Here is a 55,767-nt window from a genome sequence, read left to right as displayed (position 1 = left end):
CACCAGTTCATGAAAACCGCTACAACTTGAAGGAAATCTCCGATGGATCTACACAGCAATAAACGCGCGAGACTTTGCGGGGGATCAATCAGGAAAGAAGTCGGGAAAGGATGATGTTGCTGTAGGGCGATTCGCTAAAAGCGATCAACTAATTACCAAAGCAACCAGAAACAAAACGTGGCGGTAGGTTTCCCTCACGCCACGTTAATTTGTCAGATACTCAATTATTTAATCTGCAGAACCACGGGACGCCAACTCTTTCAACTTAAGTTCAGCCAGCGGATGCCCGGCCTTCGCCGCCATTTCCCACCAGCGAGCCGCTTCCACCGGGTCCGGCGCCTTGCTCGGCGTTCCCGCAAGGCTGATCACCCCAACCTGATACGCCGCTTTCGCATCCCCCGCCAACGCGGCCAGGCGCAGTAATCGCACACCCTCCTCGCGCGCGCCAAGACCGACGCCGCGAAAGGTCAGAATATGGCCGTAGAAGCTCTGGGCGCCGACATCACCCAGGTTCGCCATACGGGCGAACTGGCCCTCGAGCCAATTCCAGCCTCGCGGCTGACGCACAAACCACGACCAGTGGAACAACCTGCGGGCCAGCCAGTAACTGGCCCGCGCCTTGAGTCGTAAAAACACTCAGGCTTCCGCCGACTCGGGGTACTCGTATTCGAACACCCGCACCACTTCCGAGGCGTGCCAGGACGCGGCAGCCACGCCATCGGACGGGCCGGAAAAGCGCCCGAGGCGCTCGACACATTCAAAGAAGCCGGTGCGCGGCAGGCGGCTGGCCCCCTGGCTGATCACCAACGAGCTGCGCAACGGCTGCTCGGCTCTGGCATCCAGCGCGGCCAGGTGCTCAAGGGCTGCGGTCAAGGTTTGCATGGCCGGCGTGGGTAGCTGCAAACGCTCCAGCAACGCCCGATAAGTCAAAAGATGGCGCTGACGACGCGCCTGATCCAGCTCCCCCAGCAATCCATCCCAATGTTGACGACTGATGCGTACGCTCACGATTCATCCCTCCATCCTGGCACCGTCAATTCCCAGGCGAGGCTGCGGCGAATAGCAGCGTCGGGTTGACGCTCACCGCTTTCGATCAAGGCGAGATATGACGGACTGATGCCTACCGTGCGGGCGAGCGCCTCAATGGCGATGCCCTTCCCTTCGCGCAAATTGCGTAGTTGATCCAGACCCGGAAGAATCTGGTCTGGTGCCGCCGCGGGAGGCGCTGTGGCGTCACGCGGTGGTTGTTGCTTGATGCCTGCTGCTTTCAGTAGAGCCTGATACTGAGCCCATGGCAGAACCGCATATTCGGGCTCGCCTTCGCGTGTAATTATCTGAATATCCATGACTACCCCGTAGGACAACGACACTTAGCGAGTCGGCGCTTTTCCTTAGAAGTGTAATCCTAACAGCGGCCAAGGTCGCGGGGGGGGATGAATATCTGGAGGATTTTGAATTGGCTCAGTTTTTTTTCGGCCCCTGAAGCTGCAGTTGTTCGGGGGTATCAGGCAAGCGTTCGACTACCGCAAGCTTCTCCGGCAGCTGACGCTTGCGCCAGGCGCGGAAGGCGTTGAGCTCGTCATCGAGAACTTTCATCAACCAGGCCAGTACGGCAATGTCGTCGAGCATGCCGAATACCGGGATGAAATCCGGGATGGCATCTACCGGGCTCAGGAAATACATCAGGCCAGCCACCACCGAGACCAGTGCTTTTGGGCTGATGGCCCGGTACTCGCCACGCCAGTAGGCCAGGCAGAGTGCCTGCAACAAACGCAGATCATCTTTGAGTTTGCCCAGACGATTACCCTGGCTGGCACCTTTGCTGGCAACCGCGAACAGCAGGGTCGGCAAACGACCACGGGCGAGCAGGCGTCCGGCCAGAGGCAGGAAACGAGCAAAATTCCAGGGCGTTTTCATTTATTACTCCCACTGAAATGTTATCCACACAAATTGTGGATAACCTTGTGAACAGAGCTGCATTTCACCGCTGAAAGCCCCGTTTCATAAGGGCCTGACTCAGATCGGGCGTTTTTTACTCACATAAAAAAACCCAAGATTTCATTGACTTGGCGTTCTGGCCCGTCTAGCTCGAGCGCCCTCACTGGCTATGACTTCAGCGTACCGCATCCGTTCGCTTTGTTTACCTCCACTGAACGCCAGATGCAACAACGCCCCGCATAAGCGAGGCGTTGTTTTTAAAGCAGACGCGAATTACTTGGGGGCGTCTTGTTTTGCTGGATCCTTGATGGCCAGCAGCTCCAGGTCGAATACCAGTACCGAGTTGGCTGGAATCGCCGGGCTTGGGCTTTGGGCGCCGTAAGCCAGTTCGCTAGGGATGTACAGCTTGTACTTCTCGCCAACGTGCATCAGTTGCAGGCCTTCGACCCAACCCGGAATCACACCGCTGACCGGCAGATCGATCGGGCTGCCGCGCTCGACGGAACTGTCGAAAACGGTGCCATTGGTCAATTTACCGGTGTAGTGAACAGTCACTACGTCGGTCGGCTTAGGCTGAGCGCCGTCGGCTTTCTTGACCACTTCGTATTGCAGGCCGGAAGCCGTGGTGGTGACACCCGCTTTCTTGCCGTTCTCTTCGAGGAATTTCTTGCCAGCGGCTGCCGACTCTTCGCTCATCTTGGCCAAACGCTCTTCAGCACGCTTTTGCAATGCTGCGAAGGCTTCAACCAGCTCTTCATCTTTCAGCTTCTGTTCTTTCTTGCCGACGGCATCTTCGATGCCCTGGGCTACCGCTTTGGAATCCAGGTCATCCATGCCTTCCTGAGCCAGGCTTTTGCCCATGTTCAGGCCGATACCGTAGGAAGCTTTTTGCGCCGGGGTTTTCAGCTCTACGCTGGTCTGCGAATCACAACCCGCAAGTACCAGGCCAACCAGGGCCACCGCCGCCGCCAACCGATGCTGTTTCATGCTATTTCCTTGTTCATGCGCCTAAAGGGCAATCGAGTAAAGCCGCGAGCTTATCAGGCCGCCACGACCAATGGCTACCGGCATGAGAGCAGGAAACGTCTGATAAGTTCAGGTGTTTAAACGCATTTTGGCTATAGAAGGATGAAGCTTCTGTCATTTCGCTCTTACGAACTCAAGCGCCGCTTCCCACAGACTCTGGGGTAATGGCCTCTTGCCGCACTTCTTGAGCTGAGGCATAAGGGAGCTACAAACTGACAAGGATGTTTATCGTGCGCCTCAAATTCCGCTTGCTGATCCTCATCGCAGTATTGCTGGGGCTGGGCCTCGCCGTAGTGCTGTATTACGTCGCCAACCCGAAATTGCCGGCCTGGTCACCGGCGCAACAGGTAAATTACCTGGAGCAATGGAGCGCCGCCGACCGACAGGCTTACTACTTCACACCTCAAGGTACCCAGGTCAAAGGCTTGCGTTATGACTGGTTCAATGCCCTGGAATTGCCCTTCTCGCAAAAACGATTCGCCGCTCCTGAATACCTTGCACGCTTTGGTTTTCTGATCGACCCGAGCCAGAAAGCCATGCAGAACAATCCTGGTAACCTGCCCGTCGGTTTTGCCCGTCATCAAAACCCCGGCAGCCAGGACGAGTTTCTGGACATCACGTGCGCCGCCTGCCACACCGGCGAATTACGCTTCAATGGCCAGGCTGTGCGCATCGACGGTGGCTCGGCCCAGCATGTGTTGCCCTCCAGCGTCCCGACCCTGCGTGGCGGCAGTTTCGGCCAGGCACTGGTGGCCAGCCTCGCCTCGACTTACTACAACCCCTGGAAATTCGAACGTTTCGCCCGCAACGTTCTGGGTCAGGACTACGACGCACGGCATCAACAACTACGCCAGGATTTTAAAGTCTCACTCGATACCTTCTTGAAAGTGGCCTGGAACGACACCCATCGAGGCCTTTACCCCACCGAAGAAGGTCCCGGTCGCACCGATGCTTTCGGGCGCATTGCCAACGCCAGCTTCGGCGACGCGATTTCACCCGCCAACTATCGGGTGGCCAACGCTCCGGTGGACTACCCGCAACTGTGGGACATGTGGACCTTCGACTGGGTGCAGTGGAACGGTTCGGCGCAGCAACCGATGGCCCGTAATATCGGTGAGGCCTTGGGTGTGGGCGCCACGCTGAATTTCTTCGACAGCAGCGGGCAGCCGCTCAAGGGCGACGACCGCTACCCCTCCAGCGTCCGGGTGCGCGATCTGCATCGGATCGAGGAAACCCTGCAACGACTCAAACCGCCTGCCTGGCCGGAAGCCCTGCTGGGCAATATTGACAAGCCCCTGGCCGCAAAAGGCCGCGAACTGTTCGCTGAAAATTGCGCCGGGTGTCATGTCCCCCGCGTCACCCAAAGCGACGGCAGACCAGTGCAACATCTGAAATTGCTGCCTGTGGAGGTCATTGGCACAGACCCCGGCGCCGCCAACAACATTGCCGATCATCGCTTCGATCTGACGGCTTTACAGTGGGATCCGGCAGAGCTTGCGCAACTGGACGTAAAACTGCATCCCAAACCCACAGAACCCTTGGATATGAGCCAATTGTCCGTGGCCAAGGGACTGGCTTACGTCACTGCTTTCGTGGGCAACCAGGCCTACCGCGAAGCCAAAGTGACACCCGCAGAGCGCCCGAACCTGGACGGATTCGGCCTGCCGATCGGCGTTCAGGAGTTGCGTAGCTACAAGGCCCGACCTTTGGCGGGCGTCTGGGCCACGCCGCCGTTTCTGCACAACGGTTCGGTACCGAGCCTTTATCAATTGCTCTCGCCACAAAGTGAACGCGCAACCACGTTCTACAAGGGCACCTTCGAATATGACCCTAAACACTTGGGCTATCGCACCGAAGCCTTCACCAACGGTTTTGTGTTCGACACGCGCATTACCGGTAATCACAACAGCGGCCACGAGTTCCGCGCAGGTGAACGCGGTAACGGCGTCATTGGTCGTCTGCTGCAACCGGAGGAACGCTGGGCGCTGCTGGAATACCTGAAAGTGTTGGGCGGCCCGATGGAGTCGCAATTGCCAGACCGCCGTCTCAGTCAAAAGGATTGACCCATGCTGATCACTCTCTGGTTGCGCCTGGGCGCCTTCCTCGGCAAAACCCTGCTGGTGTTGTTGGGTCTGGGCCTGCTCGGCTGGGCGCTGATCATGGCCTGGTCCGCCTGGCAGCATCGCGGCCCGGTATCGGCTGAAGAACTGATTCCGGACGGCGAAGCGGCAATGACCCAGGACATCATCCAGACGGCCGTGCGTATCGTCGATCAACACCGTGAAAGTACCCGCTACCTGCGCGATGCCCATGCCAAGGCCCATGGCTGCGTGAAGGCCGAGGTACAGGTGCTGCCGGATTTGACGGCGGAGTTACGTCAGGGCGTGTTCAGCGAACCGGGCAAAACCTGGCAAGCGACGATACGGCTGTCCAACGGCAATGCGTATCCGCAGTTCGATAGCATCCGCGATGCTCGGGGCATGGCCATCAAACTATTCGATGTGCCTGGTAAACAGTTGCTGAGTGACCGACAAGGGCACAGCGAACAGGACTTCGTGATGTTCAACCATCCGAACTTCTTTGTCAGCGATGTCGCTGAGTATCGTCAGAATGTGGCTGCTCAGGCTGATGGCAAAAAGGCGATGGCGTTCTTCCCGGGCTGGGACCCGCGCACGTGGCAAGTTCGCCATCTGTTTATTGCGCTGGCGACGCTCTCCCCTGCCCCGGCAAGCCCGACGCAGACCACTTACTTTTCGGTTTCGCCGTACAAGTTCGGTGAAGCTAACGCTAAATTCCGCGTGATGCCGGACCCTGATAGCTGCCCGGTCTACACGCTGCCCACGCAAAATCAAAACCTGCCGAATTTCCTGCGCAGCGCGCTGAACCAGCATCTGTCGACCGATCGGGTGCCGGCCTGTTTCGTTTTACAGATCCAGCGTCAGGATGCGGGCAAGTACATGCCGATCGAAGACACCAGTATCGAGTGGAACGAAAGCGACGCGCCCTTCGAAACTGTGGCCAGGATCAAGCTGCCTGCCCAGGATTTCGACACCCCGGCGCTGAACCTGCAATGCGACAACCTGTCGTTCAACCCATGGTTCGGGCTTGAAGCCCATAGGCCGATTGGCGGGATCAACCGGTTGCGCAAAGCGGTGTACGAGGCCGTCAGCGACTACCGGCACAGCCGTAACGCCGAACAATAGGCAAGACAGAAACGAAAAAAGCGACCCGAGCAGGGCAAGGCTGGTCGGGTGCAGATCAAACCTGTGGGAGCGGGCTTGCTCGCGAAGACGGCGGCACAGTCAATTATTGATGTTGCCTGATACACCGCTTTCGCGAGCAAGCCCGCTCCCACATGGATTGCGCTTAACTGGATCAGCCGAACAGGTCGCTTTTTCAGTGGATTCGCTACAAAGCCAAATCCCAGACAGCAAAAAGCCCGCATTAAGCGGGCTTTCTGTGGTGATCTGGCGTTCAGCGTTCCAGATACCGAATATGGCGCAGCGGACGGGACTCGAACCCGCGACCCCCGGCGTGACAGGCCGGTATTCTAACCGACTGAACTACCGCTGCGCGTAGCGTTGAAAGTAAGTGGTGGGTGATGACGGGATCGAACCGCCGACATTCTGCTTGTAAGGCAGACGCTCTCCCAGCTGAGCTAATCACCCTTTACCTTCGTTGCGGGGCGCATTGTGCCACAGATTTTCATAAAGTGTTGATTTAATTGATAAAAAATCAAAAAAATCTGAAAACCGGTAAGACGACTCACCCTGCAGGAACTTCAGACAGAAAAAAACCCGCGTTAGCGGGCTTTTCCGTGGTGACCTGGCGTTCAGCGTTCCAGGTTACCGAATATGGCGCAGCGGACGGGACTCGAACCCGCGACCCCCGGCGTGACAGGCCGGTATTCTAACCGACTGAACTACCGCTGCGCGTAACACTAAAGCGAATGGTGGGTGATGACGGGATCGAACCGCCGACATTCTGCTTGTAAGGCAGACGCTCTCCCAGCTGAGCTAATCACCCTTCACTTTCGGTGTGGCGCGCATTCTACGGAGCGACCCAACCTCTGGCAAGCACTTTTTTAATTAATTTTCTCAGGCCTTCCAAAGGCTTAGAGAAGGGTTGGCCTATGGCACACGGAGGACAATAATGCCCCCCTTTGTATAAAGGAGAGACTCACCCCATGTGGTTCAAAAACCTGCTTATCTATCGCCTGACCCAAGATCTGCCTTTTGATGCCGAGGCGTTGGAAACTGCACTGGCCACCAAACTGGCGCGTCCATGTGCAAGCCAGGAGTTGACCACCTACGGTTTCGTCGCGCCATTCGGCAAGGGCGAAGACGCGCCGCTGGTGCACATCAGCGGCGACTTCCTGCTGATCGCCGCCCGTAAGGAAGAACGCATTCTGCCGGGCAGCGTCGTACGCGACGCGGTGAAGGAAAAGGTCGAAGAGATCGAAGCCGAACAAATGCGCAAGGTCTACAAAAAGGAACGCGATCAGATCAAGGATGAAATCATCCAGGCCTTTCTGCCCCGCGCCTTTATCCGCCGCTCGTCAACCTTCGCCGCCATCGCGCCGAAACAGGGCCTGATCCTGGTTAACTCGGCCAGCCCGAAACGCGCCGAAGACCTGCTCTCCACCCTGCGCGAAGTGATCGGCTCGCTGCCGGTGCGTCCGTTGACGGTGAAGATGTCGCCGACCGCCACCATGACCGAGTGGGTCACCACCCAGAAAGCCGCGAATGATTTCTTCGTGCTGGACGAGTGCGAACTGCGCGACACACACGAAGACGGCGGCATCGTGCGCTGCAAGCGTCAGGACCTGACCAGCGAAGAAATCCAGCTGCACCTGAGCACCGGCAAAGTGGTTACTCAACTGTCGCTGGCCTGGCAGGACAAACTGTCGTTCGTGCTTGACGACAAAATGGTGGTCAAGCGCCTGAAGTTCGAAGACCTGCTGCAAGATCAGGCAGAACAGGACGGTGGCGACGAAGCCTTGGGGCAACTGGACGCCAGCTTTACCCTGATGATGCTGACCTTCGGCGACTTCCTGCCGGCGATGGTTGAAGCGTTGGGTGGTGAAGAGACCCCGCAAGGTATTTAAAGGCTTGTGATCTCTACTGTGGGAGCGGGCTTGCTCGCGAAAGCGGACTGACAGTCGACATTGATGTTGAATGTTATGACGCCTTCGCGAGCAAGCCCGCTCCCACATTGGTTTTGTGGTGTTACTCAAGAATAAGGATCAGGCCATGCGCGCACTGGCTGCATTGAGTCGTTTTGTCGGCAACACCTTCGCTTACTGGGTACTGATTTTCGCCGTCGTGGCGTTTGTGCAACCGACCTGGTTCATCGGCTTGAAAGGCGCCATCGTACCGCTGCTGGGTCTGGTGATGTTCGGCATGGGCCTGACCCTCAAGCTTGAAGACTTCGCCGAAGTCGCTCGCCATCCGTGGCGCGTGGCGCTGGGCGTGGTCGCTCATTTCGTGATCATGCCCGGTGTGGCGTGGTTACTCTGCCAGGTTTTCCACCTGCCGCCAGAGATCGCCGTCGGGGTGATTCTGGTCGGCTGCTGCCCAAGCGGCACCTCCTCGAACGTGATGACCTGGCTGGCGCGTGGCGATCTAGCGTTGTCGGTGGCCATTGCCGCCGTCACTACCCTCCTCGCTCCGCTGCTGACGCCAGCGCTGATCTGGCTACTGGCTTCGGCCTGGTTGCCGGTGTCGTTCATGGAGCTGTTCTGGTCGATCCTGCAAGTCGTGCTGCTGCCGATCGTGCTCGGCGTGGTTGCCCAGCGCGTATTCGGTGATCGGGTTCGTCACGCCGTAGACGTGTTGCCACTGGTGTCGGTGGTGAGCATCGTGATCATCGTCACTGCCGTGGTAGCCGCCAGCCAGGCGAAGATTGCCGAATCCGGCCTGCTGATCATGGCCGTGGTGATGTTGCACAACAGCTTCGGCTACTTGCTGGGTTACTTCACCGGGCGCCTGTTCAACCTGCCACTGGCCCAGCGCAAATCCCTGGCACTGGAAGTCGGCATGCAGAACTCCGGCCTGGGCGCGGCCCTGGCCAGTGCGCACTTCTCGCCGTTGGCAGCGGTGCCAAGCGCGTTGTTCAGCGTCTGGCACAACATTTCCGGAGCACTGCTCTCGACGTATTTCCGTCGTATGAGCGAGAAGGAAGACCGGCAAATCGCTGCTCAGCAGGCGGCGGATTAAGCCGAAAACTTGATCCTCGGATTAATGATGGGCACTCTATCGCGCAACGCGGGGACGACCTCGCGGCTCGATCGAATCATTAATCCGGGGACGACCCCATCCATCGATGGAGGTCTCTGATGTCCTGGATCATTCTGTTTCTCGCCGGCCTGTTCGAAGTCGGCTGGGCCGTCGGCCTGAAATACACCGACGGTTTCAGCCGCCCTCTTCCTACCGCACTGACCATTGCCGCCATGGCGATCAGCCTTGGCCTGCTGGGCCTTGCCATGAAGGAATTGCCGCTGGGCACGGCCTATGCGATCTGGACTGGCGTGGGTGCGGTGGGCACGGTGATCGCCGGGATCATTTTGTTTGGTGAATCCATGGCGCTGTTTCGGCTGGCCAGTGTGGCGTTGATTATTGCCGGGTTGGTTGGGCTCAAGGTTAGCGCTTAGGCCACTACCGCTTTCGCGAGCAAGCCCGCTCCCACATTTGACCGCATTCCCAATGTGGGAGCGGGCTTGCTCGCGAAGAGGCCCGCAAAGTCACCGACTACCTTACCGCCCCACGCAATTCCCCCACCAACCCTTGCAATGTCGCCGGCTCAGCCACTTCAACGGCCACCGCCGGCCCCGCCACCAGGGTCACCCGCGACCACAATCGACGGAACATCCCTTTATTCGGATCACGGCTGAAGAAACTCCCCCACAACCCCTGCAACGCCAGCGGAATCACCGGCACCGGCGTTTCTTCGAGAATCCGTGTCAGCCCGCCCTTGAACTCGTTGATCTCGCCATCGGCGGTCAACTTGCCTTCAGGGAAAATGCACACCAGTTCGCCGTCCTTCAGATACCGGGCGATGCGGGTGAAGGCTTTTTCGTAGATCTGAATGTCTTCCTGACGCCCGGCAATCGGAATCGTCCCCGCCGTGCGGAAGATGAAGTTCAGTACCGGCAGGTTGTAGATTTTGTAATACATCACAAAGCGAATCGGCCGACGCACCGCGCCGCCAATCAGCAACGCGTCGACGAACGAAACATGGTTGCAAACCAGCAATGCCGCGCCTTCATCGGGAATCAGCTCCAGGTTGCGATGCTCGACGCGGTACATGGAATGGCCGAGCAGCCAGATCATGAAGCGCATGCTGAACTCAGGGACGATTTTGAAGATGTAAGCATTGACGCCAATGTTCAGCAGCGACACCACCAGGAATAGCTGCGGAATCGACAGCTTGGCGATGCTCAGCAAGACGATCGACACAATCGCCGACACCACCATGAACAGGGCGTTAAGAATGTTGTTGGCGGCGATCACCCGCGCCCGTTCGTTCTCGACAGTACGCGACTGGATCAGCGCATACAGTGGCACGATGTAAAAGCCGCCAAAGATCCCAAGCCCAAGAATGTCGATCAACACCAGCCAGGCGTGGCCAAACCCCAGGACTTCGATCCAGCCATGACCGGCAACGCTGTCTGGAATCGCGCCGGAATGCCACCACAGCAACAGGCCAAACACCGTCAGACCGAATGAGCCAAACGGCACCAGACCGATCTCGACTTTGCGTCCGGAGAGTTTCTCGCAGAGCATCGAACCCAGTGCGATACCGACCGAGAACACGGTAAGAATCAGCGTTACCACAGTCTCGTCGCCGTGCATCCATTCCTTGGCATACGCCGGGATCTGCGTCAGATAAATCGCCCCGACAAACCAGAACCATGAGTTGCCGACGATCGAACGCGATACTGCCGGGGTTTGCCCCAGGCCCAACTTCAAGGTAGCCCAGGACTGGCTGAAAATGTTCCAGTTCAAACGCATTTCCGGCGATGCCGCGGCAGCCCGGGGAATGCTGCGGCTGGCCAGGTAACCGAGCACGGCGATACCGATGATTGCCGTGGACACGACCGGCGCGTAGTTGTTGGCCGACATCATGATCCCGGCGCCAATGGTTCCGGCGAGAATCGCCAGGAAGGTGCCCATTTCCACCAGACCGTTGCCGCCCACCAACTCCTCTTCGCGCAACGCCTGCGGCAGGATCGAGTACTTCACCGGCCCGAACAGCGCCGAATGGGTGCCCATGGCAAACAACGCGACCAGCATCAGCGACAGGTGATCGAACATGAAACCGACCGCACCCACCGTCATGATCACGATTTCCCCGAGCTTGATCAGACGGATCAGTGCGTCCTTGGCAAACTTTTCCCCGAACTGCCCCGCCAGAGCCGAGAACAGGAAAAACGGCAAGATAAACAGCAACGCACACAGGTTGACCCAAATCGAACGGTCACCCTCGATGGTCAGCCGGTACAAAATGGCGAGGATCAACGACTGCTTGAAAATGTTGTCGTTGAAGGCCCCCAGCGACTGCGTGACAAAAAACGGCAGGAAGCGCCGAGTGCGAAGCAAGGTGAACTGCGAGGGGTGACTCATCTTCCATGTGTCCCTGATGTTGGGTAGCTGATGTTGGATAAAAAGTGGCGTGGCAATTGTTATTGGAATGTCGAGCGTCGATCCAGGCCACAGATTACCCAATCTTTGCCGGTTATTTGTTTAATCCTGCAATGCACGGCGAAACAAACAACTCACCTCGCCATGCGCCCTGCACCGTGCGTTTGGCAACAATCAGCCACATCACCGCCAGCAACGCCACCAGTACACAGCCAAAGACACTGAAAAACGTCAGGTGCAACGTGCTCGCCAGGTTCAACGTCGCCAAAGAATAGACGCCCAACGGGAAAGTGAAGCCCCACCAGCCGAGGTTGAACGGGATACCGGCGCGCAAGTAACGCACAGTGATCAACAGCGCAATCAGCATCCACCAGAGCCCGAAGCCCCACAGCGTGATACCGGCCACCAAGCCAAGCCCTGCGGCGATCTCGCCGATACCCGGCAAACCGTTGGCGGCAAAGATCGCTGGCGCGTCGGCACCCAACAGCAACATGCCCAGCGCACCGGTGCCAATCGGCCCAAGGGCCAGCCAGCTTGAGGCGGCCATGTTTTCGTGGGGCAATTTATGCAACGCCATGCGCAGCAACAGGATGGTCAGAATGCTGAACGCCACCGGCAGGGAAAAGGCCCAGAGCACGTAGCTGGTCACCAGCACCACCAGTTGTGAATGAGCATCGACCAGATGCGGCGCCAGCAAGCCGCCGCTGGCCGCCGCCACTTCCGCCGCCACCACCGGCAACAGCCAGACCGCGGTCATCTGGTCGATACTGTGCTCTTGACGGGTGAACATCATGTAGGGAATCAATACGCCACAAGCCAGCGACATGGCCACGTCCAGCCACCAGAGCACTTCGGCGAGATGAATCACACCGTCACCCCAGCGCGGCAAACCGAAGAGCAGAAAGCCATTGATGAGGGTCGCCAGGCCCATGGGAATGGTGCCGAAAAACATCGAAACCGTGGAGTGCCCGAAAATCCGCCGCGCCTCGTCGAAGAACATGACCCAACGCGCGGCATACATGGCCGTGAACATGACAAACAGGACAATATTGAACAGCCACAGGCCTTCGGCAAACGCATGCAGACCGGGATTCGCCACCGGCAATTGCGCAAGCGCGAGCGCCAATACACCCGTGCCCATGGTCGCTGCGAACCAGTTGGGGGTGAATTGGCGGATGGCTTCTCGAGGGTGCTGCAAATGACTGAGCGGTTTGATACCGGGTTTAACGCTATGGGTGCAGGTCATGGTGAACTCCTGTCCTCTCGTGAGGTGGGAGTTCATGGTAGATCCGAATAGAATATCGATATAACGGGTAATATCTCTAACTGTTATCTGTTTTGCAGATATGCATCAGACGCTGCCTTCAGTCTCGATCACCAATACCCTCGCCACACCCAGCGGATAAGCCACATGCTCGGTGCCCACCGAGGCATAAAAGATATCGCCGACTTCGAGTAGCGTTTCCTTCTCCTGACCTTCTTCGCGATAACGCATCTGCACCTGCCCATCGAGCACCACGAACACTTCCTGACCGTCGTTGATATGCCACTTATAGGGCTGATCGGTCCAGTGCAAACGAGTGGTGATGCCATTCATGTTGGCAATGTCCAGCGCCGCCCAGGCGCGGTCACCAGTGAAGGATTTGCTGCGGATGATCTTCATGGGTCGGTCCGTCGAAATGAATGGCGGTGCCAAGGCTAACGGTCATCGAACATCGACGCCACAGACTTTGACAGTCTGCACACGCATCAACCCGACCAGCGCACCGAGCGACAGTATGATCAGCACCGCACCATAACCATCGGTGGTTGCCACCAGGCCAAAGGCCCGCGTCAGACTGCCGGCCAGTAACGACGGCAAACAGAAAGCCAAGTAACTGAGTACATAAAACGCCGACATCAAACCCGCCCGCTCATGAGGCAAGGCCAGCGGCACGATGCTTCGCAGGGCACCCAGGAAACCCGCGCCAAAACCGCCGCCCGCCACCAGAGTGCCGAAGAAAAACAACGGCAGGCTGGCGCTGTTTACCGCTAGCAGAATCAGCGCAACGCCCGCAGGCAGTAGGCTCGCGCCCAACAGTAAGACTTTGTCGGCCGGCCGATTGCGCAAGGTGTAGATCATCAATGCGCCGGTCACTGTCAACACGGCCACCGTAGCCCCACCAATCAGATTCGAGGTGGACCCGGTGGCGGTCCGCACCAGAGAAGGCGCCAGAGAAGCGAAAAAACCACCGAGCGCCCACACCGCCAGATCTATCGGCAGCACCCGCCATAGCATACGCCGCGCCTGAATCGGCACATGCAGGGTCGGGCGTAGCGAGGCCCAGGCACCCGATTGCCGTGTGACGCTTTCCGGCAGGCGCCAGACGTACAGCGCTTGCATCACAAACAGCGCGAACAGCACCCAATAGGTCAACTGCAGCGGCAGCGGCGCAAACTCGGCCAACACGCCGCAACCCATGGCACCCAGCGCCATGCCCAGCAACGGCGCGACGCTATTGACCATCGGCCCTTGCTGACGGTCAGTGTCCAGCAGCGCCGCACTTAAAACGGCGGTGGCCATGCCCGTGGCAAAACCCTGCAGGACCCGCGCACTGATCAGCCAGGCAACGCTGTCGGCGTTGATAAACAGCAACATCGCCAGCATGTTCAGCAATACGGCGGTAAAAATCACCGGTTTGCGCCCCAGATAATCCGAGAGCGAACCGACCGTGAGCAGCGCCGCCAGCAAGCTGAGGGCGTAGACGCCGAAAATCAGGGTCAGGGTCGCTGCCGAGAACCGCAGGTGTTCTTGATACAAGTGATACAACGGCGTTGGCGCGGTGGAAGCGGCGAGAAAACTGAGTAAGGTGATCGCCAGAAACCACAGGCTGGAACGGTTTGACGTGAGACGGGACATAGGCACACTCCGCAAAAGCTAACTTTTTGCTTTTGCGGAGTGTGCTACCGACTAACGCTTAAAGCAAATTCTTTGTGTTAAGGTCCGCCGTATGGCTATTAAAGAAGGTTTACGCCCAGGTGGTCGTAGCGCCAGGGTCCAAGAGTCGATTCATTCGGCAGTCCGCGCACTCCTCGAAGAACAGGATCGCGCCAGCGTGACGGTGCCGCAAATCGCTGCCCGGGCCGGGGTGACGCCGTCGACTATTTACCGGCGCTGGGGTGATCTGTCGGCGCTATTGGCCGACGTCGCCCTCGCCCGCATGCGCCCCGACAGCGAACCGGCCAACACCGGCAGCCTGCGCGGTGACGTGCTGGCCTGGGCGGAGCAGTATCTGGACGAGATGAGTTCCGAACCCGGGCGCAACATGATGCGCGACGTACAATCCAGCGCCACACCGGGCTATTGCGTGACGATCATTGGTGCGCAGTTGCAGACGATTCTGGATCGCTATCCCGATCAGCCGAAGCCGAGTGTCGATCGGCTGATCAATATGGTGGTGGCGCCGACGGTGTTTCGCATCCTGTTTGCAGCGCAGGCGCTGGAGGTTGAAGAGTTGCATCGGTTAATCGATATTGCGTTGAGTCAGTGAGGCCGCCTTCGCGAGCAAGCCCGCTCCCACACTGGATTGAGGGTGCCCACATATTTTGTGTTCACTGACGATCGAGTGTGGGAGCGGGCTTGCTCGCGAAGAGGCCCCCAAACACACCAAAAATCGAACTGACTCCCAACCTGCGACACCCCGCCACGTCACGACCTTGGTCGACACTGACTAACTCAAGCGGTCATGCGAGACTGTCCTGACCGGGCGGAGCCCCGGAGGTCTTTTGTCTGGAGTTCCCATGTCACTGTCCATCGGACTGATCGCCACCGTCGCCCTGGCCTATATGGCCATCCTGTTCGCTATCGCCTTTTACGGTGATCGGCGCAGCACGCCGTTGCCGCCACGGATGCGTGCCTGGGTGTACAGCCTGTCGCTGGCCGTTTACTGCACCAGTTGGACATTCTTTGGTGCCGTGGGCCAGGCGGCCGAGCAACTCTGGTCATTCCTGCCGATCTACCTCGGGCCGATCCTGCTGCTGGTGTGCGCGCCGTGGGTCCTGCAAAAAATGGTGATGATCAGCAAGCAGGAGAACATCACCTCCATCGCCGACTTCATTGCCGCCCGCTACGGCAAATCCCAGTCGCTGGCGGTGGTGGTGGCGCTGATCTGTCTGGTCGGCGTGCTGCCGTACATCGCCTTGCAGCTCAAGGGCATCGTGTTGGGCGTGAACCTGCTGATCGGCGCCGGTGCCGACGCCATGGGCACGCGCGCGCAAGACACGGCGCTGATCGTATCCCTGGTGCTGGCGCTGTTCACTATTGTTTTTGGTACCCGCAACCTCGACGCCACGGAACACCACCGCGGCATGGTGCTGGCGATTGCTTTTGAGTCGCTGGTCAAGCTGTTCGCTTTTCTCGCAGTCGGCGCGTTCGTGACCTACGGCCTGTACGACGGTTTCGACGACTTGTTCGACCAGGCCATGCTCGCCCCGCGCCTCGAAGCGTACTGGAAAGAAACCATCAACTGGCCGTCCATGGTGGTGCAAACCGGCGTGGCGATGATGGCGATCATCTGCCTGCCCCGGCAATTCCACGTGACCGTGGTGGAAAACATCGACCCCCAGGATCTGCGTTTGGCCAAGTGGGTGTTCCCTGTCTATCTGGCGCTGGCGGCGTTGTTTGTGGTGCCGATCGCGCTGGCCGGTCAGATGCTGCTGCCCAGTTCGGTGCTGCCGGACTCATTCGTCATCAGCCTGCCTCTGGCCCAATCTCACCCTGCCCTGGCGATGCTGGCGTTTATCGGCGGCGCTTCGGCGGCGACCGGTATGGTGATCGTGGCCAGCGTGGCGCTGTCGACCATGCTTTCCAACGACCTGTTGCTGCCGTGGTTGCTGCGACGTAACAACGCCGAGCGCCCATTCGAAGTGTTCCGCCAGTGGATGCTTTCGGTACGCCGGGTGAGCATCGTGGTCATTCTGCTGTTGGCCTACGTCAGTTATCGCCTGCTGGGCTCCACCGCGAGCCTGGCAACCATCGGCCAGATCGCCTTCGCCGCCGTGACCCAACTGGCCCCGGCCATGCTTGGCGCGCTGTACTGGAAACAGGCTAACCGTCGTGGGGTGTTTGCCGGGCTGGCCGCCGGCACGTTCCTCTGGTTCTACACGTTGGTGTTGCCGATCGCCGCCAACAGTCTTGGCTTGCCCTTGAGCAGTTTTCCAGGCCTGGCCTGGCTGCAAGGCAACCCGTTGAACCTGCCGATCACACCGCTGACTCAAGGCGTGGTGCTGTCCCTGGCGGGCAACTTCACCTTGTTCACCTGGGTCTCGCTACTGTCACGCACGCGGGTTTCGGAGCACTGGCAGGCCGGCCGCTTCATCGGCCAGGAAATCAGCGCGCGACCCAACGCCCGCTCAATGCTGGCAGTACAGATCAACGACTTGCTGCAACTGGCTGCCCGTTTTGTCGGCGAAGAACGCGCTCGTCAGAGTTTCATCCGTTTCGCCTACCGTCAGGGCAAAGGCTTCAACCCGAACCAGAATGCTGACGGTGAATGGATCGCCCATACCGAACGCTTGCTGGCCGGCGTACTCGGCGCATCTTCGACCCGGGCGGTGGTAAAAGCCGCCATCGAAGGCCGGGAAATGCAGCTCGAGGATGTCGTGCGGATCGCCGATGAAACCTCGGAAGTGCTGCAGTTCAACCGCGCCCTGCTGCAAGGCGCCATCGAGAACATCACCCAAGGTATCAGCGTGGTCGACCAGTCGTTGAAACTGGTGGCCTGGAACCGGCGCTACCTTGAACTGTTCAATTACCCCGACGGTTTGATCAGCGTTGGCCGGCCGATTGCCGACATCATTCGCTACAACGCCGAGCGCGGTCTGTGCGGCCCCGGCGAAGCGCAAGTGCACGTCGCCCGTCGCTTGCACTGGATGCGTCAGGGCCGGGCCCATACCTCCGAACGGTTGTTCCCCAATGGTCGAGTGATCGAGCTGATCGGTAACCCGATGCCCGGCGGCGGTTTCGTCATGAGCTTTACCGACATCACCGCGTTCCGCGAGGCCGAACAGGCGCTGACCGAAGCCAACGAAGGCCTCGAGCAACGGGTCATCGAACGGACCCACGAACTGTCGCAACTCAACGTTGCCCTGACCGAAGCCAAGGGCACCGCCGAATCGGCGAACCAGTCGAAAACCCGTTTCCTGGCTGCCGTCAGCCATGACTTGATGCAACCGCTGAATGCTGCACGGCTGTTCTCTGCCGCCCTCTCCCACCAGGAAGAAAATTTATCCAGTGAAGCCCGCAAGCTGGTTCATCATCTGGACAGTTCGCTACGCTCGGCCGAGGACCTGATCAGCGACCTGTTGGACATTTCCCGCCTGGAAAATGGCAAGATCAACCCTGATCGTAAGCCCTTCGAGCTCAATGATTTATTCCATACGCTGGGCGCCGAGTTCAAGGCTCTGGCGCAGGAACAGGGGCTGAAATTTCGCGTCAGGGGCAGCGCGCTGCGGGTCGATAGCGACATCAAACTGCTGCGACGGATTTTGCAGAACTTCCTGACCAACGCCTTCCGCTACGCCAAAGGGCCGGTGCTGCTCGGCGTTCGGCGGCGCAACGGCGAGCTATGCCTTGAGGTCTGGGACCGTGGACCGGGTATTCCAGAAGACAAACTGCAGGTGATTTTCGAAGAATTCAAACGCCTCGACAGCCACCAGACCCGGGCCGAGAAAGGTCTGGGCCTGGGCCTGGCGATTGCCGATGGGCTGTGTCGCGTGCTGGGTCACACCTTGCGCGTGCGTTCCTGGCCGGGTCGCGGCAGTGTGTTCAGTGTCAGCGTACCGCTGGCTCGGGTACAAGCCGCGACGCCGGCCAAAGTGGCCGAACTCAATGGCCATTTGCTCAGCGGCGCGCAGGTGCTGTGTATCGATAACGAAGACAGCATCCTGATCGGCATGAACAGTTTGCTGACGCGCTGGGGTTGTCAGGTCTGGACCGCGCGCAACCGTGAGGAATGCGCGACGCTGCTCGGCGATGGCATGCGCCCGCAACTGGCGCTGGTGGATTACCATCTGGATGATGGCGAGACCGGGACCGAGTTGATGGCCTGGTTACGCACGCAACTGGGCGAGCCGGTGCCTGGGGTGGTGATCAGTGCCGATGGACGGCCGGAGACGGTGGCCCAGGTGCATGCAGCGGGCCTGGATTACCTGGCCAAACCGGTGAAACCGGCGGCGTTGCGGGCGTTGTTGAGTCGGCATTTGCCGTTGTAGTGCGGCAGGTTTGAACTCTGCAGTGGGGCGATTGACGCCTTCGCGAGCAAGCCCGCTCCCACAGTGGATTGGCGTTGTGGCACAAATAGAGTGAACAACCACAACCCCCTGTGGGAGCGGGCTTGCTCGCGAAGCTTTTCGGCTACTCCGGCAGTTCGGCCAAGCCATCGACATCGGTCATCGCCCGCTCCAGCAGGTCCGCCGGCAAGCTCTTGCTGGCCCGCGCTCCGAGCAACTTGAGCTGCTCGCTGCGACTGACCAGGTTGCCACGGCCTTCTGTCAGCTTGTTGCGTGCGTTGCTATAAGCCTTGTCCAGTTGCTGCAAGCGATTGCCGACCTCGTCCAAATCCTGAATAAACAACACGAATTTGTCGTACAGCCAACCGGCGCGCTCGGCGATTTCCCGAGCGTTCTGGCTCTGGCGCTCCTGCTTCCACAAGCTATCGATGACCCGCAAAGTGGCCAGCAACGTGGTCGGGCTGACGATCACGATATTGCGGTCGAATGCCTCCTGAAACAGCGTCGGCTCAGCCTGCAACGCCGCAGAAAACGCCGCTTCGATCGGGACGAAAAGCAGAACGAAATCCAGGCTGTGCAAGCCGTCGAGCCGCTTGTAGTCCTTGCCGGCCAGGCCTTTGACATGACTGCGCAGGGACAGCACATGCTGCTTGATGGCGATCTGGCCGATGGCATCATCCTCGGCCGCCACGTATTGCTGATAGGCCGTGAGGCTGACTTTGGAATCGACCACGACCTGCTTGTCGCCGGGCAGGTAAATAATCACATCCGGCTGGAAACGCTCACCGTCCGGCCCCTTGAGATTGACCTGGGTCTGATACTCACGCCCCTTCTCCAGACCCGCGTGCTCAAGCACCCGCTCGAGAATCAGTTCGCCCCAGTTGCCTTGGGTTTTCTGCCCTTTCAAGGCCCGCGTCAGGTTAGTGGCTTCGTCGCTCAGGCGCAGGTTCAGTTGTTGCAGCCGTTCCAGTTCCTTGGCCAGGGAAAAGCGCTCGCGGGCTTCAGCCTGATAGCTTTCCTCGACGCGCTTTTCGAACGACTGAATGCGCTCCTTCAACGGATCGAGCAATTGCCCCAAACGCTGCTGACTGGTTTCGGCAAAACGCTGCTCACGTTCGTCGAAGATCTTGCCCGCCAGCTCGGCGAATTGCGCGCGCAGCTCGTCTCGCGAGCCTTGAAGGTCGTTGAGACGCTGCTGATGGCTTTCCTGCTGCTCACGCAGCTCGGCATTGAGAGAGGCGGCCTGAGCGTCGAGGCGACGCAACTCAGCTTCTTTGCCGGCGCGTTCGATGTTCCAGGCGTGAGATGCGTCGCGGGCGTCGTCGCGTTCGATCTGCAGCAGTTCTACTTCACGGCGCACGGCGGCCAGATCGGCCTGTTTGGCGGCGTTGGCCTGGCTCAGGTCTGCGATTTCATCACGGCAAGTGTCAAGCTGAGCATTCAAGCCGTCCTGCGTCAGTTGGGCGATGGCAAGGCGCTCTTCCAGCAGCGCCAGCTCGGCCTGCCCCGCACTCGCCCGACGCTGAAGTTGCCAGGCCAGTACCAGTAACGGCAACCCGGCGCCCGCCAGCCCCAGCAATGCGCTGGTCAAGTCCATCGCCATAACCACTCCTGCCGATTCGATAAAGCGTGAAGGTTAACCAAGGCGTCAGGTCTTGGACAGCTCAGTCTTCGCTCAGGCCCAGTTCCTGTTGCGCACGTCGGTCGCCCGCACGCGCGGCCTGACGCAGGAGCTCCTGGCCAATGCGCCGATCCCGAGCGTTACCGCATTCGCGGCACATTAACTGTCCGAGACGGCTTTGCGCGGCCACGACGCCTTCACGGGCAGGCTGCTTAAGCAAGCGTCCGGCGAAGTGTTTGATGTTGGAGTTTTCGCCCAGGCGCGGGCTGTCGAGTAGCCACTCGGCCACACGCATCGAAAAGCGCTTGGGTGGGGTAACACTGGGAGGGGTGGAAGCAGCAGAGATTGATACTGAGCGAAACTTCATAAAGCACTGTAGGGCAGATCGGAAGGCGCGCCACTCTACTCTTTTTTTCGTACAGGTAAAGTCGAAAAAAGCCTGCACGCCCGTCCTAGAGCAAGCGCTTGGGACAATCCACAGAAGCTGTGGATAACTCAGTGGACAACCGCCTTTGAACTCGCGCAAAGCCGTGTGGCGTGGGGCTCGCAGTCAAACTGACGATTTTTTCACCAGTAAAAAAAAGCGATGTTTTTCATTGACTTAAATTTTCATTACAGGCACCCACTCCCGTTGAGGCGAGGATGACAGTGGGATGACAGTTCGCGCAATTTATGTGCACAAGTCCCTGTGAGGCGGTTATATCGATGCGCTTTTTCGGCGCGCTTTTCGGTAGCATCTGGGGATAAACCCGAGCAACCCGTGCCGCCGGTCGATCCTGACTCGCTCGTTCGCTCGGATCAACGGTCGGGTTCTGGGCTATTGCGGGGCACTGGCCTGCTCTTTGACCGCTCAATCAAGACTTGCCGACAGGCACTTCAGCGCTTTTTTACAAACAGCCTTCCCTTCTGCAGTTCAATCCGTTAGTATCCGCGGCGTTAGTACCAAGCTGAAAGTCAATTCTGGTCGAACAAATCCCCCGGTCAGCCTTCCCTAAGAGAAGCCTCCACCGACAAAACGGGATCGACCACCTCGATGGTTTCCAGGTAAATCTTGCGCCAACGCAGCCTTTGAATCGAAAGCAAAGGGTGTTGCCAAGCTCACTTACTCTGACCGAACCAGCCTGCAAATTGATCAGGATCTTCACCCCGGGCCCAGAACCTTTGCCCTTGATGTGTTGCCTGCCCTCCTAAGTACCTACCTGCCAGCCCAAGCGCGCCAATTTATCAGCGCTTCAAACTGGCTGCTTTGTTCCAGTCGGGTTCTTCGTTCGACCAATGGTGGTCGTCGTCACTGGAACGTTTTAACTTTGCACGGTTCTTATCCGTGTCGCTTGTAGGAACACCAATTATGTCCACTCAAATCCACACTCAGGATGCCATTCGCACCCTAACCAACGCTTTTGCTCCAATGAACTGCCTGATCATGGCCGCTCGCAAAGGCTGCTTCAGCTTCACTCTGGTCAACGAACACGGCATCGCTCGTCATAGCGAACGCCTGTACCCTGATCAATACTCCAGCGCAGAACCGCTGCAGGCTGTGATCGAGCGTACTCGCCAGGCACTGGTTGCCTGAGACGCCAGAAAAGCTGAAAACCTAAAAAGCCCTGCTGAAAAGCGGGGCTTTTTATTGCCCGATATTTCTCATTTCGTGACCTGCGGCTAAGCACCAACCGATATAACGGTTATAACTCGAAGCCGGAAATATTTTAAAAACAGTCCTTTACAGCGAAATAATGACACTACACTTCAACTCAAGCGGCTTGATCCGCTTGCGGCGAGCCTGAATCGATCCACTGCTGCCAAGGCCCTTCAGGTATCGCCGACCACCTCATGTTTCGAGGGCTTTATGGGAATCGCTGCCAGCGAACTGTGTCGTTATGTGATCCGTCCGACGTTGATCTACCTCGGACGCCATAGCGCAACTGCCGAATCCCTGCTGCTGGGCATCGCCGCCAGTCAGTCAGCCCTTGGTTCAGCTCTGCATGACCGCCGTGGACACGGCCTGTACCGAATCACCGAACCCCGCCACCAGGCCCTTTGGGATCACTATCTGGCCCTGGACCCGGATCGGGCAAGCCTGGTCCGCGGCCTTGCCAGCCAGCATGCTTTTCTCAGCGGGCCGCATCTGGAATTGACCGTCAACCTGCGTTACGCCACCGCCATTGCCTGGCTGCTGGTAGAAGAACAGAACACTCCCCTCCCCGCCTCCGATGACTTGTTGGGAATGGCCCGAATCTGGCGCCAGACTTTCCAGCCCCAAGGTCGCCTGCGAGATTTCACCTACGCGTGGCAGACCTGTGTTTCATCGTTGAATCAGGTCGCCTGCTGATCCACCCATTTCCGAAAATCGCACAACAGGCAGCGATTTTGGTCGGATTGTCCTACAAAACCGCTCTAACTCAAGCGTTACAGGCTATAGCGCCCAGACGAAAATCTTGGTAATTTCCGCCCCGGTGATCACCAGGAATTCTAATAATGAAAAAAGTAATGCTCAAAACCACCATTAGCCTCGCCGTTGCCATGGCATCCACCCAACTCTTCGCAAGTGGCTTCGCACTCAACGAACAAAGCATCAGCGGGATGGGGACAGGTTTTGCCGGGCGATCTTCATCTGCCGACGACGCATCTACAGTTTTTGGTAACCCTGCCGGCATGTCTCGCCTCAAGCGCGAACAAGTAACCGGTGGTGTTGCATTTATCGACGCGCACGCTGATATCAGTGATGCGAGTTCCAGTCCGAATAGTGGCACCAACAAAGGTGACATGGTCCCTTTCATGGGCGTGCCCATGGGCTACTACGTAAAGCCAATCGATGACCAGTGGGCATTCGGTTTCGGCGTCTACGCTCCATTCGGCCTGGTGACCGACTACGAGAACGGCTTCGCCGGCAAATACTTCGGCAGCAAGAGCGAAGTCAAAATCGTGACTCTTCAGCCAACCGTCAGCTACGCCTTCAACGACAAGGTATCGATCGGTTTTGGTCCGACCATCAACCACATTGCCGGCACCCTGGAATCGAACCTGTCGATCACTCAGGCCGCACCGGACGGCAAGGTCAAGATCAAGGGTGACGACACCGCGCTGGGCTACAACATCGGCGTGCTGGTTCAAGCCACCGACAGCACGCGCGTCGGCCTGACCTACCACTCGAAAGTGAAGTACAAGCTCGAAGGCGACACCAAGGTCAATTACAACCTCCTCCGTGCCGTTGGTCAGAACCCGAACCAGAAGTACGATGCATCTCTGGATATCACCACGCCTGAGTCGGTCGACTTCTCGGTCACTCATCAACTGGATGACCAGTGGACGCTCTACGCAGGTAGCACCTGGACTCGCTGGAGCCGCCTGAAAGAAATCACCGTCGAAAACAAAGGCGTTCCGGCCCTCCTCAATGGCCAGTTCGGCACCATCACCGAAGAGCAGAACTGGCACGACACCTGGGCGCACGCCATCGGCGCTTCGTACCAGTTGAACAAACAATGGGTTCTGCGTACCGGCCTGTCCGTTGACCAGGCACCGACCAATAACGAAAACCGATCCCCGCGCATTCCGACTGGCGATCGCAAGATTTTCAGCCTGGGCGCCGGCTGGAGCCCGACCGACGACCTGACCATCGACGTAGCGTACTCGTACCTGCGCGAAGAGTCGGTCAAGGTCAATAACAGCAACGGCCGTCAGAACTACAGCGCAGAGTATGAAAACTATGCGAACGGTTTCGGTGTTGGCGCAACATACCGTTTCTGATGATTCACGGCGACTCCCTCGCCGCCTGAATTGAAAAAGCCCCGCGCTCTTGTACAGAGGCGGGGCTTTTTAGTGCGCGTCGATCAGGGTTTCGATGCGAGGGCTTTCTCCACCGCCTCGATGAACTCAGGATTATCCGGCTTGGTCAGGCTGGAGAAATTGGCGATCACCTTGCCTTGGCGATCGACCACGTACTTGTAGAAATTCCACTTCGGCGAACTGCTTTGTTCCGCGAGAACCTTGAACAAATGCGTTGCGTCATCGCCGCGGACTTTCTGCGGCTCGGTCATGGTGAAGGTGACGCCGTAGTTCACGTAACAGACTTTGGCAGTCTCTTCGCCATCCTTGGACTCTTGCTTGAAGTCATTGGATGGAACACCCACCACCTCAAGCCCTTGATCCTTGTAACGCTGATACAGTGCCTCAAGGCCTTTGAATTGCGGAGCGAAGCCACAGAAACTCGCGGTATTGACCACCACCAGCGGCTTGCCGGCAAAGCGCTGGCACAGATCGATGGATTCCTTGGCGCGCAGCTTGGGCAAAGAGCCTTGTAGCAACTCCGGGCATTCTGCCGCCTGGGCCAGCCCGGTAAAAGCCATCAACAATGCGGGAACTGCAAGCCAGCGCATCAGCATGTCGGTGCATCCTTGAACAATCGTCAGAAAACGAAATTACTCGCCTTCGCCGCTCGCTAGCAAGCACCCATGCCCAGCTGCATCAATGCCAGGCCACCCTGATGCCAGCCCCACCATGCCAGGGCCAGTAACAATATGCCGACGCCGATAGCAGCCATCTGCGGCCAGAGACTGTTCATGCAGCACTCATCCGGGTTTGCAGACGCGCCACCGGCTGCTCGCGCACCGGCCAGTTCAGAGCTGCGGCCACCAGACTCAAGAGAATCGCCACCTGCCAGATCAAGTCATAACTCCCGGTTCGGTCATACACCACCCCACCCAACCAGCCGCCGAGGAACGAGCCGAGCTGATGGAAGAGGAAAACGATCCCACCGAGCATGGACAAATTTCGTACACCGAACAAGGTCGCCACCGTGCCATTGGTCAAGGGCACCGTAGACAACCAGAGAAACCCCATCGCCATGCCGAACAGATAAGCCGTGACCTGAGTGACCGGCGCCCAGAGGAACAGCACAATCACCACCGCCCGCAACAGATACAAACCAGTGAGCAAGCGCGGCTTGGACATCCGCCCGCCAAGCCAACCCGCCGTATAAGTACCGAAAATATTGAACAGACCAATCAGCGCCAGCACCGTGGTGCCGACGGAGGCTGGCAAGTGTTGGTCCACCAGATAAGCCGGCAAGTGCACGCCGATGAACACCACTTGAAAACCGCAGACAAAAAAACCGAACGCCAACAGCCAGAATCCTGAATGGGAACAGGCTTCGCGCAGCGCTTCAGAGAGGGTTTGCTCGTGTCCGAGAACCGGCAGCGGCTTGTCCTTGAGCATGCTCACCAGCGGCACGATCAGCGCCACCACCAGACCCAACACCAGCAATGCCGCAGACCAGCCAAGCCAGCCGATCAACCCCAGCGTGCCGGGCAACATGGCGAATTGACCGAAAGAACCGGCGGCGCTGGCGATCCCCATGCCCATGCTGCGTTTTTCCGGTGGCACGGCACGACCGACCACGCCGAGGATCACCGAAAACGAGGTGCCTGACAGGCCGATACCGATCAACAGCCCCGCGCTCAAGGACAAGGTCACCGCCGAATCGGACAGCCCCATGAACACCAGACCCAAGGCGTACAGAACACCACCGATCAACACCACCTTCGCAGCGCCAAAGCGGTCGGCCAGTGCGCCGGTGAATGGCTGGGCCAGGCCCCAGATCAGGTTCTGCAAAGCAATGGCGAAGGCAAACACTTCGCGACCCCAGCCGAACTCGGCACTCATGGGTGCCAAAAACAGCCCGAAGCCGTGTCGCACACCCAATGACAACGCCAGAATCAGCGCACTCCCCAACAGAACCCAACCGCATGTACGCCACATCGATGTCATTCTTGTTCTCCGGTAGCGGGTATATACCCGCTTAAGATCGAACAAACTGGCCTCAAGCCAGTTCATCCAGCAACTTCAGCAAAATTTCACGCTTCTCGGCACCCAGGCGATCGATCAACCGCTGCTGCGCCGCTTCCCAGGCTGGCAACGCCGCCGCCAGGCGTTCGCGGCCTGCCTCGGTGAGCAGGACGATGCGATTGCGCATGTCCTCGCCTTCAACCAGCGTCACCAGACCTTCGCCCTCCAGCACCCGCAGATTACGCCCGAGAGTGCTGCGATCCAGGCCCATGGCTTCGGCCAGGGACGAGATGCTTGGCTGATCCAGACGCTGCAGATTGCACAGCAGAGAATACTGGGCAACGTTAATCCCGAAGCCGTCGAGGGCGCCGTCGTAATGCCTGCTGACGCCACGAGCGGCGCGACGCAGGTTAGTGCACAAACATTGAGAAGGAAGCATAGTGCGTGTATATACCCGCGGTTAAATGAAAGCAAATCTTTCGACACATATTACCGTAGGAGCGAGGCTTGCCCGCGAAGGCGGCGGCACAGTCAACATTGATATCGACTGGCACTCCGCCTTCGCGGGCAAGCCTCGCTCCTACAGGGGCTCAGAGCAGTGCAAGCCCCACCAGTACCGCCACCTCCAGCAATTCCAGCAACGCCCCCGCCGTATCGCCCGTCGTCCCGCCCAATCGTCGCACCATCACTTGCCGCAACCAGACAAACACCGCTGCCGCCAGTGCAAGCGCCCATACGGCGCTGAGGCCAGCCATCAGCACACAGGCCACCGCACTGATCACCAACACCTGTTTGCCGGCCAAACGCGGCAGATGGTCGGCCAGCGCCTGCCCCAGCCCACCGGGACGCACGTAAGGTGTGGAGAGGAATAAGCCCAGTAACGCGCTGCGGCCAAGCAGTGGAACGATGATCAGGACCACGCTGTGCTGCTGTTCGATCAACGCCAGCAACGCGACAAACTTGAGCAGCAATACCAAGACCAGCGTCACCACGGCGATCGGCCCGCTGCGCGGGTCTTTCATGATGGTCAAGGTGCGTTCACGGTCGCCGTAACCCCCGAGCCACGCATCGGCGCTATCGGCCAGGCCATCCAGATGCAACGCGCCGCTGAGCACGACCCAAACACTGAGCAGCAATGCGGCGTGAAGCAATAATGGCGCGCCCAGCAATAGCCAGTTCAGCCCCCACAGAATGGCGCCGAACAGCAAACCGACCAGCGGATAAAACAGCAGCGACCGGCCCAGTTCCTCTGGCGTCGGCATACCCGGCAAACGAATTGGCAGGCTGCTCAAAAATTGCAGGGCGATCCAGAACGGCAACATGGTCAGATCGCTTCCCTTAACAAGATGCCGGGTTCGACCGACAACGAAAACAACGCGCCGTGGCCGACTTCAACGTTGAGCAACTGCTCACGCGGCAATCCGCGCGCTTGGGCCAGCAACAAACGCATGACGCCGCCATGGCTGATCAGCAAGATCCGCTCCCCCTCATAGGCCGCGTGCAGCCGTTCGATGGCCGCCAACACTCGCGCAGAAAAGTCCGCCACCGGCTCACCGTCTGGCGGCGTGAACGAATAAGGATCGGCCCAGAACAAGCCCAACGCCTCGGCGCTGGTTTCCATCAACGCCGCGGCGTTCTGCCCTTCCCAAGCGCCGAAGTGTAGTTCTTGCAAGTCCTTATCCAGTTGCACCGGCAAACCCAGTTGCGCCCCAAGCTCTTGCGCAAAGCGCGCGCAACGCTGCAACGGCGAACTGACCAGTCGATCCCAGGGCCCCTGCTCGATCACCGCGGCGCGCATCTGCGCCCAACCCTTGCCGGTCAGCGCATCGTCGAGACTGCCGCGCAAACCGCCGCCGAGTTCGGTTTCGCCATGGCGCAACAGGTCCAGGCGCAAGGTCATGCCGGGCGATCCGCCACTGCGGCTTCGGCGAACGTCGCCATCTGCCCGTGCAGGTCGCAGGCCAGACGCAACAATGGCACGGCCAATGCCGCACCACTGCCCTCGCCCAGTCGCAGGCCAAGGTCCAGCAACGGTTCGGCGTTCAGGGTTTCGAGCACATGGCGATGGCCTGGCTCGGCGCCGCGATGACCGAACAGTAACCACTCACGGCAGGCCGGATTCAAACGCACCGCCACCAGCGCGGCGACGCTGCAAATAAACCCGTCGACCAACACCGCGATACCTTCCTGAGCACAGGCCAGGTACGCGCCGACCAGCGCAGCGATTTCGAAACCGCCGAGGTTGAACAAAGTTTGCAGCGCATCTCCACGCTGAGCGCCATGCAACACCAAGGCACATTCAATGACTTGGGCTTTATGGCTGACACCCGCCGCGCTCAATCCAGTACCCGGGCCAGCCAGATGCACCACCGGGCAATCGAGCAACGCACAGGCCAACGCGCTGGCCGCGGTGGTGTTGCCGATGCCCATTTCGCCACCGATGAACAACTGCGCGCCGGCTGCGATGGCGCGCTGCACACTGTCGCGGCCGGCCTGCAAAGCGAGTTCACCCTGAGCCTGAGTCATCGCCGGCCCCTGAACGAAATTCGCCGTGCCCGGGCCGATGTTCAGGTGACGCACACCCGGCAGATTCAACGACGGCGTGACGGTGCCGAGATCCACCACTTCCAAGGAAGCCCCCAACTGCCGCGCCAACACGCTGATCGCCGCGCCGCCGCTGACAAAGTTGAGCAGCATCTGCCCGGTGACTTCCTGCGGAAACGCCGACACCCCTTCGGCAACCACACCATGGTCACCGGCAAAAATCGCAATCCACAGCTGATCGAGTGTCGGCTTGACCTGCCCCTGCAACCCGGCCAGTTGCACCGCCACCGATTCGAGCCGGCCGAGTGAGCCGGCAGGTTTGGTCAGTTGCTGTTGACGTACCAGCGCCTGTTCGACCGCTTGCGCGTCGATTGGCTTACACGGGTTCAGCCACCAGGCGTGAGTCATAACGCAGTTCCTTTCAAAGTCAGGGGCAGGCCGGCAACGGTCAGGACGACTCGCTGACAGCGCTCGGCCAAGGCTTGATGCAGCCAACCGGCTTCATCGACATAGCGGCGAGTCAATTCGCCCAACGGCACGACACCCATGCCGGTCTCGTTGCTGACAAAAATGATTTCACCCGGCAATGACGCCAGGCAGTCCAGCAGGGCTTCGCGTTCGGCCGACAAGCGCTCGGCATCGTCGAGCATCAGCAGATTGGTCAGCCACAGCGTCAGGCAATCCACCAGCAAGCAACGATCGGCACTGGCGTTTTCGCGCAGTACACGGGCCAGTTCCAGCGGTTCTTCGATCAATGCCCATTCGGCCGGACGACGGGCGCGGTGATGGGCCACCCGTTCGTTCATTTCACCGTCTTGAGATTGGCTGGTGGCGATGTAGGTGGCTATATAAGTGACTTGGAGCTGACTGTCTGTCGCCAGTTTTTCAGCCAGACGGCTTTTGCCGGAGCGGGCGCCGCCGAGGATCAGTTGCAACATGGTCATTCCTTAAAATGTGCGGTGTCGGGGCAGGCCTCTTCGCGGGCAAGCCTCGCTCCTACAGGGGTTGGGGCGTTCACGAATTCTGCAAACACCTCCATACCGTAGGAGCGAGGCTTGCCCGCGAAGAGGCCCTCAGCACCACCTCAAATCCCACAGAGTTCACGCAACAGCGAAGTATCCAGATGCTTCTCCACCAGATCCGCCAACCGTTCGATATCGCGCTCACGCAAAGCGTGGTAATCGACCTCCTGCACATCCTGCAACCCGGCCCAGCGCAACAGCGCACTGCACGCCGCCGGTGACTCGAACAGGCCATGCAGATACGTGCCGAAAAGCTGCCCATCGACACTTTGCGCGCCATCGCAGCGACCATCGTCGAGCTGCACCGCAGCATTTTCCAGTGCTGGGCCGGTGGTCACGCCGGCATGAATTTCATAGCCATTAACCTGCGCATCTTCCAGCGCCAGGCGCCCACGCACATTGCGCAACTGCTTCTCTTCTTCGAGCTGCGTTTCGAACGCCAGCAGGCCCAAGCCAGCACTGGAACCCGGCGCGCCTTCGAGGCCCAGCGGGTCATGCACCTGCTCGCCGAGCATTTGCAGACCGCCGCAGATCCCCAGCACTTTTCCGCCGTAGCGCAAGTGCCGCGAGATCGCCGTCTCCCAACCGTTGGCCCGCAGGTACGCAAGGTCACTGCGCACGCTTTTCGAGCCAGGAAGAATGATCAGGTCGGCCGGCGGAATCGCCTGACCGGGGCCGATGAATTGCAGGTCCACTTGCGGATGCAGGCGCAACGGATCGAAATCGGTGTGGTTGCTGATGCGCGGCAGTACCGGCACCACCACGTTGAGTACCTGATCGGCCTTATCGGTCTGACGCTGATCGAGACCATCCTCGGCCTCAAGATGCAGGTCCATCACATAAGGCAAAACGCCGATCACCGGTTTGCCAGTGCGCGCCTCCAGCCAATCGAGGCCTGGTTGCAGCAAGGCGATGTCGCCGCGAAAACGGTTGATGATGAAGCCTTTGACCCGCGCCTGTTCGCTGGGGGACAGCAGCTCCAGCGTACCGACCAAATGCGCGAAAACTCCACCGCGATTGATGTCGGCGATCAACACGACCGGGCAGTCCACCGCCTCGGCAAACCCCATGTTGGCGATGTCGCCGGCCCGCAGGTTGATCTCTGCCGGCGACCCCGCCCCTTCGACCATCACCACCGGATACGCCGCACTCAACCGCTCATGGGAGGCCAGTACCGCTTGCATGGCGATGGCTTTGTAGTCGTGATAGGCGACAGCATTCATGGTGGTGACCGCGCGACCATGAATGATCACTTGGGCGCCGGTATCGCTATTGGGCTTGAGCAGCACCGGGTTCATGTCGGTGTGCGGTTCAAGGTTGGCGGCCTGGGCCTGCACCGCTTGAGCGCGGCCAATCTCGCCACCGTCGGCGGTCACCGCGCTGTTGAGGGCCATGTTCTGCGGTTTGAACGGCACGACGCTCACGCCTTGACGCGTCACCCAGCGACACAGCGCCGTCACCAGAGTGCTTTTACCGGCGTCGGACGTGGTGCCTTGCACCATCAAAGTCGCGCCCTGCACCATCAACGTAGTCATTGCGCTTCCTTAACGTAGGCTTCAAGCGCTTGCTCAAGACGCAGCCAATCCGCTTCATCGGCGGGCAAGCCAAACCGCAGGCTGCTGTTGTGGGTGAACAACCGCAGCAGAATGCCGCGCCGGGCCATGAATTCGTGCAGTGCTTCGGCGCACTCGATGATCAGCCATTGGAACAATGCGCAGCCGCCCTGAGGTTTGAAACCGTACTGTTCAAGCAGCAACGCCAGACGCTCGCCGGCCTCGTCGGTACGAATGCGCTGTCGGGTGTGCCCGTCCGTATCCGTCAGGCACGCCTGACCCAACACTCGGGTCGGCCCACTGACCGCCCAGGGTCCGACCTGTTCGGCCAGCAGCTTGAGCAACTTGCGCTCGGCCAGCACAAACCCCAGTCGCACACCGGCCAGGCCGAAGAACTTGCCGAAGGAGCGAAGCACGATCAAGCCGATCTGATTGGCGAACGGCGCCAGACTCAAATGCGGGGTGTTGTCCATGAACGCCTCGTCCACCACCAGCCAGCCTCCGCGCTGGGCCAGCCGCGCATGCCAATCCAGCAGGCGAGCCGGAGTCAGGCCCAACCCCGTGGGATTGTTCGGGTTGACCACCACCAGCACGTCGAGGCTGTCGAGAAAGAAATCGACTTCCGACTCCAGCACTTCACGCACGATGTACCCGTTGCGACGCCAGGCTTGGGCGTGTTCGGCGTAACACGGCGACAGCACGCCGACCTTGCCGGCCCGGCGCAAGCGCGGCAGCAACTGGATCGCCATTTGCGACCCGGCCACCGGCAACACTTGAGCCGCACCGTAATAGTCGCAGGCAGCCTGCTCCAGACCGTCATCGGTTTCCGGCAACCGCGCCCAGGCCCGCAGCGGGATGTCCGGAACCGGGAATGGCCAAGGCGCCAGGCCACTGGACAGGTCGAGCCAATCGGCTTCGGCAATGCCGTATTCAAGCGCCGCCTTGCGCAAGCGGCCACCGTGTTCAAGCATAGAATTCAGCCCCCACGCAGAGAATCAGCAGCCATAACCATACCCCGCGCTGGACCAATTGCCAGCCACGGTCGATGGACTCGGCATCCGCCGGCACGCCTTCGCCCAACTGCGGACGCTGATGCAGTTCACCGTGATAAATCGCCGCCCCGCCCAACTCGACACCCAGCGCGCCAGCACCGGCCGCCATCACCGGCCCGGCATTCGGGCTGTCCCAGGTCGGACCCTGGGTACGCCAGCACTTCAGCGCCAGTCGGGTTTTACCCAGCAGCGCGTAGGTCAACGCCACCAGGCGTGCAGGAATGTAGTTCAGAACATCATCGATCTTCGCCGCAGCCCAACCGAAACGTTCGAAGCGTTCGTTGCGATAACCCCACATCGCATCGAGGGTATTGCTCAGGCGATAAAGCACCACGCCGGGCGCGCCCGCCACGGCAAACCAGAACAGCGCGGCGAATACCGCATCGCTGCCGTTCTCCAGCACCGATTCGGTGGCGGCGCGGGCGACTTCGGTTTCATCCAGTTCGCTGGTCTGACGGCTGACCAGATAACCAACACGTTTGCGCGCCTCGATCAGATCATCGCTGCGCAGGGCCTTGGCCACCGGCTCGACATGCTCAGCGAGACTGCGCATGCCGAGGGCACAATAGAGCAAGAGAATCTCGACAATCCAACCAACGTAAGGCGCCCAGGAAAGTGCGGTGGCCAGCAAGGTCAGCGGCACGACCGCCATCACCCAGGCCGTGACGCCGTGACTGCGCCAGCCGCGGCCGCCGGAGTTGAAACGTTGCTCGATGCGATCGGCAAAACGACCGAACGCCACCAGCGGATGCCAGCGTTTGGGCTCACCCAGCAGCGCATCCAGCGCGACCGCGGCGACACTCAACAACGCCACACTCATTGACTCACTCCCCAATAATTTTCATACAGCAATTCGCTGAGTGGACGCGCCTGCGCCCAGCCTTCGAGTACCAGCATCGGCGCCGAATAGAATTCCTTGACCGGCCCCAGGCAAAGAACGGCCAACGGCTTGGCCCCGGCCGGTAAACCCAGCAAGTCCGCCAGCGCTTGTGGCTCGAACAATGACACCCAGCCCATGCCCAGGCCTTCGGCGCGGGACGCGAGCCAAAGGTTCTGGATGGCGCAGGACAGCGAGGCCATGTCCATTTCCGGCAGCGTACGACGGCCGAAAATGTGCCGCTCACGATCGTCCATCAGCGCGGCGACCAGCACCTCGGCGCAGTCGTTGATGCCTTCGACCTTGAGCTTCATGAATTCGTCGGAGCGCTCGCCGAGGGCTTCGGCGGTGCGGATGCGTTCTTCTTCCACCAACTGCTGAATCTTGCCGCGCAGTACCCGGTCGCTGATGCGGATGAAACGCCAGGGCTGCATCAGGCCGACACTCGGGGCCTGATGCGCGGCTTCAAGTAGACGACGCAGTAACTCGGGTTCGACGGTGCCGCCGCTGAAGTGCCGCATGTCGCGGCGCTCGGCGATGGCTCGGTAAACGGCTGCTCGTTCGGCTTCGGAAAATGCGTTGTCCGTCATGGCCTCTTCGCGAGCAAGCCCGCTCCCACATTTGAAATGCGTTCCCCTGTGGGAGCGGGCTTGCTCGCGAAGGCGTCCTCAAGGTCAGGCACAAACAGCGCTGCAATCGCCGATGGATTGGACGGAAAATAAAAATGCACATAAGAAGCCGTCATCCGCCCCTCACGATAAACCGCCTCCGCCCCTCGCCCGCCATTGGGGCTCAAACCACGAGCAATCGGCTCAAGCTCGGTGCTGGTCAGCGAGTGGTGATAGGTGTGCCCACGCAGCAAACCTTCCGGCAATTCGACCGCCTGCAAGGCCAGCGCGGCAAGACGCTTCTGCATCACCGCATCACCGGCCAGCAAGCCAACCAGTTCAGCGCGAGTGCCCTCGACATCGGTCAAGGAATCCAGCAGATACAGCATGCCGCCACACTCGGCCAGCAACGGTTTGCCCGCCGCGTGGTGAGCGCGGATCGCGGATCGCATCGGCGTGTTTTGCGACAACGCTACATGGTGCAATTCAGGGTAACCGCCCGGCAGATAGAGGCTGTCTGCCTCAGGTAATTCGCTGTCGCGGATCGGCGAAAAGAAAGTCAATTCGGCGCCCATGGCCCGCAGCAGATCCAGGCTCGCGCCGTAGGTAAACGCGAAAGCTTCGTCCCGGGCCACGGCAATCCGAACACCGGCCAGCAACGGTTCGGCTGCGATTATTTCAGGCGCGGCGAATTCCACGGCTGGCGGCAGCGCCACGTCGCAACTGCTGGCTAATGAGTCGGCGGCCGCATCGAGACGCAGGTCGAGATCATTCAGTTCGCTGGCCTGAACCAGGCCGAGATGCCGACTCGGCAATTCGATCCCGGTCTCCCGGGACAGCGCGCCATACCAGCGCAAGCCTTCAGTCAGGCTGCCTTCGAGCAACTGCGCATGGCGCACGGTGCCGACCCGATTGGCCAGCACACCGGCAAACGGCAAGTCCGGCTGATAACGCGCAAGGCCCAGGGCCAGCGCGCCAAAGGTCTGTGCCATGGCGGTGCCGTCGATCACGCCGAGCACCGGCACACCGAAGTGCCGCGCCAGATCGGCGCTGGACGGCGTACCGTCGAATAGCCCCATGACGCCTTCGATGAGGATCAGGTCGGCTTCGCCAGCGGCTTCCCACAATAGCCGTCGACTTTCTTGCTCGCCGACCATCCACATGTCGAGTTGATAGACCGGCGCACCGCTGGCGCGCTCGAGAATCATCGGGTCGAGAAAGTCCGGGCCGCATTTGAACACACGAACCTTGCGCCCCTGATTGCGATGCAAACGGGCGAGCGCGGCGGTGACGGTGGTCTTGCCCTGACCGGAGGCCGGTGCGGCGATCAGTACCGCCGGGCATTGACGATGGCTATTCATAAAGTGCAGTTCACAACTCGACGCCTTTTTGCGCTTTGATTCCGGCCTGGAAGGCGTGTTTGATCATGCCCATTTCAGTGACCGTGTCGGCCAGTTCGATCATCTCGGGCTTGGCGCCGCGACCGGTGACCACCACGTGCTGCATCGGCGGACGGGCCTGCAAGTCGCTGAGCACCTGATCGAGATCGAGGTAACCGTGCTTGAGGGCGATGTTCAACTCATCGAGCACCACCAGACCGATGGCCGGATCACGCAGCAATTCGCGGGACACTGCCCAGGCGGCTTCGGCGGCGGCGATGTCGCGCTGACGGTCCTGGGTTTCCCAGGTAAAGCCCTCGCCCATTACATGAAAACGCACCTGTTCCGGGAAGCGCCGAAAAAATAGCTCCTCGCCAGTGCTGGTGCGCCCCTTGATGAACTGCACCACGCCGCACTGCATGCCGTGGCCCATGGACCGCGCAAGCATGCCGAACGCCGAACTGCTTTTGCCTTTGCCGTTACCGGAAAGCACCAGCAGCAAACCGCATTCATTCGGCGAGTTGGCGATGCGTTCGTCGATCACCGCTTTTTTTCGCAGCATGCGCGCCAGATAGCGTTCGTCACGATCGGGAGTATCAGTCATGGGGGAGCTCTCCGTTGAGGCTGGATAACGGCGGGCAGGCACAAGAATAGACGGCAAGAAGCCTGGCATCGCCCACCGTGATGCCGTTGGATGAATCAGGCCGGTCTCCGGGCTCATGAGCGGCTTGCGCCTGACTGCGCGCCTTCCCATGTCGACAGTCGACACAGTGGCTAGGGCCTGATGACAGGCCCTCGCGCAGCTTTTACTCATTTACCGTTGCGGGGGCAGCGCCGGGATCGTGATCATTCTTCGCTGGAAGAAATTCACTCACCGGCTTCCCTGTTTCACTCTGTCGACCAAGGTCACAGAGCACCTGAAACAAGCCGCGAAGGTTAGAGGGTTGGGGATGGAGCGTCAATTAAAGCCGGGGCGCCGCTGAGCGAATAACTGCCGTCGATCAATTAACTGACGCCAATCTTGTGCCACACTGTCAGCAGTGATATCAAAGAGCCACAACCTGACAACACAATAACAAGGGTGAGCCACATGCAAGGCATGATCATCAGCAATCCGAAGCTGGAATTCCTGCGCCCGGTGCTGGAACGCTGGTTTGACTGTATCGACCGCTACAACGCCGTGCGCGGCGATAACGATACACCTTACTGGTACGACGAAAACGCCAACCTCGGTCTGCTCTGCGCCGCGGCCTGGATGGCAGAAATGGTCACGCTGGCACAGACGTCGACCCGCAAACAGATCGAAGAAGGCGAACGCAACGCCCGCGCCGATCTGTTTATCGCCAGCAGCGAAGAGCGCGCGTATCTCCAGGCCACCCAGCGCTGGCCACGGGTCAATAGCCTGAACCTGACGCAGGCACTGGCGGACATCACCAGTGACGCGAAGCGAATCAGCTACGCCAGCGATCTGAAACTCGGCTGTCTGTTTGTCGCGCCACAAAAAGCCCAACACAGCGCCACCCCGGAAGAACTCCAGGACATGGTCGACGACCTGCAAAAGGAACACACCTGTGCCGTGGCCTGGTACTTCCCTTACGCCTACCGCAAGTTGCGCAATGAAGCCGGCAACTACCATCCAGGCATCGCTGTTCTGCTCAAGGAAGCCCGCGGCTGACCGGTTGAACCATCGAACGTCTACGCTTCTCTATGATTACGTCAATGCATTCATAGGGAAGATCAGTAATGCGCAAACCCCAACTCGTTTTCATCATCGCGCTCGCCGGAGGGCTCGCCGCCTGTGGTGAAACCTCCAGCCTGCAAGTCTCGGATGGCACAGGCCCGTCGCCCAAACTGCCAGAACCGAATAAAACCCTGATCCCGACGGTGAACATCGCCCCGGCGATCGGCTGGCCTGAAGGCAAGAAACCTGTCGCCGCCACCGGGACTCAAGTGGCGGCGTTTGCCGAAGGCCTCGATCATCCGCGCTGGCTCTATGTGTTGCCCAACGGCGATGTGCTGGTGGCCGAAACCAACGCACCGCCTAAACCCGATGATGGCCAAGGCATTCGCGGCTGGGTCATGGGCAAAGTCATGGGCCGTGCCGGTGCCGGCGTCCCCAGCCCGAACCGCATCACCCTGCTGCGGGACAAGGACCACGATGGCGTTGCCGAAACCCGCACAGTATTCCTGGAAAACCTCAACTCGCCCTTCGGCATGACCCTGGTCGGCAATGACCTGTACGTCGCCGACACTGATCGCCTGCTGCGTTTCCACTATGAAAACGGTGAGACGGCGATCAAGTCGCAGCCCATCAAGGTGGTCGACCTGCCGGGCGGCACGCTGAATCATCACTGGACCAAAAACGTCATCGCCAGCAAGGATGGCAGCAAGCTGTACGTCACCGTGGGCTCGAATAGCAACGTCGGCGAAAACGGCATGGATCAGGAGGAAGGTCGCGCGGCAATCTGGGAAGTGGATCGCGCCACCGGCAATCATCGAATCTTCGCCTCGGGGATTCGCAATCCAAACGGCCTGGCCTGGGAACCGCAGAGCGGCGCACTGTGGACAGCCGTCAACGAGCGTGACGAAATCGGCAGCGACCTGGTGCCGGACTACATCACATCCGTGAAGGATGGCGGGTTCTATGGCTGGCCCTACAGCTATTACGGCCAGCACGTCGACATTCGCGTCGAACCGCAAAAACCCGATCTGGTGGCCAAGGCCATTGCCCCGGACTACGCGGTGGGGCCGCATACCGCGTCACTGGGCCTGACGTTCGCCGAAGGCAGCAAATTGCCCGCGCCGTTCACCCAAGGCGCCTTCATCGGCCAACACGGCTCGTGGAACCGAAAACCTCACAGCGGCTATAAAGTGATTTTCGTACCGTTCACCGCCGGCAAACCGACCGGGCAGCCGGTGGATGTGCTCACCGGCTTCCTCACTGACGACGAAAAAGCCATGGGCCGGCCGGTGGGTGTTGTGATCGATCAGCAAGGCGGCTTGCTGGTGGCGGATGATGTGGGGAACAAGGTGTGGCGCGTGTCCGCAGCCAAGTAATCAGCTCTGACCGTAGGAGCGAGGCTTGCCCGCGAAGGCGGCAGCACAGTCAACATTGACATCGACTGACACACCGCTTTCGCGGGCAAGCCTCGCTCCTACAGCTTATTGCACAGCGCCAACCTATCGCCCAGCGCGAGTCATCCCTCAAGCGAGCGCTAATGACAACTACGGATTATGTGCCAAATGCTCAGGTTGCAAGACACGCTTGGCGCTCAGGTACGCTTTCTGCCAGTAAGCCTTGGACAGGCTGTCCAGCTTGACCGTGCCGCCCGTGGCTGGCGCGTGTACGAAGCGGCCTTCGCCGACGTAGATCCCGGCGTGGCTGACCTGGGAGCCGCCATTGGTGGCGAAGAAAATCAGGTCGCCGGTTTGCAGGCCTTCCTTGCCGACACTGGGGGCTTGCATGCCGATCATCTCGCGGGTGGAGCGCGGCAAGGAAATGCCTGCGACATCGCGATACACATAACCGATCAGACCGCTGCAATCGAATCCGGAATCCGGCGTGTTGCCGCCCCAGCGATAAGGTGTTCCCACCAGGCCCAGCGCGCGAAACAGCACGTCTTCTGCCGCAGGGGAAAAGGCTTGGGAAGGACCGAAAACAATGGGAGCGCGAACCACCGGCGCAGGTGGCGGTGTGCGGCTGGCGCAGGCGCTGAGCAGCGCTGCGAAGAATATGAGTGTGAGGCGGGCCGACATCGTCATAAACAGAACATCCTGATCTGGCTGCGGCTTTTTCCACCGAAAAGGCAGAAAAGAAAACCGCCTGCGCAGAACGCAGGCGGTTTGCCATCAATAATAGATCAGGATTCTAGCGGCTACGCGGCAAACTTCAAGTAAGACTTTAAGTTCGCCTTATAAACTGTCCGCTTACTTGCGAGCCGTGACGATAGCCGGGGCCGCAGTCGGCGCCATCGCGAGTGCGCGTTTGGCTTCGATGAAGGTTTTGCTCCAGTAGCTGTCGCCCAGACTATCAATCCGGACACCACCGCTTTTGCGGCTGCTGGAGTGGATGAACTGGTTGTCACCCAGGTAGATCCCGGCGTGACTGACACGACCGCGACGACCATTGGTGGCGAAGAACAGCAGGTCACCCGGTTTGAGGGCGCTGCGAGCAACCAGAGGAGCGTCAACGTTGATCATTTCGCGGGTGGAGCGCGGCAGGTTCATGCCGGCCTCTTCACGAAACAGATAACCGATGAAGCCGCTGCAGTCGAAGCCGGCCTCGGAGGTGCCGCCGAAACGGTAACGGGTACCGATCAGGGACATGCCACGTTCGAGGATGCTGTCGGCGAGAACCGGAAGCTGGTACGACTTGCCGCCGGCGAAGTCTGCCAGTTCTTTATCGGTAACTAGCTCTTCCTGGAAAAGAACGGAAGAAGACTGCGCGGTAACTGAATTTGAAACCTGCTGTTTTGGCGCTTGCTGGGACACTGGAGAGTGGGCAGCGCAACCGAACAACAGGGTGACGAGTGCGAGAGGCACGAGGGGTGCGAAGCGATTTAGCATGGGCACGACCGTGGCTGATAGTTTCTAAAGAAGCCGCGACTATGCCCGCTATCGACCTCATTTGCAAATTCAATCGATCTGTATGTGACTTTTCGGTTTCTCGTTTACATCTAAGCGCTTAAGCCCATTTTGAACCTTTGCGCAGCCTGCCCTCTTGCAGGAAAGCGGGTTTGTTGACGCCTGGAATATGCCGAAACCCGTGTAAAACCTGAGTTTGATCAGGTTTTTTTACCAACCAAGGGTTTCTTTCAGGAACGGGATTGTCAGCTTGCGCTGGGCTTGAAGGGAGGCCTGATCGAGGCGTTCAAGCAGCTCGAAAAGCGCGCTCATGCTGCGGGTACCGCGGGTCAAGATAAAATGCCCGACTTCATCGGTCAGGTGCAGGCCGCGACGGGATGCGCGCAACTGCAAGGCACGCAATTTGTCTTCGTCAGAGAGTGGGCGCATCTGGAAGATGAGTGCCAGTGTCAGCCGCGACTTGAGGTCTGCCAGCTTCACCGGCAGTTCACGCGGGGACGTCGAGGCGGCGATCAGCAGACGCCGGCCGCTGTCACGCAGACGATTGAACAGATGGAACAGCGCCTCTTCCCAATCCGCCTTGCCGGCGACCGCCTGCAGATCGTCCAGACAGACCAGTTCGTATTGTTCGAGGTTATCGAGGATTTCAATGCCGCGGTCCAGCAACTCGGCCAACGGCAGGTACACCGCCGGTTCCCCCAGTTGTTCGAAGCGCAGACACGCCGCCTGCAACAAATGCGTTCGCCCTACCCCGTCCTTGCCCCAGAGGTAAATCAGGCTTTCCGTCCAGCCGGCGTCGGCTTCGCAGAGCCGCTCGACATAGCCGAGTGCAGCGGCATTGGCGCCTGGGTAGTAATTGATAAAGGTAGCGTCATCACGCAGACGCACACCTAGGGGCAGCTGAATCGGTTTCATGCTGACTGAACAGTTCCAAAGGAACCGTTAGTGGCCTCTGTGTAAAGTTTGCGAAGTTTATACCCGTGAGGCTGACCGCACAATGCGACAGACCACAAGCAAAATCAAAGGTTTGCGATAACACACTGGTTTTATGACCGTTTCTTTGGCGGCGCATGTGACAGCCACACGAGGGAGACGGGCAAACCTGGCACGCAACCAGACTGCCCGCTACGAGCGATCAAAAAACCTTACACCTCGGATTCGTCGACACCGCCGTAGATATCCGAGTCCTTATACAAATCATGCATATGGCGCACCAGGACCATGATCACCGCCGCCACTGGCAATGCCAGCAACACACCGGTAAAACCAAACAGCTCGCCGCCAGCCAGGATGGCGAAGATCACCGCCACCGGGTGCAGGCCGATCCGGTCTCCCACCAGCAACGGCGTCAGGACCATGCCTTCCAGCGCCTGGCCGACCATGAACACCGCGACAATACCGATCATGGGATACAAATCGCCACCGAACTGGAACAGACCGGCAATCAATGCCGCACCAATTCCGATGACGAACCCCATGTACGGCACGATCGCCGCCAACCCGGCAATCAGACCAATCAACAGCCCCAGCTCCAGCCCGACGATCATCAAGCCTGCGGCGTAGATCACACCCAGCGCCAGCATCACCAGCAACTGCCCGCGCACGAAGGCCCCGAGCACTTCATGGCATTCTCCCGCCAAAGACATGACGCGCTCTTCACGATCACGCGGCAGCAGGCTGCGGATCTTGGCCATCATCAGATCCCAGTCGCGCAGCAGATAAAAACTCACCACCGGAATCAGCACCAGATTGGCCAGCCAGCCGATCAGTGCAAGACCTGAAGCCGTCGCCTGACTCAGCACCATGCCGACAACGTCGGTGGTCTGGCCCATGTGCTCGCTGAACGCCGCCTTGAGCTTGTCGAATTTCCAGAAGCCGTCCGACAACCCTATCTTCGATTGCGCCCACGGCACGGCGGTGTGCTGCAACCAGTCGAGCATTTGCGGCGCCAGTTCATACAAGCGAAACAGTTGCTTGGCGAGCATCGGCACCAACACCAACAGCAACGCGGTGACGAGCAATGTGAACAAGGCAAACACCGCCACCACACCCCAGGTCCGTGAAAGGCCGTACTTTTCCAGACGATCCACCAGCGGGTCGAACAGATAAGCCAGCAACAGCGCCACCAAAAAAGGCGTCAGGATCGGGTGCAACAGGTAAACAAACGCGCAAAGCAGGACCACCCCACCGAGCCAGAACCAACGCCGTGTATCGGCCATGTACCACTCCTGCTTCTATATAAAGAAAAACTACCAGCGAAAACGTAACAGTGGTGTCGGTGCCGGGGCTGGCGCTACGGCCGGTGTCGAGCCAGCAACCACAGGCTGAACAGGCACCGTTGGAGCCGGCGCCTCACCGGCCGGAATTTCCTGCAACCTGCCCAAAGACAACTGCGCCCGCAGCTGATCGGGGCTGCCGTTGACCCGATAAAGCACGCGGTCGCCGTCGACACTTTGCAGGCGTGCGCCAAAAGGCTCCAGCAAACGCCCGAGCGTTGCATAACGCTCCAGGCTCATCCCTTGCACTTCCAGCAATTGCTCGCTCGAAGCGCCCGGTTTGGCGGCAAAACGCGGCGCCAGGCGCTGACTGACCGCCAGCATCACCGCATCGGCCAGCGCGGCGGTATCGGCGCCCTGCACGCTACCGGCTTCTTTCTGATCGCCCAACCATAAACGCCACTTGGCTTGCCATTGGCCACCCTCTTCACGGGAATGCACCGCCAGCAAGGCATCGGCATTGTAACGGTCGGATGCTCCTTGCAGCGGCGCAGGGTCTGCACTTTCCAGATTCGGCGCAGTGGCGACAATCTGCTCGTTCAGGTCCGCCAGCGGCAAACGCAGCGGCAGACCACGATGTTGCGCCGCTCGAAGCAGTGGTGTGGCGCTGGCCTGGCCATCGCCGACCAGGCTCGAACCTTCAGTGGAATCGTTCAACCACCAGCCGAGGATCGACGGCCGATTGGCACCCCACACAGCCAACCCGGCACGCCGCAAGGCCTGTTCAGTGGTGGCCGGGTCGAAATCGACTTTCAGCACTTGCGGTGGCCCGGCGTCATATCCGAACTGACTGATGATCTGCTGAGGGTCTTTGCGCACGGTCGCCAGACCCGGGCTCTGCGCCGCCTTTGGGTCGCCAGTCAGGCGCAACACCAACGTATCCAGCGCCCGCTGAGTCGCCTGATCGCGCTCCTCCGGTGTCTGGCTGCTGACGGGCTCGCGCACTTGATAGAGGCCTTTGACGGTTTCGGCATGACCGGTCAGGCTGGCCATGGTTAAACAGCCCACGAACAAGAATTTAAGAAAACGCATAAAAAGATTCCTGACGACAAGAGCGGCTGGAACAGACCGCGTGAAGATGATTGAACCAAGGGTCTGTTGACCACACGTTCAAGCAAAACATTCACCCGATCCCGGTAAGTTTTCGCACTGTCATAACGATAGACGGTTAATGTCGATACCTTATACAGCCATCCGGGACGCCACCAACACGGGCAATATTGGTTTTTTTAACGCGATATGCCCCTGCCCGTCGGCACGAGGATGGCCGCTGCCCCTCAAGCCTGATAAAATCGCGCGCCTTCGCAGACCGGCAACAGCCGGGCCCCCTGAAATTCGCGGATGGCACTCGCCTTCGTCTGTTTCGGCGGTCCCACTGGACTCGGTCGTTACCCCTGAATCCCCCCTAAAGGCCTGGATCATGAGCAAGCAACCCTCCCTGAGCTACAAGGACGCCGGTGTAGACATCGACGCCGGTGAAGCATTGGTCGAACGCATCAAGAGCGTCGCCAAGCGCACTGCGCGCCCGGAAGTCATGGGCGGCCTGGGCGGTTTCGGCGCCCTCTGCGAAATCCCGGCCGGTTACAAACAACCGGTACTGGTCTCGGGCACTGACGGCGTCGGCACCAAGCTGCGCCTGGCGCTGAACCTGAACAAGCACGACAGCATCGGCATCGACCTGGTTGCCATGTGCGTGAACGACCTGGTGGTCTGCGGTGCCGAGCCGCTGTTCTTCCTCGACTACTACGCCACCGGCAAACTGAACGTCGAAACCGCGACCCAGGTCGTGACCGGCATCGGCGCTGGCTGTGAACTGTCCGGCTGCTCCCTGGTCGGCGGCGAAACCGCTGAAATGCCGGGCATGTACGAAGGCGAAGACTATGACCTGGCCGGCTTCTGCGTCGGCGTCGTGGAAAAGTCTGAAATCATCGACGGTTCCAAAGTCGCTGCAGGCGATGCCCTGCTCGCCCTGCCGTCTTCCGGCCCGCACTCCAACGGCTACTCGCTGATCCGCAAGATCATCGAAGTGTCCGGTGCAGACATCGAAAATATCCAGCTCGACGGCAAACCGCTGACCGACCTGCTGATGGCCCCGACCCGCATCTACGTGAAGCCGCTGCTCAAGCTGATCAAGGAAACCGGCGCCGTCAAAGCCATGGCCCACATCACCGGTGGTGGCCTGCTGGACAACATCCCGCGCGTTCTGCCAAAAGGCGCACAAGCGGTGGTTGACGTTGCAAGCTGGACTCGCCCTGCCGTGTTCGACTGGCTGCAAGAGAAAGGCAATGTCGACGAAAACGAAATGCATCGCGTGTTGAACTGCGGCGTCGGCATGGTTATCTGCGTTGCTCAAGAGCACGTTGAAACTGCGCTGAACGTATTGCGTGAAGCCGGCGAGCAACCTTGGGTCATCGGTCAGATCGCCACCGCAGCCGAAGGCGCGGCCCAGGTTGAACTGAAGAACCTCAAGGCTCATTGATGTCCCAGACCTGTGATGTGGTGGTGCTGTTGTCCGGCACCGGCAGTAACTTGCAGGCCTTGATCGACAGCACGCGGACCGGCGACAGCCCGGCCCGCATCGCTGCGGTGATCTCCAACCGCGCCGACGCCTACGGCCTGCAACGCGCCAGGGACGCGGGTATCGACACCCGCACCCTGGATCACAAGGCTTTCGAAGGTCGCGAGGCCTTCGATGCCGCGCTGATCGAACTGATCGACGCCTTCAACCCCAAACTCGTGGTACTGGCCGGCTTCATGCGCATTCTCAGCGCTGACTTCGTGCGCCACTATCAGGGTCGCCTGCTCAATATCCATCCCTCGCTGCTACCCAAATACAAAGGGTTACACACCCATCAGCGCGCGCTGGAGGCCGGCGACACTGAACACGGCTGCTCCGTGCACTTCGTCACCGAGGAACTCGATGGCGGACCACTGGTCGTACAGGCAGTAATACCGGTAGAGTTGCACGATTCGCCGCAGAGTCTGGCGCAGCGAGTCCATACCCAGGAACACCTGATCTACCCGATGGCCGTACGCTGGTTTGCCGAAGGTCGTTTATCACTCGGTGAACAAGGTGCTTTACTGGACGGACAGTTGCTCGCGGCCAGCGGCCACTTGATTCGAACCTAGGAGATTTTATGCGTCGCGCCCTGCTCTTCGCTTGCGCTCTGCTCGCCCTGCCGTTTGCGCAGGCCGCAGACCTTCAACCTTTCTCCGCCAGCTACACCGCCGACTGGAAGCAGCTGCCCATGAGCGGCACTGCCGAACGCAGCCTGACCAAGGGAGCCAACGGCGTCTGGAAACTCAGCTTCAAGGCGTCGATGATGATCGCCAGCCTGACTGAAGAAAGTACCCTGACCCTGGACAAGGACACCCTGCTGCCACAGTCCTACCACTTCGAACGTGGCGGTCTGGGTAAAGCCAAGAAGGCTGATCTGGACTTCGACTGGACCAACAAAATGGTCACCGGCACCGATCGTGGTGACGCCGTCAAGCTTCCACTCAACCGCGGCATGGTCGACAAGTCCACCTATCAACTGGCGCTGCAGCATGACGTCGCCGCTGGCAAGAAAAGCATGAGCTATCAGGTCGTCGATGACGGCGAAGTCGATACCTATGACTTCCGCGTGCTGGGTTCGGAGAAAGTCGACACCAAGGCTGGCCAGATCGATGCGATCAAGGTCGAGCGCGTGCGCGACCCGACTCAAAGCAAGCGCATCACCGTGCTGTGGTTTGCCAAGGACTGGGATTACCTGCTGGTCCGTTTGCAACAGGTCGAAACCGACGGCAAGGAGTACAACATTATGCTCCTCGACGGTACGGTCAACGGCAAGACGGTCAAAGGCAGCTGATCCGCACCAACATGAAAGCCCCGCAAACGCGGGGCTTTTTTTCGTCTGGCATTTGGCTGGGCGAGAGCAATCAGCGCACGGTAAAGCGTTGCTGGGCCAGCAGACGGTCGCCCTGGAACACCATGAAACGCCATTCACCGGGAACGACTTCATGGCTTTCGGTGAACTCGTACGCCATCACGTCCTGCGGAGCACCGGGTACCAATTTTTGAGTCACTTCCAGTTTGTCGTGCCGCACGCCATCCGGAGTGCGGATGCCCGGCGTGAAATAGAGCAAAGTCAGTGGTTGGTCTTCGGCGACTTTGCCGGACAACTGGTAGCGCATACCGAACTTGGTGCCGAGTTTGGCGGGGACGATTTCGGTTTGCTGGATCTGTTCATTGCTGCGGCGCAAAACTCGCTCGCCCGATTGCAGTTCGGCTTTCGGGCCAGCGAACACGCCGTATTCCACTGGGCCTTCGACGCGGACTTCGGCACTGGCCAGACCACTGACGAACATCATTGTGGCCAGGGCGGTTAAACGGGTGAGGTGCATGGTGCGCTCCTTGATTGAGATGAGCGCGAGGGTATGACGCCGGGGTGACAGGACGATGACAAGTTCAGTGAAACCCTAGGAGCGAGGCTTGCCCGCGAAGAACGATGACGCGTATTGCCTGAAAAACCGCGGTGCATTCTTCGCGGGCAAGCCTCGCTCCTACAGGTTCTGCGTCTTAGTCGAATCGACCGACAAGAAAGTGGAACGCGAATTTGAAGGGATGCTCTATAACTTCAGGGTCTTTTTTGATCGAATGACTTTTCCCACTGTCTGCGAGGTTTCTTATGACTGTTACCGTCAATACCGTCTCCGCCGAAGGTTTTCGTCACAGCGTCCAGATCGATGACCACGAACTCTTTGCCGATGTGCCGAAAACCTCTGGCGGCGAAGGCTCCGCACCTGAACCCCACGACTACTTCGATGCAGCCCTCGGTGCCTGCAAGGCCCTGACGCTGAAAATGTATGCCAGAAAAAAGGGCATCCCGTTGACGGGCGTCGAGGTTGAGGTCAAGCGCGACAACAGTGAAGAACAGAAAGGCAAATACGCCCTGCACGTCGAACTCACGCTCAAGGGTGTGCTCACCGACGCCCAGCGTGAGGAGCTGCACCGCGTGGCCGACCGCTGCCCGGTACACAAGCTGATGACCACTTCCGACATCAGCATCGAAACCCATCTGTCCGAAGGTGCGTTCAGCCAATAGCGGCAAGGGCTGCGCAAGCGGGTTATGCTCCCTGCGTCACCCGCTCAGCCTGGAATGCACCATGCACACGCCACTCGTGATCCGCCCTCGCGCCGAAGATGTCGAAGGCCAGCCGATTCTTCGCCCGTTGCCGTCAGCCAAATGCCGCAACGTCGGGCCTTTCGTGTTTTTCGACCACATGCTCGAAACCCGTTATCCGGCGGGCAAAGGCATGAACATCCGTCAGCATCCACACATCGGCCTGTCCACCCTCACCTACCTGTTCGAAGGGCAAATCCAGCACAAGGACAGCCTTGGCTCCGACCAGGTGGTAAATGCCGGTGATGTCAGCTGGATGACCGCCGGCAGCGCAATTGCCCACGTCGAACGCACACCCGAACCATTGAAAGACAGCGGCTTTACGATGCACGGCTTACAGATCTGGCTGGCTTCGCCCAAGGATCGTGAACACGGTCCGGGACATTACAGTCACCACCCGGCTGCCACGCTGCCCGTCAGCGATAACCTTGGCGTGAAGATACGGATGATTGCCGGGTCAGGCTTTTGCCTCGAATCGCCGGTCCCGGTGCTTTCTCCTACGCTGTACGCCGAATTGAACCTGCAAACGGCGACCACATTGCTGATTCCCACCGAGCATGAAGAACGAGCGCTGTATGTGCTGAGCGGTGAAGCGCAACTGGATGGCGAGCTGCTGGAACCCCACTCACTGGTGGTATTGCCGGCCGGGGAAGAGATGACACTGTTCGCCGAGAGCGACTGTCATGCCGTGCTGTTTGGCGGCGCGCCGCTGGATGGACCGCGACGGATCAACTGGAATTTCGTGGCCAGTGATCCGGCGTTGATCGATGAAGCACGTCGGCGCTGGGCGGCCGGGGACTGGCCGACAGTGCCAGGGGAAAGTGAGCGGATCGAATTGCCGAAACACCGAAGCCCGCCAACGCCCCTGTAATTGATCGGCTGATCGTTCCCATGCTCTGCGTGGTTGCAGCCCGTGACGCTCCGCGCCACTGGACGCGGAGCGTCCCTAGAGGCATTCTCACGCAGAGCGTGGGAACGATCAAAAAACCCGCCGAAGCGGGTTTTTTTACAACGGGGTTAAACCGACAGTTCAACCAGCAGCTTGTTCAGACGGCGCACATAAGCGGCCGGGTCTTTCAAGCTGTCGCCGGCCGCCAGGGCCGCCTGATCGAACAGAATGTGCGACAGGTCGCCGAAGCGCTCGTCGCTCTGCTCGTTGTCGAGTTTCTCGATCAGCGGGTGAGCCGGGTTGAATTCGAAGATCGGCTTCGAATCCGGAACCTTCTGACCGCTGGCTTCCAGGATCTGACGCATTTGCAGGCCCAGGTCCTGCTCGCCGATGGCCAGAATCGCCGGGGAATCGGTCAGACGATGGGACACCCGCACTTCAGCAACGGAGTCGCCTAGTGCAGTCTTCAGACGCTCAACCAGGCCTTCTTTGGACTTGGCGACTTCTTCCGCAGCTTTCTTGTCTTCTTCCGAATCCAGATTGCCGAGGTCCAGGTCACCGCGTGCTACGTCGACAAAGCTCTTGCCGTCGAAGTCGTTGAGGTAGCTCATCAGCCACTCGTCGATGCGGTCGGTCAGCAGCAGCACTTCGATGCCTTTCTTGCGGAAGACTTCCAGGTGCGGACTGTTTTTGACTTGCGCGTAGGTTTCGCCAGTCAGGTAGTAGATCTTGTCCTGACCTTCCTTGGTGCGGGCCAGGTAGTCGGCCAGACCTACAACTTGCTCGCCGTCGTCGCCCTGAGTGGACGCGAAACGCAGCAGGCCAGCAATTTTCTCTTTGTTGGCGAAGTCTTCTGCCGGGCCTTCTTTCATGACCTGACCGAAGTTCTTCCAGAAGCCTTTGTATTGCTCAGGCTCGTTCTTCGCCAGTTTTTCCAGCATGTCCAGAACGCGCTTGGTCAGCGCCGACTTCATGGAATCGATGATCGGGTCTTTCTGCAGGATTTCCCGCGACACGTTCAACGACAGGTCGTTGGAGTCGACCACGCCTTTGATGAAGCGCAGGTACAGCGGCAGGAACGACTCAGCCTGATCCATGACGAACACACGCTGCACGTACAGCTTCAGGCCTTTCGGCGCTTCACGCTGGTACAGATCGAACGGAGCACGGGTCGGTACATAAAGCAGCGAGGTGTACTCGAGCTTGCCTTCGACCTTGTTGTGGCTCCAGCTCAGCGGGTTTTCAAAATCGTGAGCAACGTGCTTGTAGAACTCCTGGTATTCCTCGTCCTTTACTTCAGTGCGAGGGCGAGTCCACAGGGCGCTGGCGCGGTTGACGGTTTCCCATTCAACGGCAGGCTTGTCTTCACCTTCAACGGCTGCCACTTCTTTGGGCAACTCGATCGGCAAGGCGATGTGGTCGGAATACTTCTTGATGATGTTGCGCAGACGCCAGCCATCGGCGAATTCGTCTTCACCGGATTTCAGGTGCAGGACAATGCGCGTACCGCGGTCAGCCTTCTCGACGGTGGCGATTTCGAATTCGCCTTCGCCTTTGGACGACCAGTGCACGCCTTCGCTGGCAGCGAGGCCGGCACGGCGACTGAATACGTCAACTTTATCGGCAACGATGAAGGCCGAGTAAAAACCGACACCGAATTGACCGATCAGGTGCGAGTCTTTTTTCTGATCGCCAGACAGGTGTTTCATGAAATCGGCAGTGCCGGACTTGGCGATGGTGCCCAGATGGGTCACCGCGTCTTCACGGCTCATGCCGATGCCGTTGTCTTCGAGGGTGACGGTTTTAGCGTCTTTGTCGAAGCTCACACGGATTTTCAGTTCAGCGCCGCCTTCCAGCAAGTCAGGCTTGGCGAGGGCTTCAAAGCGTAATTTATCGACAGCGTCAGAGGCGTTCGAGATCAATTCGCGAAGGAAAATTTCCTTGTTGGAATACAGCGAATGGATCATGAGGTGCAGCAGTTGCTTCACCTCGGTCTGGAAGCCCAGGGTTTCCTTTTGAGTTTCCACACTCATGGTCATCAAACTCCAATCAGATGGCATAAGCCGCGACCTTGAGGTCGACGGCGGGTTGTCCTCAGAGTTGGGGGCTGAGATCAGGATTTCAAGGGCTCTTCGATTTTGAAGTGAGCGCGGGCCGTGGCAATGGGCTCGGCCTCAGTGCTTTGCCAGGCGGTAATCGCCACGTTTGCCACCCGCCGCCCCTGTCGGCACACCAGGCATCTGGCCCAGGTATCGCGAAACTGCCCCGCGCGCAGGTAGTCGAGGGAAAAGTCGATAATCTTCGGCACGCCGGGCGAGCCGGTGAAGATCAGCAGGTGCAGTGCCGCCGAGAGCTCCATGAACCCGGCAATCACCCCGCCATGAATCGCCGGCAATAAAGGATTACCAATGTTGTCCTTGTTGGCCGGCAGGCGAAACAGCAGCTCATCCCCGACACGCGAACACTCGACGCCGATCAGTCTGGCGTAAGGAATCAGGTGCAGCAGAGAGGCGTAGTCCCCCTGCGCATGAGCCTGTTGAAGTTGCTCCTTGAACGAGTCGGTCATTTCGCCCCTCCAGCAATGACGCCGCCAAAACCTTTAGTGCCTTTAATGCCCTTGCCCATGCGCATGAAGGTACCCACCGCATGGGCGATGGGCTGCTCGGGGTCGTCCTGATAGGCAAAACCGCGCGCGAAGATGACGTCGGTGGTCACTCGGTAGCATTGGGCGAAGCCGTACACGTCCTTGTGCGGCTCGGCGGCGTGCATGTAGTCGATGCGCAAGTCGAGCGTCGGACAGACTTCGAATTCGGGCAGCACGCAAAGGGTAGCCATGCCGCAGGCGGTGTCCATCAGCGAGGTCAACGCTCCACCATGAATCACCCCGGTTTGCGGATTGCCGACGATCTGCGGGCTGTACGGCAGAATCACCGTCAATCCTTCGCTGCTGGCGCTGTGAACGCGCATGCCGAGTACCTGACAATGCCGCAAGGCCGACAGGAATCGCGTCGCACGCTCAAAAACGGGGTTTTCGGCCATTGGATTAAACTCTTCTTAGTGTCTGGGCAAAGTAGCAGGCAAGAAGGAAAAAGTTCCGCTGCAAAACAAACTTATATATCTGTGCGAATTGAGGAACTTAACCCTATTCGCCGTGCTCGAAAGGCCAGTAGATATTTTCCATCAGGAGAAACACCCCATGCGTAAGACTTTAGCTATTGCCTTGATGTTGACCGCTTCCCTCGGTCTCGCTGCCTGCGATAAAAAATCCGAGGACAAAGCTCAAGATGCTAACCAACATGCCGAGCAAGCTCAGGAAAAAATGAGCGAAGCTCAGGATAAAGTGAACGAGGCAGCAAAAGAAAACGCCGAAGCTGCCAAAGCTCAGGCCGAATCGAACGCAGCAGCGACAAAAGAAGCCGCGCCAGAAGCACCTAAAAACTAAAAGCGTTTTTAGTGATAAAAGAAAACCCGCCAAGTGCGGGTTTTCTTTTATCTGCGGCTTTTGTTTGCAAGGCAGTATTAGATCAAAATCGTCCTAAAAGTCGGACTAATCATCAGCAACAACGAACACACTAAGCCGACGAACCACACCAGGCTGCGCTGCCAGGCCAAGTCCGCCCAATAGCACAACAGATATATGATGCGCGCGATCACAAAGACGATCGCCAGCGCATCGATCAGCCATCCCGCCGTCTGCGTGGTGTGCGCGATCAACACCCCCACCGCAAAGATCATGAACGCCTCGAAACTGTTCTGATGGGCCGCCAATGCACGGGCACCGAAGCCTGTAAGTTGCGCCTGCTGTTGGCGCGGCAGGTGATTGTTGTAACCACCCTGCTCGTTCATGGCTTTGGCCACCGGGATCTTTGCCACGAAAATCAACAATGCACTGATAAACACACACCAGAACGGAATACTCATCAAGCAGCCTCCTTGTTAACTTCAGGCAATGGCGCCTCTGTGGGGGTATAGACCATCACATCGAGAACGTCGGAGTGAAATTCGCGGCGATACAACACCAGCACGACGCCGGCACTCATCAACATAAACAACCAGGGACTAACGAACCACGCCAGCATGGTCATGCCGAAGTAATAGGAACGCAGACCGAAGTTGAACTGGTTGGCCGCCATGGAAATGACACGTGCCGCTCGGGAAGCAAAGGCTTTACGCTCTTGCTCGGACACATGGCGCTCGCCGATCATCGGTGCCGAGCCCACGAGAATGGCCGCAAAGTTGTACTGACGCATGCACCAGCTGAACGTAAAGAACGCATAGACAAACACCAGCGCCAGGCACAACAACTTGATCTCCGACATGCCCTGGGAAGCCTGTTGCACCATCGGGATATCCGCCAGCAACGACACGGCTCTGTCGGACGCACCCAATACCGTGAGAATACCGGCCAGGATAATCAGCGTGCTGGAAGCGAAGAACGAGGCATTGCGCTCCAGGTTACCGATCACGCTGGCATCGGCAATGCGGTTGTCGCGCAACAGCATGCGGCGCATCCAGTCTTCGCGATACAGGTGCAACACGCTGGCCAGGCACGCGGTGTCGCGGCCTTTCCATGTCGCGTAACGGGTGTAGCCACCCCAGCAGATGACAAACCAGAGCGCGGCGAGGATGTGGATGATGTTGGTGTGGATGAACGACATGCAATTCCCTGTGAGACGTTGGCATTGGTGAACCTTGTAGGAGCGAGGCTTGCCCGCGAAGACGACATAACATTCGACAAAATTATCGCCTGACACAACGCCTTCGCGGGCAAGCCTCGCTCCTACAGGTAGTGCTTCGACGTTAGCGCAAGGAAAAAGACACTGCATCACACGCATAAAAAATGCCCCGTATCGATTGATACGGGGCATTTCCATTTTTTGCCAGGAAGCAGCTCGAGGCCCGCTTGTGACGGGCTATGAAGCAGCTTAAGCCAGGGCTTCGGCGCGCTTGCCCAGCAGACGATCGCAGACCACCGCGACCACCAGGGTCATGACCGCCGGCACCAGCCACGCCAGACCCTGCTCGCTCAGTGGCAGGTGAGTCAGCTGGGTCGGCATCCAATCGGCCAGACCGGCGCCCTTGAGGGCATCGATCAGACCGAAGATGAACGACACCAGCATCACCGGACCGACGATGCGGCCCTGCTCATGCCAGAAGTCCTTGCAGAAGCTCAGCGCTACCAGGGCGATGCACGGCGGGTAGATGGCGGTCAGCACCGGGATCGAGAACGCGATCAGCTTGGTGAGGCCCAGATTGGACACCAACAGGGAGAACGCAGCCAGGATGATCACCAGCGTCTTGTAAGACAGTGGCAGTACACGGCTGAAGTATTCGGCACAAGCACACGTCAGACCGACCGCTGTCACCAGGCAGGCCAGGGAGATCAGCACTGCAAGGAAACCGCTGCCGAGCGAACCGAATGTGTGCTGAACATACGCGTGCAATACCGCCGCGCCATTGGCAGCACCAGCCGCCACTTCATGACTGCCCGAACCGAGACGGAACAGACTGACGTAAACCAGCGCCAGGCCCACGCCGGCAATCAGACCGGCAATGATCGCGTAACGGGTGATCAGCGCTGGTGATTCCACGCCACGGGAGCGGATCGCATTGACAATGACAATGCCGAATACCAGCGCACCCAGGGTATCCATGGTCAGGTAACCATTGATAAAGCCTTGGGAGAACGGTGCTGCGACATATTCAGGAGTGGCCACGCCGATATCACCGGCCGGCAACGCAAACGCGGCGATGCCGAGAACGGCCAGGGCGATGATCTTCAGCGGTGCAAGGAAACGTCCTACGGTGTCGAGCAGGCGGCCCGGGTAGAGCGAGATGAAGAACACCAGCAGGAAGTACACCGAGCTATAGAGAAACAACGCCAGCGGGCTCTCGCCAGTCAGCGGCGCCAGGCCCACTTCGAACGACACGGTCGCGGTACGTGGCGTTGCGAACAACGGGCCTACAGCGAGGTAGCACGCAGCTGCCAGCAGGCCACCGGCGACTTTACCGATCGGGCTGCTCAAGGCATCCATTGCACCACCGACCTTGGCCAGGGCGACAACGGTGATCACCGGCAAACCAACCGCGGTGATCAGAAAACCCAGCGCCGCCATCCAGACATTAGGCCCGGACTGCAAACCGACGATAGGCGGGAAGATGATGTTGCCAGCCCCGACGAACAGGGCAAATGTCATAAAACCCAGTGCCAGGATGTCCTGGCCTTTCAACACTTTCATTAAGGAAATACCACACTACTGAATCGGAATTTAGAGAGGGATTTCCCTTATGGGTGAGGGAAATGCTGTCGGCCCGTATAGGACTAACCCGTTTAGCGCGTCGCTGCCTTGTGGGCTGCGGACGCAAAAATGGCTGCTAGCCTAACGAATTTGCACGACAAACGCACTGTTACAGGGCGAACTATCCGATACGCGACATTTCAATGTCGCGTTTTTGCATGTAAATGGTGGACTGCTGCAAGTAAGCCTTCGCGGGCAAGCCTCGCTCCTACAGGTATTGAGTCGTTCGCCGAATTTGAGAACGACATAAATCCGTAGGAGCGAGGCTTGCCCGCGAAGAGCCCCTCCGCAAACCCACCCCCCGGAAACGACAAAGGCCACCCGAAGGTGGCCTTTGTTTGGCGAAGCGTCAGTTAAGCGCGAGGCTTACTTGATCGCCCAACCGGTCAGCTCGGACAAAGCCTTGCCGATGTCTGCCAGCGAACGCACGGTTTTAACGCCTGCGTCTTCCAGGGCAGCAAACTTCTCGTCTGCAGTGCCTTTGCCGCCAGAGATGATTGCGCCAGCATGGCCCATGCGCTTGCCCGGAGGAGCAGTCACACCAGCGATGTAGGAAACAACCGGCTTGGTCACGTGTGCCTTGATGTAGGCAGCCGCTTCGTCGTCAGCCGAACCGCCGATCTCGCCGATCATCACGATCGCTTCGGTCTTCGGGTCTTCCTGGAACAGCTTCAGGATGTCGATGAAATTCGAACCCGGGATCGGGTCACCACCGATGCCGACGCAAGTCGACTGACCGAAACCGGCGTCAGTAGTCTGCTTCACAGCTTCGTTGGTCAGGGTGCCGGAACGGGAAACGATACCGACCTTGCCTGGCAAGTGAATGTGACCAGGCATGATGCCGATCTTGCATTCGCCTGGAGTGATCACGCCTGGGCAGTTAGGACCGATCAGGACTACGCCCAGCTCGTCGCACTTGACCTTGGCATCCAGCATGTCCAGGGTAGGAATGCCTTCAGTGATGCAAACGATCAGCTTGATGCCGCCGAAGGCTGCTTCCAGGATGGAGTCCTTGCAGAAAGGAGCTGGAACGTAGATCACGCTGGCGGTGGCGCCAGTGGCGGCTACAGCATCTTTCACGGTGTTGAACACTGGCAGACCCAGGTGTTCGGTGCCGCCTTTGCCTGGAGTTACACCACCAACCATCTTGGTGCCGTACTCGATGGCTTGCTGGGTGTGGAAACTACCTTGCGAACCGGTAATACCCTGGCAGATAACTTTGGTGTCTTTATTGATCAGGAC

General features: G+C 59.2%; 56 protein-coding genes, 4 tRNA genes and 1 riboswitch. Of the genes, 18 read left to right on the top strand and 42 right to left on the bottom strand.

Features of this window, described 5'->3' with window-relative positions; all coding sequences use genetic code 11:
* Positions 1–228 precede the first annotated feature (228 nt).
* From ACIPLA_RS07470 to ACIPLA_RS07450, 5 genes are all read right to left on the bottom strand, one after another.
* A complete protein-coding gene (locus ACIPLA_RS07470) occupies positions 229–636 on the bottom strand; it encodes a sel1 repeat family protein (protein WP_401172733.1) in 408 nt (135 codons plus the stop codon).
* Positions 637–1,008, bottom strand: coding sequence for a hypothetical protein (locus ACIPLA_RS07465; RefSeq protein WP_007898892.1), 372 nt, complete (start codon positions 1,006–1,008; stop codon positions 637–639).
* Positions 1,005–1,346, bottom strand: a complete 342-nt coding sequence (locus ACIPLA_RS07460; protein WP_007898894.1) for a helix-turn-helix domain-containing protein — start codon at positions 1,344–1,346, stop codon at positions 1,005–1,007. Before ACIPLA_RS07460 ends, ACIPLA_RS07465 begins: the two co-directional genes overlap by 4 nt.
* A 115-nt stretch (positions 1,347–1,461) precedes the next feature.
* The gene (locus tag ACIPLA_RS07455; RefSeq protein ID WP_007898895.1) at positions 1,462–1,917 is read right to left on the bottom strand and encodes a YkvA family protein; all 456 of its coding nucleotides are present in this window, start codon (positions 1,915–1,917) and stop codon (positions 1,462–1,464) included.
* A gap of 294 nt (positions 1,918–2,211) precedes the next feature.
* Positions 2,212–2,925: an FKBP-type peptidyl-prolyl cis-trans isomerase gene (locus ACIPLA_RS07450; RefSeq protein ID WP_007898896.1), complete on the bottom strand. Its 714-nt coding sequence runs from the start codon at positions 2,923–2,925 to the stop codon at positions 2,212–2,214.
* 269 nt (positions 2,926–3,194) lie between these two features.
* Between ACIPLA_RS07450 and ACIPLA_RS07445 the strand changes: the two genes are divergently transcribed.
* On the top strand, positions 3,195–5,027 hold the full coding sequence (locus tag ACIPLA_RS07445; protein WP_401172729.1) for a di-heme-cytochrome C peroxidase: 1,833 nt from the start codon (positions 3,195–3,197) through the stop codon (positions 5,025–5,027).
* A 3-nt stretch (positions 5,028–5,030) separates the two neighbouring features.
* Positions 5,031–6,167, top strand: coding sequence for a catalase family protein (locus ACIPLA_RS07440; protein ID WP_401172727.1), 1,137 nt, complete (start codon positions 5,031–5,033; stop codon positions 6,165–6,167).
* 293 nt (positions 6,168–6,460) lie between these two features.
* On the opposite strand, the gene ACIPLA_RS07435 is transcribed toward ACIPLA_RS07440, so the two are convergent.
* The 4 genes from ACIPLA_RS07435 to ACIPLA_RS07420 all read right to left on the bottom strand — a co-directional run bounded on the left by ACIPLA_RS07435 (position 6,461) and on the right by ACIPLA_RS07420 (position 6,990).
* Positions 6,461–6,537, bottom strand: a tRNA-Asp gene (locus ACIPLA_RS07435).
* A gap of 19 nt (positions 6,538–6,556) precedes the next feature.
* A tRNA-Val gene (locus ACIPLA_RS07430) sits at positions 6,557–6,632 on the bottom strand.
* Positions 6,633–6,819: 187 nt separating this feature from the next.
* Positions 6,820–6,896: transfer RNA gene (locus ACIPLA_RS07425), tRNA-Asp, on the bottom strand.
* A gap of 18 nt (positions 6,897–6,914) precedes the next feature.
* Positions 6,915–6,990 (bottom strand) — tRNA-Val (locus tag ACIPLA_RS07420).
* A 160-nt stretch (positions 6,991–7,150) separates the two neighbouring features.
* Between ACIPLA_RS07420 and rdgC the strand changes: the two genes are divergently transcribed.
* The 3 genes from rdgC (at position 7,151) to sugE (ending at position 9,616) form a co-directional block, all read left to right on the top strand.
* Complete coding sequence (gene rdgC, locus ACIPLA_RS07415) at positions 7,151–8,071, top strand: recombination-associated protein RdgC (protein ID WP_192345782.1); 921 nt, start codon at positions 7,151–7,153, stop codon at positions 8,069–8,071.
* Positions 8,072–8,216: 145 nt separating this feature from the next.
* A complete protein-coding gene (locus tag ACIPLA_RS07410) occupies positions 8,217–9,182 on the top strand; it encodes a bile acid:sodium symporter family protein (protein ID WP_401172725.1) in 966 nt (321 codons plus the stop codon).
* 119 nt (positions 9,183–9,301) lie between these two features.
* Positions 9,302–9,616, top strand: coding sequence for a quaternary ammonium compound efflux SMR transporter SugE (sugE, locus tag ACIPLA_RS07405; protein WP_008071553.1), 315 nt, complete (start codon positions 9,302–9,304; stop codon positions 9,614–9,616).
* A gap of 97 nt (positions 9,617–9,713) precedes the next feature.
* Here sugE and ACIPLA_RS07400 read toward each other — a convergent pair whose 3' ends face one another.
* From ACIPLA_RS07400 to ACIPLA_RS07385, 4 genes are all read right to left on the bottom strand, one after another.
* On the bottom strand, positions 9,714–11,588 hold the full coding sequence (locus ACIPLA_RS07400) for an MFS transporter (RefSeq protein WP_401172722.1): 1,875 nt from the start codon (positions 11,586–11,588) through the stop codon (positions 9,714–9,716).
* Positions 11,589–11,700: 112 nt separating this feature from the next.
* Complete coding sequence (locus ACIPLA_RS07395) at positions 11,701–12,852, bottom strand: TDT family transporter (protein ID WP_401172720.1); 1,152 nt, start codon at positions 12,850–12,852, stop codon at positions 11,701–11,703.
* A gap of 105 nt (positions 12,853–12,957) precedes the next feature.
* Entirely contained in the window at positions 12,958–13,269 is a 312-nt protein-coding gene (locus ACIPLA_RS07390; RefSeq protein WP_192345779.1) for a cupin, read from the bottom strand.
* Between the two features lie 42 nt (positions 13,270–13,311).
* Entirely contained in the window at positions 13,312–14,505 is a 1,194-nt protein-coding gene (locus tag ACIPLA_RS07385) for an MFS transporter (RefSeq protein WP_401172718.1), read from the bottom strand.
* A 91-nt stretch (positions 14,506–14,596) separates the two neighbouring features.
* Between ACIPLA_RS07385 and ACIPLA_RS07380 the strand changes: the two genes are divergently transcribed.
* Both ACIPLA_RS07380 and ACIPLA_RS07375 read left to right on the top strand, forming a co-directional pair.
* The gene (locus ACIPLA_RS07380) at positions 14,597–15,136 is read left to right on the top strand and encodes a TetR/AcrR family transcriptional regulator (protein ID WP_401172716.1); all 540 of its coding nucleotides are present in this window, start codon (positions 14,597–14,599) and stop codon (positions 15,134–15,136) included.
* Between the two features lie 250 nt (positions 15,137–15,386).
* The gene (locus ACIPLA_RS07375) at positions 15,387–18,857 is read left to right on the top strand and encodes a PAS domain-containing hybrid sensor histidine kinase/response regulator (protein WP_218394237.1); all 3,471 of its coding nucleotides are present in this window, start codon (positions 15,387–15,389) and stop codon (positions 18,855–18,857) included.
* A 142-nt stretch (positions 18,858–18,999) separates the two neighbouring features.
* Here the strand turns inward: ACIPLA_RS07375 and rmuC are convergent, their stop codons facing one another.
* Both rmuC and ACIPLA_RS07365 read right to left on the bottom strand, forming a co-directional pair.
* A complete protein-coding gene (rmuC, locus tag ACIPLA_RS07370; protein WP_401172878.1) occupies positions 19,000–20,364 on the bottom strand; it encodes a DNA recombination protein RmuC in 1,365 nt (454 codons plus the stop codon).
* Positions 20,365–20,539: 175 nt separating this feature from the next.
* Complete coding sequence (locus ACIPLA_RS07365) at positions 20,540–20,863, bottom strand: sel1 repeat family protein (RefSeq protein ID WP_123496183.1); 324 nt, start codon at positions 20,861–20,863, stop codon at positions 20,540–20,542.
* Positions 20,864–21,844: 981 nt separating this feature from the next.
* Here ACIPLA_RS07365 and ACIPLA_RS07360 point away from each other — a divergent pair.
* The 3 genes from ACIPLA_RS07360 (at position 21,845) to ACIPLA_RS07350 (ending at position 24,240) form a co-directional block, all read left to right on the top strand.
* Positions 21,845–22,069, top strand: a complete 225-nt coding sequence (locus ACIPLA_RS07360) for a hypothetical protein (RefSeq protein ID WP_007898912.1) — start codon at positions 21,845–21,847, stop codon at positions 22,067–22,069.
* Between the two features lie 273 nt (positions 22,070–22,342).
* The gene (locus tag ACIPLA_RS07355; protein ID WP_007898914.1) at positions 22,343–22,825 is read left to right on the top strand and encodes a hypothetical protein; all 483 of its coding nucleotides are present in this window, start codon (positions 22,343–22,345) and stop codon (positions 22,823–22,825) included.
* Between the two features lie 146 nt (positions 22,826–22,971).
* Positions 22,972–24,240 (top strand): OmpP1/FadL family transporter, encoded by a 1,269-nt coding sequence (locus tag ACIPLA_RS07350; protein ID WP_218394236.1) that lies wholly within the window; start codon positions 22,972–22,974, stop codon positions 24,238–24,240.
* An 83-nt stretch (positions 24,241–24,323) separates the two neighbouring features.
* Here the strand turns inward: ACIPLA_RS07350 and ACIPLA_RS07345 are convergent, their stop codons facing one another.
* From ACIPLA_RS07345 to cobO, 14 genes are all read right to left on the bottom strand, one after another.
* Entirely contained in the window at positions 24,324–24,875 is a 552-nt protein-coding gene (locus tag ACIPLA_RS07345) for a glutathione peroxidase (protein WP_123496179.1), read from the bottom strand.
* Positions 24,876–24,931: 56 nt separating this feature from the next.
* Positions 24,932–25,054, bottom strand: coding sequence for a hypothetical protein (locus ACIPLA_RS07340; protein ID WP_008071541.1), 123 nt, complete (start codon positions 25,052–25,054; stop codon positions 24,932–24,934).
* Positions 25,051–26,259, bottom strand: a complete 1,209-nt coding sequence (locus tag ACIPLA_RS07335; RefSeq protein ID WP_008013905.1) for an MFS transporter — start codon at positions 26,257–26,259, stop codon at positions 25,051–25,053. The genes ACIPLA_RS07340 and ACIPLA_RS07335 overlap by 4 nt, the downstream gene beginning before the upstream one ends.
* A gap of 52 nt (positions 26,260–26,311) precedes the next feature.
* Positions 26,312–26,716 (bottom strand): MarR family winged helix-turn-helix transcriptional regulator, encoded by a 405-nt coding sequence (locus ACIPLA_RS07330; RefSeq protein ID WP_401172711.1) that lies wholly within the window; start codon positions 26,714–26,716, stop codon positions 26,312–26,314.
* Positions 26,717–26,867: 151 nt separating this feature from the next.
* Positions 26,868–27,599, bottom strand: coding sequence for an adenosylcobinamide-GDP ribazoletransferase (locus ACIPLA_RS07325; RefSeq protein WP_401172709.1), 732 nt, complete (start codon positions 27,597–27,599; stop codon positions 26,868–26,870).
* 2 nt (positions 27,600–27,601) lie between these two features.
* Positions 27,602–28,177 carry an alpha-ribazole phosphatase family protein gene (gene cobC / locus ACIPLA_RS07320; RefSeq protein ID WP_401172707.1) on the bottom strand — a complete coding sequence of 192 codons (576 nt, stop codon included), beginning with the start codon at positions 28,175–28,177 and terminating at the stop codon, positions 27,602–27,604.
* Positions 28,174–29,229 (bottom strand): nicotinate-nucleotide--dimethylbenzimidazole phosphoribosyltransferase, encoded by a 1,056-nt coding sequence (gene cobT / locus ACIPLA_RS07315; protein ID WP_401172705.1) that lies wholly within the window; start codon positions 29,227–29,229, stop codon positions 28,174–28,176. The genes cobC and cobT overlap by 4 nt, the downstream gene beginning before the upstream one ends.
* On the bottom strand, positions 29,226–29,759 hold the full coding sequence (gene cobU / locus ACIPLA_RS07310) for a bifunctional adenosylcobinamide kinase/adenosylcobinamide-phosphate guanylyltransferase (protein ID WP_218394231.1): 534 nt from the start codon (positions 29,757–29,759) through the stop codon (positions 29,226–29,228). The genes cobT and cobU overlap by 4 nt, the downstream gene beginning before the upstream one ends.
* A gap of 146 nt (positions 29,760–29,905) precedes the next feature.
* Positions 29,906–31,366, bottom strand: a complete 1,461-nt coding sequence (locus tag ACIPLA_RS07305; protein WP_401172877.1) for a cobyric acid synthase — start codon at positions 31,364–31,366, stop codon at positions 29,906–29,908.
* An 8-nt stretch (positions 31,367–31,374) separates the two neighbouring features.
* Positions 31,375–32,367: a threonine-phosphate decarboxylase CobD gene (cobD, locus tag ACIPLA_RS07300; RefSeq protein WP_401172702.1), complete on the bottom strand. Its 993-nt coding sequence runs from the start codon at positions 32,365–32,367 to the stop codon at positions 31,375–31,377.
* The gene (gene cbiB, locus ACIPLA_RS07295; protein WP_401172700.1) at positions 32,360–33,268 is read right to left on the bottom strand and encodes an adenosylcobinamide-phosphate synthase CbiB; all 909 of its coding nucleotides are present in this window, start codon (positions 33,266–33,268) and stop codon (positions 32,360–32,362) included. The genes cobD and cbiB overlap by 8 nt, the downstream gene beginning before the upstream one ends.
* Complete coding sequence (bluB, locus tag ACIPLA_RS07290; RefSeq protein WP_401172698.1) at positions 33,265–33,915, bottom strand: 5,6-dimethylbenzimidazole synthase; 651 nt, start codon at positions 33,913–33,915, stop codon at positions 33,265–33,267. Before bluB ends, cbiB begins: the two co-directional genes overlap by 4 nt.
* Entirely contained in the window at positions 33,912–35,294 is a 1,383-nt protein-coding gene (locus ACIPLA_RS07285; RefSeq protein ID WP_401172696.1) for a cobyrinate a,c-diamide synthase, read from the bottom strand. Before ACIPLA_RS07285 ends, bluB begins: the two co-directional genes overlap by 4 nt.
* Positions 35,295–35,304: 10 nt before the next feature.
* The gene (cobO, locus tag ACIPLA_RS07280; RefSeq protein ID WP_401172694.1) at positions 35,305–35,916 is read right to left on the bottom strand and encodes a cob(I)yrinic acid a,c-diamide adenosyltransferase; all 612 of its coding nucleotides are present in this window, start codon (positions 35,914–35,916) and stop codon (positions 35,305–35,307) included.
* Positions 35,917–35,996: 80 nt separating this feature from the next.
* Positions 35,997–36,248: riboswitch (cobalamin riboswitch) on the bottom strand.
* A gap of 154 nt (positions 36,249–36,402) precedes the next feature.
* Between cobO and ACIPLA_RS07275 the strand changes: the two genes are divergently transcribed.
* Positions 36,403–36,987: a hypothetical protein gene (locus tag ACIPLA_RS07275; protein ID WP_192345764.1), complete on the top strand. Its 585-nt coding sequence runs from the start codon at positions 36,403–36,405 to the stop codon at positions 36,985–36,987.
* 68 nt (positions 36,988–37,055) lie between these two features.
* Entirely contained in the window at positions 37,056–38,369 is a 1,314-nt protein-coding gene (locus ACIPLA_RS07270; RefSeq protein WP_401172692.1) for a PQQ-dependent sugar dehydrogenase, read from the top strand.
* Positions 38,370–38,537: 168 nt separating this feature from the next.
* On the opposite strand, the gene ACIPLA_RS07265 is transcribed toward ACIPLA_RS07270, so the two are convergent.
* The 5 genes from ACIPLA_RS07265 to ACIPLA_RS07245 form a co-directional block, all read right to left on the bottom strand.
* The gene (locus ACIPLA_RS07265) at positions 38,538–39,074 is read right to left on the bottom strand and encodes a C40 family peptidase (RefSeq protein WP_063342954.1); all 537 of its coding nucleotides are present in this window, start codon (positions 39,072–39,074) and stop codon (positions 38,538–38,540) included.
* Positions 39,075–39,239: 165 nt separating this feature from the next.
* Positions 39,240–39,878 (bottom strand): C40 family peptidase, encoded by a 639-nt coding sequence (locus tag ACIPLA_RS07260; RefSeq protein WP_218394223.1) that lies wholly within the window; start codon positions 39,876–39,878, stop codon positions 39,240–39,242.
* A gap of 228 nt (positions 39,879–40,106) precedes the next feature.
* Complete coding sequence (gene hda, locus ACIPLA_RS07255) at positions 40,107–40,811, bottom strand: DnaA regulatory inactivator Hda (RefSeq protein ID WP_007898944.1); 705 nt, start codon at positions 40,809–40,811, stop codon at positions 40,107–40,109.
* 230 nt (positions 40,812–41,041) lie between these two features.
* On the bottom strand, positions 41,042–42,115 hold the full coding sequence (locus ACIPLA_RS07250) for an AI-2E family transporter (protein WP_401172689.1): 1,074 nt from the start codon (positions 42,113–42,115) through the stop codon (positions 41,042–41,044).
* A gap of 30 nt (positions 42,116–42,145) precedes the next feature.
* Positions 42,146–43,204: a DUF2066 domain-containing protein gene (locus tag ACIPLA_RS07245; protein WP_401172686.1), complete on the bottom strand. Its 1,059-nt coding sequence runs from the start codon at positions 43,202–43,204 to the stop codon at positions 42,146–42,148.
* A gap of 388 nt (positions 43,205–43,592) precedes the next feature.
* Here ACIPLA_RS07245 and purM point away from each other — a divergent pair, with 388 nt between their 5' ends.
* From purM to ACIPLA_RS07230, 3 genes are read left to right on the top strand one after another with little or no spacing between them, the layout of a single operon-like run.
* The gene (gene purM / locus ACIPLA_RS07240; protein ID WP_008013877.1) at positions 43,593–44,651 is read left to right on the top strand and encodes a phosphoribosylformylglycinamidine cyclo-ligase; all 1,059 of its coding nucleotides are present in this window, start codon (positions 43,593–43,595) and stop codon (positions 44,649–44,651) included.
* Positions 44,651–45,301 (top strand): phosphoribosylglycinamide formyltransferase, encoded by a 651-nt coding sequence (gene purN / locus ACIPLA_RS07235; protein ID WP_018925121.1) that lies wholly within the window; start codon positions 44,651–44,653, stop codon positions 45,299–45,301. The genes purM and purN overlap by 1 nt, the downstream gene beginning before the upstream one ends.
* Before the next feature lie 8 nt (positions 45,302–45,309).
* Positions 45,310–46,023: a DUF3108 domain-containing protein gene (locus ACIPLA_RS07230; RefSeq protein WP_123496149.1), complete on the top strand. Its 714-nt coding sequence runs from the start codon at positions 45,310–45,312 to the stop codon at positions 46,021–46,023.
* A 70-nt stretch (positions 46,024–46,093) separates the two neighbouring features.
* Here the strand turns inward: ACIPLA_RS07230 and ACIPLA_RS07225 are convergent, their stop codons facing one another.
* Positions 46,094–46,558 carry a DUF3859 domain-containing protein gene (locus tag ACIPLA_RS07225; RefSeq protein ID WP_218394220.1) on the bottom strand — a complete coding sequence of 155 codons (465 nt, stop codon included), beginning with the start codon at positions 46,556–46,558 and terminating at the stop codon, positions 46,094–46,096.
* A gap of 284 nt (positions 46,559–46,842) precedes the next feature.
* On the opposite strand from ACIPLA_RS07225, the gene ACIPLA_RS07220 reads away from it, so the two are divergent.
* Complete coding sequence (locus ACIPLA_RS07220; RefSeq protein ID WP_401172683.1) at positions 46,843–47,259, top strand: OsmC family protein; 417 nt, start codon at positions 46,843–46,845, stop codon at positions 47,257–47,259.
* Between the two features lie 61 nt (positions 47,260–47,320).
* The gene (locus tag ACIPLA_RS07215; protein WP_192345757.1) at positions 47,321–48,208 is read left to right on the top strand and encodes a pirin family protein; all 888 of its coding nucleotides are present in this window, start codon (positions 47,321–47,323) and stop codon (positions 48,206–48,208) included.
* Positions 48,209–48,354: 146 nt separating this feature from the next.
* On the opposite strand, the gene htpG is transcribed toward ACIPLA_RS07215, so the two are convergent.
* From htpG to ACIPLA_RS07200, 3 genes are all read right to left on the bottom strand, one after another.
* Positions 48,355–50,259, bottom strand: coding sequence for a molecular chaperone HtpG (gene htpG, locus ACIPLA_RS07210; protein WP_218394218.1), 1,905 nt, complete (start codon positions 50,257–50,259; stop codon positions 48,355–48,357).
* Positions 50,260–50,339: 80 nt separating this feature from the next.
* Positions 50,340–50,792: a PaaI family thioesterase gene (locus ACIPLA_RS07205; protein ID WP_401172680.1), complete on the bottom strand. Its 453-nt coding sequence runs from the start codon at positions 50,790–50,792 to the stop codon at positions 50,340–50,342.
* A complete protein-coding gene (locus ACIPLA_RS07200) occupies positions 50,789–51,265 on the bottom strand; it encodes a PaaI family thioesterase (protein ID WP_218394216.1) in 477 nt (158 codons plus the stop codon). The genes ACIPLA_RS07205 and ACIPLA_RS07200 overlap by 4 nt, the downstream gene beginning before the upstream one ends.
* A 157-nt stretch (positions 51,266–51,422) precedes the next feature.
* On the opposite strand from ACIPLA_RS07200, the gene ACIPLA_RS07195 reads away from it, so the two are divergent.
* Positions 51,423–51,668 (top strand): hypothetical protein, encoded by a 246-nt coding sequence (locus tag ACIPLA_RS07195; protein WP_123496139.1) that lies wholly within the window; start codon positions 51,423–51,425, stop codon positions 51,666–51,668.
* A gap of 77 nt (positions 51,669–51,745) precedes the next feature.
* Here ACIPLA_RS07195 and ACIPLA_RS07190 read toward each other — a convergent pair whose 3' ends face one another.
* The 4 genes from ACIPLA_RS07190 to sucD form a co-directional block, all read right to left on the bottom strand.
* Complete coding sequence (locus ACIPLA_RS07190; RefSeq protein ID WP_218394215.1) at positions 51,746–52,147, bottom strand: MAPEG family protein; 402 nt, start codon at positions 52,145–52,147, stop codon at positions 51,746–51,748.
* Complete coding sequence (locus ACIPLA_RS07185; protein ID WP_218394214.1) at positions 52,147–52,884, bottom strand: DUF599 domain-containing protein; 738 nt, start codon at positions 52,882–52,884, stop codon at positions 52,147–52,149. Before ACIPLA_RS07185 ends, ACIPLA_RS07190 begins: the two co-directional genes overlap by 1 nt.
* A gap of 267 nt (positions 52,885–53,151) precedes the next feature.
* Positions 53,152–54,465 carry a branched-chain amino acid transport system II carrier protein gene (gene brnQ, locus ACIPLA_RS07180; protein WP_218394213.1) on the bottom strand — a complete coding sequence of 438 codons (1,314 nt, stop codon included), beginning with the start codon at positions 54,463–54,465 and terminating at the stop codon, positions 53,152–53,154.
* Positions 54,466–54,891: 426 nt separating this feature from the next.
* A partial coding sequence (sucD, locus tag ACIPLA_RS07175) for a succinate--CoA ligase subunit alpha (RefSeq protein ID WP_401172675.1) occupies positions 54,892–55,767 on the bottom strand: 876 nt, incomplete at its 5' end.

The sequence above is a fragment of the Pseudomonas sp. NPDC086112 genome (assembly GCF_044746425.1).
In the GTDB taxonomy this organism is placed as follows: domain Bacteria; phylum Pseudomonadota; class Gammaproteobacteria; order Pseudomonadales; family Pseudomonadaceae; genus Aquipseudomonas.
Note: the sequence above shows the minus strand (reverse complement) of the source record. Positions and strands in the feature narration are given on the sequence as shown.

Coding starts and splice junctions, on each gene's coding strand:
- ACIPLA_RS07460 (WP_007898894.1), bottom strand. CDS start 1,346: ATGGATATTCAGATAATTACACGCGAAGGCGAGCCCGAATATGCGGTT.
- ACIPLA_RS07455 (WP_007898895.1), bottom strand. CDS start 1,917: ATGAAAACGCCCTGGAATTTTGCTCGTTTCCTGCCTCTGGCCGGACGC.
- ACIPLA_RS07450 (WP_007898896.1), bottom strand. CDS start 2,925: ATGAAACAGCATCGGTTGGCGGCGGCGGTGGCCCTGGTTGGCCTGGTA.
- ACIPLA_RS07440 (WP_401172727.1), top strand. CDS start 5,031: ATGCTGATCACTCTCTGGTTGCGCCTGGGCGCCTTCCTCGGCAAAACC.
- rdgC (WP_192345782.1), top strand. CDS start 7,151: ATGTGGTTCAAAAACCTGCTTATCTATCGCCTGACCCAAGATCTGCCT.
- ACIPLA_RS07410 (WP_401172725.1), top strand. CDS start 8,217: ATGCGCGCACTGGCTGCATTGAGTCGTTTTGTCGGCAACACCTTCGCT.
- sugE (WP_008071553.1), top strand. CDS start 9,302: ATGTCCTGGATCATTCTGTTTCTCGCCGGCCTGTTCGAAGTCGGCTGG.
- ACIPLA_RS07400 (WP_401172722.1), bottom strand. CDS start 11,588: ATGAGTCACCCCTCGCAGTTCACCTTGCTTCGCACTCGGCGCTTCCTG.
- ACIPLA_RS07395 (WP_401172720.1), bottom strand. CDS start 12,852: ATGACCTGCACCCATAGCGTTAAACCCGGTATCAAACCGCTCAGTCAT.
- ACIPLA_RS07390 (WP_192345779.1), bottom strand. CDS start 13,269: ATGAAGATCATCCGCAGCAAATCCTTCACTGGTGACCGCGCCTGGGCG.
- ACIPLA_RS07385 (WP_401172718.1), bottom strand. CDS start 14,505: ATGTCCCGTCTCACGTCAAACCGTTCCAGCCTGTGGTTTCTGGCGATC.
- ACIPLA_RS07380 (WP_401172716.1), top strand. CDS start 14,597: ATGGCTATTAAAGAAGGTTTACGCCCAGGTGGTCGTAGCGCCAGGGTC.
- ACIPLA_RS07375 (WP_218394237.1), top strand. CDS start 15,387: ATGTCACTGTCCATCGGACTGATCGCCACCGTCGCCCTGGCCTATATG.
- ACIPLA_RS07365 (WP_123496183.1), bottom strand. CDS start 20,863: ATGAAGTTTCGCTCAGTATCAATCTCTGCTGCTTCCACCCCTCCCAGT.
- ACIPLA_RS07360 (WP_007898912.1), top strand. CDS start 21,845: ATGTCCACTCAAATCCACACTCAGGATGCCATTCGCACCCTAACCAAC.
- ACIPLA_RS07355 (WP_007898914.1), top strand. CDS start 22,343: ATGGGAATCGCTGCCAGCGAACTGTGTCGTTATGTGATCCGTCCGACG.
- ACIPLA_RS07350 (WP_218394236.1), top strand. CDS start 22,972: ATGAAAAAAGTAATGCTCAAAACCACCATTAGCCTCGCCGTTGCCATG.
- ACIPLA_RS07345 (WP_123496179.1), bottom strand. CDS start 24,875: ATGCTGATGCGCTGGCTTGCAGTTCCCGCATTGTTGATGGCTTTTACC.
- ACIPLA_RS07340 (WP_008071541.1), bottom strand. CDS start 25,054: ATGAACAGTCTCTGGCCGCAGATGGCTGCTATCGGCGTCGGCATATTG.
- ACIPLA_RS07335 (WP_008013905.1), bottom strand. CDS start 26,259: ATGACATCGATGTGGCGTACATGCGGTTGGGTTCTGTTGGGGAGTGCG.
- ACIPLA_RS07330 (WP_401172711.1), bottom strand. CDS start 26,716: ATGCTTCCTTCTCAATGTTTGTGCACTAACCTGCGTCGCGCCGCTCGT.
- ACIPLA_RS07325 (WP_401172709.1), bottom strand. CDS start 27,599: ATGTTGCCGTTCTGGATCGCCCTGCAATTTTTGAGCAGCCTGCCAATT.
- cobC (WP_401172707.1), bottom strand. CDS start 28,177: ATGACCTTGCGCCTGGACCTGTTGCGCCATGGCGAAACCGAACTCGGC.
- cobT (WP_401172705.1), bottom strand. CDS start 29,229: ATGACTCACGCCTGGTGGCTGAACCCGTGTAAGCCAATCGACGCGCAA.
- cobU (WP_218394231.1), bottom strand. CDS start 29,759: ATGTTGCAACTGATCCTCGGCGGCGCCCGCTCCGGCAAAAGCCGTCTG.
- ACIPLA_RS07305 (WP_401172877.1), bottom strand. CDS start 31,366: ATGGTGCAGGGCGCGACTTTGATGGTGCAAGGCACCACGTCCGACGCC.
- cobD (WP_401172702.1), bottom strand. CDS start 32,367: ATGCTTGAACACGGTGGCCGCTTGCGCAAGGCGGCGCTTGAATACGGC.
- cbiB (WP_401172700.1), bottom strand. CDS start 33,268: ATGAGTGTGGCGTTGTTGAGTGTCGCCGCGGTCGCGCTGGATGCGCTG.
- bluB (WP_401172698.1), bottom strand. CDS start 33,915: ATGACGGACAACGCATTTTCCGAAGCCGAACGAGCAGCCGTTTACCGA.
- ACIPLA_RS07285 (WP_401172696.1), bottom strand. CDS start 35,294: ATGAATAGCCATCGTCAATGCCCGGCGGTACTGATCGCCGCACCGGCC.
- cobO (WP_401172694.1), bottom strand. CDS start 35,916: ATGACTGATACTCCCGATCGTGACGAACGCTATCTGGCGCGCATGCTG.
- ACIPLA_RS07275 (WP_192345764.1), top strand. CDS start 36,403: ATGCAAGGCATGATCATCAGCAATCCGAAGCTGGAATTCCTGCGCCCG.
- ACIPLA_RS07270 (WP_401172692.1), top strand. CDS start 37,056: ATGCGCAAACCCCAACTCGTTTTCATCATCGCGCTCGCCGGAGGGCTC.
- ACIPLA_RS07265 (WP_063342954.1), bottom strand. CDS start 39,074: ATGACGATGTCGGCCCGCCTCACACTCATATTCTTCGCAGCGCTGCTC.
- ACIPLA_RS07260 (WP_218394223.1), bottom strand. CDS start 39,878: ATGCTAAATCGCTTCGCACCCCTCGTGCCTCTCGCACTCGTCACCCTG.
- hda (WP_007898944.1), bottom strand. CDS start 40,811: ATGAAACCGATTCAGCTGCCCCTAGGTGTGCGTCTGCGTGATGACGCT.
- ACIPLA_RS07250 (WP_401172689.1), bottom strand. CDS start 42,115: ATGGCCGATACACGGCGTTGGTTCTGGCTCGGTGGGGTGGTCCTGCTT.
- ACIPLA_RS07245 (WP_401172686.1), bottom strand. CDS start 43,204: ATGCGTTTTCTTAAATTCTTGTTCGTGGGCTGTTTAACCATGGCCAGC.
- purM (WP_008013877.1), top strand. CDS start 43,593: ATGAGCAAGCAACCCTCCCTGAGCTACAAGGACGCCGGTGTAGACATC.
- purN (WP_018925121.1), top strand. CDS start 44,651: ATGTCCCAGACCTGTGATGTGGTGGTGCTGTTGTCCGGCACCGGCAGT.
- ACIPLA_RS07230 (WP_123496149.1), top strand. CDS start 45,310: ATGCGTCGCGCCCTGCTCTTCGCTTGCGCTCTGCTCGCCCTGCCGTTT.
- ACIPLA_RS07225 (WP_218394220.1), bottom strand. CDS start 46,558: ATGCACCTCACCCGTTTAACCGCCCTGGCCACAATGATGTTCGTCAGT.
- ACIPLA_RS07220 (WP_401172683.1), top strand. CDS start 46,843: ATGACTGTTACCGTCAATACCGTCTCCGCCGAAGGTTTTCGTCACAGC.
- ACIPLA_RS07215 (WP_192345757.1), top strand. CDS start 47,321: ATGCACACGCCACTCGTGATCCGCCCTCGCGCCGAAGATGTCGAAGGC.
- htpG (WP_218394218.1), bottom strand. CDS start 50,259: ATGAGTGTGGAAACTCAAAAGGAAACCCTGGGCTTCCAGACCGAGGTG.
- ACIPLA_RS07205 (WP_401172680.1), bottom strand. CDS start 50,792: ATGACCGACTCGTTCAAGGAGCAACTTCAACAGGCTCATGCGCAGGGG.
- ACIPLA_RS07200 (WP_218394216.1), bottom strand. CDS start 51,265: ATGGCCGAAAACCCCGTTTTTGAGCGTGCGACGCGATTCCTGTCGGCC.
- ACIPLA_RS07195 (WP_123496139.1), top strand. CDS start 51,423: ATGCGTAAGACTTTAGCTATTGCCTTGATGTTGACCGCTTCCCTCGGT.
- ACIPLA_RS07190 (WP_218394215.1), bottom strand. CDS start 52,147: ATGAGTATTCCGTTCTGGTGTGTGTTTATCAGTGCATTGTTGATTTTC.
- ACIPLA_RS07185 (WP_218394214.1), bottom strand. CDS start 52,884: ATGTCGTTCATCCACACCAACATCATCCACATCCTCGCCGCGCTCTGG.
- brnQ (WP_218394213.1), bottom strand. CDS start 54,465: ATGAAAGTGTTGAAAGGCCAGGACATCCTGGCACTGGGTTTTATGACA.